General features: G+C 34.5%; 70 protein-coding genes and 1 other annotated feature (2 of these 71 cut by a window edge). Of the genes, 69 read left to right on the top strand and 1 reads right to left on the bottom strand.

The window, feature by feature from the left end:
- From fliS to rpoC, 27 genes are all read left to right on the top strand, one after another.
- Positions 1-313, top strand: partial view of a flagellar export chaperone FliS gene (gene fliS / locus EKH84_RS21470; protein WP_127067866.1) — the 3' portion only. The gene continues 56 nt to the left of window position 1, outside the view; 313 of the gene's 369 nt are visible here — the last part of the coding sequence; its start codon lies beyond the left edge, outside the window; it ends in the stop codon at positions 311-313.
- Between the two features lie 86 nt (positions 314-399).
- Entirely contained in the window at positions 400-762 is a 363-nt protein-coding gene (locus EKH84_RS21465) for a hypothetical protein (RefSeq protein ID WP_127067865.1), read from the top strand.
- Positions 763-797: 35 nt separating this feature from the next.
- On the top strand, positions 798-1898 hold the full coding sequence (locus EKH84_RS21460) for a glycosyltransferase (RefSeq protein WP_190283424.1): 1101 nt from the start codon (positions 798-800) through the stop codon (positions 1896-1898).
- Positions 1899-1920: 22 nt separating this feature from the next.
- The gene (locus EKH84_RS21455) at positions 1921-2352 is read left to right on the top strand and encodes a hypothetical protein (protein WP_127067863.1); all 432 of its coding nucleotides are present in this window, start codon (positions 1921-1923) and stop codon (positions 2350-2352) included.
- A gap of 131 nt (positions 2353-2483) precedes the next feature.
- Positions 2484-2636, top strand: a complete 153-nt coding sequence (gene rpmG, locus EKH84_RS21450) for a 50S ribosomal protein L33 (protein ID WP_083801311.1) — start codon at positions 2484-2486, stop codon at positions 2634-2636.
- 36 nt (positions 2637-2672) lie between these two features.
- Positions 2673-2864 carry a preprotein translocase subunit SecE gene (secE, locus tag EKH84_RS21445; RefSeq protein ID WP_013658526.1) on the top strand — a complete coding sequence of 64 codons (192 nt, stop codon included), beginning with the start codon at positions 2673-2675 and terminating at the stop codon, positions 2862-2864.
- Between the two features lie 14 nt (positions 2865-2878).
- Entirely contained in the window at positions 2879-3397 is a 519-nt protein-coding gene (gene nusG, locus EKH84_RS21440; protein ID WP_013658525.1) for a transcription termination/antitermination protein NusG, read from the top strand.
- A 127-nt stretch (positions 3398-3524) separates the two neighbouring features.
- Complete coding sequence (gene rplK, locus EKH84_RS21435; RefSeq protein ID WP_127067862.1) at positions 3525-3950, top strand: 50S ribosomal protein L11; 426 nt, start codon at positions 3525-3527, stop codon at positions 3948-3950.
- A gap of 95 nt (positions 3951-4045) precedes the next feature.
- Positions 4046-4741, top strand: a complete 696-nt coding sequence (gene rplA, locus EKH84_RS21430) for a 50S ribosomal protein L1 (RefSeq protein WP_013658523.1) — start codon at positions 4046-4048, stop codon at positions 4739-4741.
- A 282-nt stretch (positions 4742-5023) separates the two neighbouring features.
- Positions 5024-5797, top strand: coding sequence for a glucose-1-phosphate cytidylyltransferase (gene rfbF / locus EKH84_RS21425; protein ID WP_127067861.1), 774 nt, complete (start codon positions 5024-5026; stop codon positions 5795-5797).
- Positions 5798-5827: 30 nt separating this feature from the next.
- Entirely contained in the window at positions 5828-7165 is a 1338-nt protein-coding gene (rfbH, locus tag EKH84_RS21420; protein ID WP_127067860.1) for a lipopolysaccharide biosynthesis protein RfbH, read from the top strand.
- Between the two features lie 48 nt (positions 7166-7213).
- Positions 7214-8218, top strand: a complete 1005-nt coding sequence (gene pseB, locus EKH84_RS21415; protein WP_127067859.1) for a UDP-N-acetylglucosamine 4,6-dehydratase (inverting) — start codon at positions 7214-7216, stop codon at positions 8216-8218.
- A gap of 67 nt (positions 8219-8285) precedes the next feature.
- Positions 8286-10091 (top strand): thiamine pyrophosphate-binding protein, encoded by a 1806-nt coding sequence (locus EKH84_RS21410; protein ID WP_127067858.1) that lies wholly within the window; start codon positions 8286-8288, stop codon positions 10089-10091.
- Complete coding sequence (locus EKH84_RS21405; protein WP_127067857.1) at positions 10088-10948, top strand: NAD-dependent epimerase/dehydratase family protein; 861 nt, start codon at positions 10088-10090, stop codon at positions 10946-10948. The genes EKH84_RS21410 and EKH84_RS21405 overlap by 4 nt, the downstream gene beginning before the upstream one ends.
- Positions 10936-12132, top strand: a complete 1197-nt coding sequence (locus EKH84_RS21400; protein WP_127067856.1) for a class I SAM-dependent methyltransferase — start codon at positions 10936-10938, stop codon at positions 12130-12132. Before EKH84_RS21405 ends, EKH84_RS21400 begins: the two co-directional genes overlap by 13 nt.
- A 13-nt stretch (positions 12133-12145) precedes the next feature.
- Positions 12146-13357 (top strand): radical SAM protein, encoded by a 1212-nt coding sequence (locus EKH84_RS21395; RefSeq protein WP_127067855.1) that lies wholly within the window; start codon positions 12146-12148, stop codon positions 13355-13357.
- A gap of 132 nt (positions 13358-13489) precedes the next feature.
- Entirely contained in the window at positions 13490-14683 is a 1194-nt protein-coding gene (gene pseC, locus EKH84_RS21390; RefSeq protein ID WP_127067854.1) for a UDP-4-amino-4,6-dideoxy-N-acetyl-beta-L-altrosamine transaminase, read from the top strand.
- A gap of 26 nt (positions 14684-14709) precedes the next feature.
- Positions 14710-16338, top strand: a complete 1629-nt coding sequence (pseI, locus tag EKH84_RS22790; RefSeq protein WP_127067853.1) for a pseudaminic acid synthase — start codon at positions 14710-14712, stop codon at positions 16336-16338.
- Positions 16332-17375, top strand: a complete 1044-nt coding sequence (gene pseG / locus EKH84_RS21380) for a UDP-2,4-diacetamido-2,4,6-trideoxy-beta-L-altropyranose hydrolase (protein ID WP_127067852.1) — start codon at positions 16332-16334, stop codon at positions 17373-17375. The genes pseI and pseG overlap by 7 nt, the downstream gene beginning before the upstream one ends.
- A 44-nt stretch (positions 17376-17419) precedes the next feature.
- Complete coding sequence (gene rfbG / locus EKH84_RS21375; protein WP_127067851.1) at positions 17420-18490, top strand: CDP-glucose 4,6-dehydratase; 1071 nt, start codon at positions 17420-17422, stop codon at positions 18488-18490.
- A gap of 61 nt (positions 18491-18551) precedes the next feature.
- Positions 18552-19241 carry a methionyl-tRNA formyltransferase gene (locus EKH84_RS21370; RefSeq protein WP_127067850.1) on the top strand — a complete coding sequence of 230 codons (690 nt, stop codon included), beginning with the start codon at positions 18552-18554 and terminating at the stop codon, positions 19239-19241.
- A gap of 2 nt (positions 19242-19243) precedes the next feature.
- Positions 19244-19918, top strand: a complete 675-nt coding sequence (locus EKH84_RS21365; protein ID WP_127067849.1) for a PIG-L deacetylase family protein — start codon at positions 19244-19246, stop codon at positions 19916-19918.
- A gap of 45 nt (positions 19919-19963) precedes the next feature.
- Complete coding sequence (locus EKH84_RS21360; RefSeq protein ID WP_127067848.1) at positions 19964-22261, top strand: glycosyltransferase; 2298 nt, start codon at positions 19964-19966, stop codon at positions 22259-22261.
- Positions 22262-22694: 433 nt separating this feature from the next.
- Positions 22695-22834 (top strand) — a sequence feature (ribosomal protein L10 leader region).
- Positions 22835-22852: 18 nt separating this feature from the next.
- Positions 22853-23338 carry a 50S ribosomal protein L10 gene (rplJ, locus tag EKH84_RS21355; RefSeq protein WP_013658518.1) on the top strand — a complete coding sequence of 162 codons (486 nt, stop codon included), beginning with the start codon at positions 22853-22855 and terminating at the stop codon, positions 23336-23338.
- A gap of 56 nt (positions 23339-23394) precedes the next feature.
- The gene (gene rplL / locus EKH84_RS21350) at positions 23395-23766 is read left to right on the top strand and encodes a 50S ribosomal protein L7/L12 (RefSeq protein ID WP_013658517.1); all 372 of its coding nucleotides are present in this window, start codon (positions 23395-23397) and stop codon (positions 23764-23766) included.
- Between the two features lie 384 nt (positions 23767-24150).
- Positions 24151-28002 carry a DNA-directed RNA polymerase subunit beta gene (gene rpoB / locus EKH84_RS21345; protein ID WP_127067847.1) on the top strand — a complete coding sequence of 1284 codons (3852 nt, stop codon included), beginning with the start codon at positions 24151-24153 and terminating at the stop codon, positions 28000-28002.
- 22 nt (positions 28003-28024) lie between these two features.
- Entirely contained in the window at positions 28025-31654 is a 3630-nt protein-coding gene (gene rpoC / locus EKH84_RS21340; protein WP_127067846.1) for a DNA-directed RNA polymerase subunit beta', read from the top strand.
- Positions 31655-31875: 221 nt separating this feature from the next.
- Here the strand turns inward: rpoC and EKH84_RS21335 are convergent, their stop codons facing one another.
- Positions 31876-32577 (bottom strand): SanA/YdcF family protein, encoded by a 702-nt coding sequence (locus EKH84_RS21335; RefSeq protein ID WP_127067845.1) that lies wholly within the window; start codon positions 32575-32577, stop codon positions 31876-31878.
- Positions 32578-32762: 185 nt separating this feature from the next.
- Between EKH84_RS21335 and EKH84_RS21330 the strand changes: the two genes are divergently transcribed.
- From EKH84_RS21330 to truA, 42 genes are all read left to right on the top strand, one after another.
- Positions 32763-32954, top strand: a complete 192-nt coding sequence (locus EKH84_RS21330; RefSeq protein WP_127067844.1) for a hypothetical protein — start codon at positions 32763-32765, stop codon at positions 32952-32954.
- Between the two features lie 405 nt (positions 32955-33359).
- Positions 33360-33602, top strand: coding sequence for a ribosomal L7Ae/L30e/S12e/Gadd45 family protein (locus EKH84_RS21325; protein ID WP_013658512.1), 243 nt, complete (start codon positions 33360-33362; stop codon positions 33600-33602).
- Positions 33603-33617: 15 nt separating this feature from the next.
- On the top strand, positions 33618-34037 hold the full coding sequence (rpsL, locus tag EKH84_RS21320; protein ID WP_013658511.1) for a 30S ribosomal protein S12: 420 nt from the start codon (positions 33618-33620) through the stop codon (positions 34035-34037).
- A 142-nt stretch (positions 34038-34179) separates the two neighbouring features.
- Positions 34180-34650: a 30S ribosomal protein S7 gene (gene rpsG / locus EKH84_RS21315; RefSeq protein ID WP_013658510.1), complete on the top strand. Its 471-nt coding sequence runs from the start codon at positions 34180-34182 to the stop codon at positions 34648-34650.
- Between the two features lie 27 nt (positions 34651-34677).
- Positions 34678-36765: an elongation factor G gene (gene fusA / locus EKH84_RS21310; RefSeq protein WP_013658509.1), complete on the top strand. Its 2088-nt coding sequence runs from the start codon at positions 34678-34680 to the stop codon at positions 36763-36765.
- A 121-nt stretch (positions 36766-36886) separates the two neighbouring features.
- Complete coding sequence (gene tuf / locus EKH84_RS21305) at positions 36887-38080, top strand: elongation factor Tu (RefSeq protein WP_127067843.1); 1194 nt, start codon at positions 36887-36889, stop codon at positions 38078-38080.
- Between the two features lie 664 nt (positions 38081-38744).
- Positions 38745-39053: a 30S ribosomal protein S10 gene (gene rpsJ, locus EKH84_RS21300; protein WP_013658507.1), complete on the top strand. Its 309-nt coding sequence runs from the start codon at positions 38745-38747 to the stop codon at positions 39051-39053.
- A 96-nt stretch (positions 39054-39149) separates the two neighbouring features.
- Positions 39150-39779 (top strand): 50S ribosomal protein L3, encoded by a 630-nt coding sequence (gene rplC / locus EKH84_RS21295; RefSeq protein WP_127067842.1) that lies wholly within the window; start codon positions 39150-39152, stop codon positions 39777-39779.
- Positions 39780-39806: 27 nt separating this feature from the next.
- Positions 39807-40430: a 50S ribosomal protein L4 gene (gene rplD / locus EKH84_RS21290; protein WP_013658505.1), complete on the top strand. Its 624-nt coding sequence runs from the start codon at positions 39807-39809 to the stop codon at positions 40428-40430.
- Positions 40430-40729: a 50S ribosomal protein L23 gene (gene rplW / locus EKH84_RS21285; protein WP_013658504.1), complete on the top strand. Its 300-nt coding sequence runs from the start codon at positions 40430-40432 to the stop codon at positions 40727-40729. The genes rplD and rplW overlap by 1 nt, the downstream gene beginning before the upstream one ends.
- Before the next feature lie 77 nt (positions 40730-40806).
- Complete coding sequence (gene rplB, locus EKH84_RS21280) at positions 40807-41640, top strand: 50S ribosomal protein L2 (RefSeq protein WP_127067841.1); 834 nt, start codon at positions 40807-40809, stop codon at positions 41638-41640.
- Positions 41641-41671: 31 nt separating this feature from the next.
- Complete coding sequence (gene rpsS, locus EKH84_RS21275) at positions 41672-41953, top strand: 30S ribosomal protein S19 (RefSeq protein WP_013658502.1); 282 nt, start codon at positions 41672-41674, stop codon at positions 41951-41953.
- 31 nt (positions 41954-41984) lie between these two features.
- Positions 41985-42371 carry a 50S ribosomal protein L22 gene (gene rplV / locus EKH84_RS21270; RefSeq protein ID WP_013658501.1) on the top strand — a complete coding sequence of 129 codons (387 nt, stop codon included), beginning with the start codon at positions 41985-41987 and terminating at the stop codon, positions 42369-42371.
- Positions 42372-42383: 12 nt separating this feature from the next.
- The gene (rpsC, locus tag EKH84_RS21265; protein ID WP_013658500.1) at positions 42384-43043 is read left to right on the top strand and encodes a 30S ribosomal protein S3; all 660 of its coding nucleotides are present in this window, start codon (positions 42384-42386) and stop codon (positions 43041-43043) included.
- Positions 43043-43483, top strand: a complete 441-nt coding sequence (rplP, locus tag EKH84_RS21260; protein ID WP_127067840.1) for a 50S ribosomal protein L16 — start codon at positions 43043-43045, stop codon at positions 43481-43483. Before rpsC ends, rplP begins: the two co-directional genes overlap by 1 nt.
- The gene (gene rpmC / locus EKH84_RS21255; RefSeq protein WP_013658498.1) at positions 43473-43676 is read left to right on the top strand and encodes a 50S ribosomal protein L29; all 204 of its coding nucleotides are present in this window, start codon (positions 43473-43475) and stop codon (positions 43674-43676) included. The genes rplP and rpmC overlap by 11 nt, the downstream gene beginning before the upstream one ends.
- Positions 43677-43694: 18 nt before the next feature.
- Complete coding sequence (rpsQ, locus tag EKH84_RS21250; RefSeq protein WP_013658497.1) at positions 43695-43952, top strand: 30S ribosomal protein S17; 258 nt, start codon at positions 43695-43697, stop codon at positions 43950-43952.
- 31 nt (positions 43953-43983) lie between these two features.
- The gene (gene rplN, locus EKH84_RS21245; protein WP_013658496.1) at positions 43984-44352 is read left to right on the top strand and encodes a 50S ribosomal protein L14; all 369 of its coding nucleotides are present in this window, start codon (positions 43984-43986) and stop codon (positions 44350-44352) included.
- Positions 44353-44365: 13 nt separating this feature from the next.
- Positions 44366-44677: a 50S ribosomal protein L24 gene (rplX, locus tag EKH84_RS21240; RefSeq protein ID WP_330547576.1), complete on the top strand. Its 312-nt coding sequence runs from the start codon at positions 44366-44368 to the stop codon at positions 44675-44677.
- Positions 44678-44702: 25 nt separating this feature from the next.
- Positions 44703-45242, top strand: coding sequence for a 50S ribosomal protein L5 (gene rplE, locus EKH84_RS21235; protein WP_013658494.1), 540 nt, complete (start codon positions 44703-44705; stop codon positions 45240-45242).
- A 13-nt stretch (positions 45243-45255) separates the two neighbouring features.
- A complete protein-coding gene (locus EKH84_RS21230) occupies positions 45256-45441 on the top strand; it encodes a type Z 30S ribosomal protein S14 (protein ID WP_013658493.1) in 186 nt (61 codons plus the stop codon).
- 22 nt (positions 45442-45463) lie between these two features.
- Positions 45464-45865 carry a 30S ribosomal protein S8 gene (gene rpsH, locus EKH84_RS21225; RefSeq protein WP_013658492.1) on the top strand — a complete coding sequence of 134 codons (402 nt, stop codon included), beginning with the start codon at positions 45464-45466 and terminating at the stop codon, positions 45863-45865.
- Between the two features lie 30 nt (positions 45866-45895).
- On the top strand, positions 45896-46435 hold the full coding sequence (gene rplF, locus EKH84_RS21220) for a 50S ribosomal protein L6 (protein ID WP_013658491.1): 540 nt from the start codon (positions 45896-45898) through the stop codon (positions 46433-46435).
- 22 nt (positions 46436-46457) lie between these two features.
- Complete coding sequence (gene rplR, locus EKH84_RS21215) at positions 46458-46826, top strand: 50S ribosomal protein L18 (protein ID WP_013658490.1); 369 nt, start codon at positions 46458-46460, stop codon at positions 46824-46826.
- A 20-nt stretch (positions 46827-46846) separates the two neighbouring features.
- Positions 46847-47359, top strand: a complete 513-nt coding sequence (rpsE, locus tag EKH84_RS21210; RefSeq protein WP_013658489.1) for a 30S ribosomal protein S5 — start codon at positions 46847-46849, stop codon at positions 47357-47359.
- Between the two features lie 16 nt (positions 47360-47375).
- Positions 47376-47561 (top strand): 50S ribosomal protein L30, encoded by a 186-nt coding sequence (gene rpmD, locus EKH84_RS21205; protein ID WP_013658488.1) that lies wholly within the window; start codon positions 47376-47378, stop codon positions 47559-47561.
- Positions 47562-47595: 34 nt separating this feature from the next.
- On the top strand, positions 47596-48039 hold the full coding sequence (rplO, locus tag EKH84_RS21200; RefSeq protein ID WP_013658487.1) for a 50S ribosomal protein L15: 444 nt from the start codon (positions 47596-47598) through the stop codon (positions 48037-48039).
- Positions 48040-48041: 2 nt separating this feature from the next.
- Positions 48042-49310, top strand: coding sequence for a preprotein translocase subunit SecY (gene secY / locus EKH84_RS21195; protein ID WP_013658486.1), 1269 nt, complete (start codon positions 48042-48044; stop codon positions 49308-49310).
- Positions 49311-49332: 22 nt separating this feature from the next.
- Entirely contained in the window at positions 49333-49980 is a 648-nt protein-coding gene (locus EKH84_RS21190; RefSeq protein WP_127067838.1) for an adenylate kinase, read from the top strand.
- 1 nt (position 49981) lies between these two features.
- Positions 49982-50734, top strand: a complete 753-nt coding sequence (gene map, locus EKH84_RS21185) for a type I methionyl aminopeptidase (RefSeq protein ID WP_013658484.1) — start codon at positions 49982-49984, stop codon at positions 50732-50734.
- A gap of 11 nt (positions 50735-50745) precedes the next feature.
- Positions 50746-51024: a KOW domain-containing RNA-binding protein gene (locus EKH84_RS21180; RefSeq protein WP_013658483.1), complete on the top strand. Its 279-nt coding sequence runs from the start codon at positions 50746-50748 to the stop codon at positions 51022-51024.
- Positions 51025-51039: 15 nt separating this feature from the next.
- Positions 51040-51258, top strand: coding sequence for a translation initiation factor IF-1 (infA, locus tag EKH84_RS21175; RefSeq protein ID WP_013658482.1), 219 nt, complete (start codon positions 51040-51042; stop codon positions 51256-51258).
- A 27-nt stretch (positions 51259-51285) separates the two neighbouring features.
- Positions 51286-51399, top strand: a complete 114-nt coding sequence (gene rpmJ / locus EKH84_RS21170; RefSeq protein WP_013658481.1) for a 50S ribosomal protein L36 — start codon at positions 51286-51288, stop codon at positions 51397-51399.
- A 151-nt stretch (positions 51400-51550) separates the two neighbouring features.
- A complete protein-coding gene (gene rpsM / locus EKH84_RS21165; protein WP_013658480.1) occupies positions 51551-51922 on the top strand; it encodes a 30S ribosomal protein S13 in 372 nt (123 codons plus the stop codon).
- Positions 51923-51946: 24 nt separating this feature from the next.
- Positions 51947-52354, top strand: a complete 408-nt coding sequence (rpsK, locus tag EKH84_RS21160) for a 30S ribosomal protein S11 (protein ID WP_013658479.1) — start codon at positions 51947-51949, stop codon at positions 52352-52354.
- A 13-nt stretch (positions 52355-52367) separates the two neighbouring features.
- Positions 52368-52994, top strand: coding sequence for a 30S ribosomal protein S4 (gene rpsD, locus EKH84_RS21155; RefSeq protein ID WP_013658478.1), 627 nt, complete (start codon positions 52368-52370; stop codon positions 52992-52994).
- Between the two features lie 51 nt (positions 52995-53045).
- Complete coding sequence (locus tag EKH84_RS21150) at positions 53046-54005, top strand: DNA-directed RNA polymerase subunit alpha (RefSeq protein WP_127067837.1); 960 nt, start codon at positions 53046-53048, stop codon at positions 54003-54005.
- Between the two features lie 25 nt (positions 54006-54030).
- Positions 54031-54558: a bL17 family ribosomal protein gene (locus EKH84_RS21145; protein ID WP_013658476.1), complete on the top strand. Its 528-nt coding sequence runs from the start codon at positions 54031-54033 to the stop codon at positions 54556-54558.
- 307 nt (positions 54559-54865) lie between these two features.
- A complete protein-coding gene (locus EKH84_RS21140; RefSeq protein ID WP_127067836.1) occupies positions 54866-55720 on the top strand; it encodes an energy-coupling factor transporter ATPase in 855 nt (284 codons plus the stop codon).
- Positions 55705-56571 (top strand): energy-coupling factor transporter ATPase, encoded by an 867-nt coding sequence (locus tag EKH84_RS21135; RefSeq protein ID WP_013658474.1) that lies wholly within the window; start codon positions 55705-55707, stop codon positions 56569-56571. The genes EKH84_RS21140 and EKH84_RS21135 overlap by 16 nt, the downstream gene beginning before the upstream one ends.
- Positions 56564-57355, top strand: a complete 792-nt coding sequence (locus EKH84_RS21130) for an energy-coupling factor transporter transmembrane component T family protein (RefSeq protein WP_127067835.1) — start codon at positions 56564-56566, stop codon at positions 57353-57355. Before EKH84_RS21135 ends, EKH84_RS21130 begins: the two co-directional genes overlap by 8 nt.
- A gap of 76 nt (positions 57356-57431) precedes the next feature.
- Positions 57432-57671, top strand: partial view of a tRNA pseudouridine(38-40) synthase TruA gene (gene truA, locus EKH84_RS21125; protein ID WP_127067834.1) — the 5' end (the start) only. The gene runs 498 nt beyond the window's last position; 240 of the gene's 738 nt are visible here — the first part of the coding sequence; its start codon is at positions 57432-57434; its stop codon lies off the right edge, out of view.

Here is a 57671-nt window from a genome sequence, read left to right as displayed (position 1 = left end):
GCCAGAATTAACTTTAATGTTATATAATGGGGCTATTAAATTTTGCAATATAGCCATAGAAGCAATCAAAGAAAAAAATATACAAAAAGCACATGACAATATTGTAAAGGTAGAGAATATTATTGATGAATTAAGAGCTACATTAAATAAAAAATATGCTATTGCTTTAGAAATGGATGAATTGTATGCATATATTTATCAGCTTTTAGTAGAAGGAAATTTTAAAAAGGACATACAAAAAATAGAAGATGCCTGTATGCTTATTAGGAATTATCGCGATGCATGGCAGATTGCCATGAAAGCCGCAAAATAGGTCTCAAATAAGAGACCTATTTTTGTTCTACTTAAGAAGTTAAGAGAGTGGGAAATAGGATTTCTTTAAGAAGGGAAGGGAACATAATGACTAAAAGAGAGTATATTATAGAACTTATTAGATTGACTAAATTGCAAGCAGAGGCATTAGAGAAAGAAGAAGTAGAAGAGTTTATAGGCTTGTTAGATAAGAGGCAAGAAGTACTTGAACTGATACAGACATTACATGAGCAGTATCCTGAGAGTAGGGAGCAACATGAAGAAGAACTTATAAATGAGTTAAAGGCTTTAGATGCAAAGAATAGAATAGAGTTTGAAAGACAGTTTGAAGCAGTAAAGGAAAAATTGCGAGAAGTAAGACAGATGAAGGCAAGAGAAGCTTGTTATAGTAATCCCTATGATATAGCAAGAGAAGAAGGAATGTTCTTTGATAAAAGGGGCCCACGATAAACTAAGAAAACCATATGAAAGTAAAGGAAGAGGAAATGTCAGATACAATGAAACTATCCTTGGTAATGATTGTAAGAAATGAAGAGAGATGTTTAAAGAGATGCCTTATAAGTGCTAAAAGTTATGTAGATGAAATAGTTATTGTAGATACAGGTTCGACAGATAAAACCAAAGAGATTGCAAAGGAATTTGGAGCTAAGATATTTGATTTTGAGTGGTGCAATGACTTTTCTAAAGCCCGCAATTATGGGTTAGAGCAATCCACAGGTGATTGGAATCTTATTCTAGATGCAGATGAATATATCACAAAGTTAGATAAAAGCACACTTGTGACTTTTATGAAAAATCCCAATAAATTAGGAGCGATTAAGGTCGTAAATGTTCTAAATAAAGAAGGAGAAACAAATTATTCAAAGGTATTTCTTGCAAGGCTATTACCTAAAGGAATAAGATACATAAGAAGTATTCACGAGCAGCCGGATACTATCTTGCCTAGTGTAAAACTGCCTATAGAAGTAGAACACGATGGTTATTTAAATGAAGTAGCTAAAGTAAAAAGGAACTTATTATTACTACAAGAGCAAGAAAAAAAATATCCAAATGATAGTTATATTTTGTATCAGCTTGCTTATACCCTTTATTTAGATAAGGAATATAAAAAAGCAGATGAATATTTTAAACGTTTTTATAAGTTAGCTCCCCCTGAGAGTGAATATAGAAAAGCAGGAATTATCTCATATATAGAAAACAATACTTTGTTAAAAAGGTTCGAAGAAGGGCATAAGCTAATCGAAAGAGAAGAAATCCATTTGCAAGATTCAAGTGAGTTTTACTTTGTATGTGCGGCTTTTTATAGGGAATATGTATTAGATGATGTAAAGAAAAACATACAATTTTTGCCTTATGTAGAGCAATGTTATCTAGAATGTCTCAATATTGGTGAGACAGATAAGTATGATGGGGCCATTGGAACAGGGAGTTATTTAGCAGCACATAACTTAGGGGTTTGGTATGAAGTAACTAAGAAATACGAAAAGGCATTAGAATGTTATAATAAAGCAATAGAATGGCAATATGAGAAAGCAAAAGTGAGAAGAAAAGAAGTAGTGGCAATGTTAAATCACAAAGAACAGTGATTTTCTAAGAGGAGGAAGAGATATGGAGGCGTTGGTTAAGCAGTTAGAAGAAATTTATACTTTATTGGAACAAATAAATAGCATTACTACCAATCAAACGACTATACTGCTACAAACCAGGGAAAGTAGGCAGGAAGTAAATGAAGTTTTAGATATGTTAGAAAGTATGCTAAACTATAAAGATGAGTTAATTACACTAGTAGAAGCTAAAGAACAAAGTTTTGAAGGAGAGTATGCTAAATATAAGGGTAGAATTACAAATCCGAGGTATATTAATCTATTTAAGGAATGGGTAGAACGTATTCTAACAACTAAACAAACTATTGTAGAAGCAGAACAAAATAATGTAATTATAATGAAAAGCCTATCGAAGGCACATGCATCAAAGGTATCTATTCCTAAAAAGCCTAATGAAGTTGTAGCTGTTTACCAAAAACAAAAAACAAAAACCTAAATTTTACAAAAAAATCTAAAACAATAAACTTGACGACCTATTTAATATTATGGTATATTTAGTTTGTACCTAAATAGGTCTTTTTTTTATGGCAATTTTTAAAAGAGATTTACTCAAGTGGAGGTGTCAACGTGAGAGTACAAATTACTTTAGCTTGCGAAGATTGCAAGCGCAGAAACTACAACATGACTAAGGATAAAAAAACACATCCTGACCGCATGGAAACAAAGAAATACTGCAGATTCTGTAAAACACACACATTACACAAAGAAACTAAAAAATAGTTATGTGTAAAAGTACGCCAGGGAGGAAGTGGATTTATGATAGGGTTTTTTAAAGACTTTATTGCTGAAAGCAAACGAGTTGTATGGCCTAACAAAGAGGAACTTACTAAATTGACCTTAAATGTTTTAGGATTATCTATTATTGTAGCAATTATAATCTATATCATGGACTTTGCTATTAATGGCGGAATTGGAGTTCTTGAGAACTTAATTAAAGGATTATTATAATGGAGGAACGATCTATGGAAAAGGCGAGATGGTATGTAGTTCATACTTTTTCAGGATATGAAAACAAAGTAAAAGCAAATATTGAAAAAGCGATTAAAAATCGTAATATGGAAGAGCTCATCCATGCCGTTGAAGTTCCTTTGCAACAAGAAGTAGAAGAAAAGAATGGTGTTAAAAAGACTGTTCAACGTAAAACATTCCCTGGTTATGTATTAGTTAAGATGGTAATGACTGATGATACTTGGTATGTAGTGAGAAACACTAGAGGAGTTACAGGATTTGTTGGGCCAGACTCTAAACCAGTTAGTCTTTCATTAGAAGAAGTAAAGAACATGGGGATCGAACTTTACGGACCAGCTCCTAAGGTTAAGATAGGAGATGCAGTAACCCTACTTACAGGAGCCTTTGAAAATTCTGAAGGAATTGTTAAAGAAATTCACCAATCTAAAGGTACCATTGTTGTATCAGTAAGCGGATTTGGTAGAGAGTTCCCTGTTGAGATTAGTATGAATCAAGTAGAAATATTTGAGTAGTGCTTCTCAAAAGGAAGCTACACTTAATTAAATGTAGACTTCAATATATGAGTAATCATTAAATTACAAAGCGCGCGAGTGGGAGGGAATTCCCCGCGAATACCACATTTTTTAGGAGGTAACGGTAATGGCAAAAAAAGTTACAGGTATGATTAAATTACAAATTGCAGCTGGTAAGGCAACACCAGCTCCACCAGTTGGTCCAGCACTTGGTCAACACGGTGTAAATATCGTTCAATTTACAAAAGAGTTTAATGAAAGAACAGCTAAAGATACAGGTCTTATCATTCCAGTAGTAATTACTGTATATGCAGACAGATCTTTCTCTTTCATTACAAAAACTCCACCAGCAGCAGTTCTTTTAAAGAAAGCATGCAAACTTGAGTCTGGTTCTCCAAACTCTATCAAACAAAAAGTTGCAACAATTTCTAAAGAAGAAATTACAAAAATTGCAGAACTTAAAATGCCTGACTTAAACGCAGGTAGCCTTGAAGCAGCTATCAGCATGATCGCTGGTACAGCTCGTTCAATGGGTATCACAGTTCAAGAATAATTATTAATCGGTTTTTAATCAATTTATAAATTAGGCGCGTAAACTTATTTACGTGGGAGGGCACTGCCCCGCTAATACCACAAGGAGGTAAAGTGATGAAAAGAGGAAAAAAATATATTGAAGCTGCTAAATTAGTAGACCGTGCAGCGGTTTATGATCCAGCAGAAGTATTTGAATTAGTAGGAAAAACATCAACTGCTAAATTTGATGAAACAGTTGAAGCTCACATTAAATTAGGTGTAGACAGCCGTCATGCTGATCAACAAGTTCGTGGTGCTATCGTATTACCACATGGTACAGGTAAAACTCAAAGAGTTTTAGTATTCGCTAAAGGTGCAAAAGCTGATGAAGCTTTAGCAGCAGGCGCTGACTTCGTTGGTGGAGAGGATTTAATTCCAAAAATCCAAGGCGAAGGTTGGTTTGAATTTGACGTTGTAGTAGCAACTCCAGATATGATGGGTGTTGTTGGGCGTTTAGGCCGCGTACTTGGACCAAAAGGTTTAATGCCAAACCCTAAAGCTGGTACAGTTACTATGGACGTAACAAAAGCAATCAATGATATCAAAGCAGGTAAAATCGAATACCGTCTTGACAAAACAAACATTATCCACGTTCCAATTGGTAAAGTATCATTTGGTGCTGAAAAATTACAAGACAACTTCCACACATTAATGAGTGCAGTTATAAAAGCAAAACCAGCTGCTGCAAAAGGTCAATACCTTCGTAGCATCTCAGTATCAACTACAATGGGTCCTGGAATCAAAGTAAACCCAATGAAAGCTGATCAATAAGAAATTAAAAATAACAAATAGAAAACTGTCATATGTCTTTAAGTAGATATATGGCAGTTTTTTACAATATATAAATAATAGTGTATAATAAAGTTAATTAGCGAGGATTTTTAATCTTTTTAGCTAACATTAAAATTAAAGATAGAAATAGGTCATAGCAGATAGCAGATAGCAGAAGTAAAAGTAGAGTACTATATGATTAGAATATAATAATATGAGCGGGAATTGACGATATATAATATAAAACATAAAAATTTAGAATGACCAAAAGGAATGATAAACATGAAGGTAGTTATTTTGGCAGGTGGTTTGGGAACTAGAATTAGTGAAGAAAGTCATTTAAAACCAAAGCCAATGATTGAAATAGGAGGAAAACCTATTCTCTGGCATATAATGAAGATGTATAGTGGCTATGGGTTTAATGAATTTATTATTTGTTTGGGATACAAGGGGTATGTGGTTAAAGAGTATTTTGCTAATTATTATTTACATATGTCAGATATAACATATGATTTTAAAAATGGAAATGAGATGACAATACATCAAAATGTAGCAGAACCATGGAGAGTCACTTTAGTAGATACAGGGTTAAATGCACAAACTGGCGCACGATTAAAAAAAGTGCAAAAATACATAGGTGAAGAAGCTTTCATGATGACATATGGGGACGGAGTTTCAGATGTTGATTTAGAGGCTCTTATAGAACACCATAAGAAGTGTAAGAAGCTACTAACTTTAACAGCTGTACAGCCAGAGGGAAGATTTGGTGTATTAGATATTAATGATAACTATGAAGTAGAAAGTTTTAGGGAGAAGGCAAAAGAGGATGGTGGCTGGATTAATGCAGGATTTATGGTATTAGAGCCAGAAGTTTTCGAGTATTTATCAGATGAGGATGAATGTATCTTTGAGCAAATACCATTAAGAAATATTTCTCAAAATAAGCAGTTAAATGCATATAAGCATAGTGGTTTTTGGAAATGCATGGATACCTTAAGAGATAAAAATAATTTGGAGGCTATATGGGAAAGTGGTAATGTACCATGGATAAAATAAATTGATATGGTTGAGAAAGGGATATATAAGATGTTTGATGGAAAGACAGAAAATCAAGCTAAAGAAATGATTCTAGAAATGGTTGGGGAGTATTATAAACATTTTCATGATAAAAATAGCAATTATCAAGTTGGAGACAGAATAGCTTATGCAAAACGTGTATATGATGAAAATGAAATGAAGAATCTAGTGGATGCATCTTTGGATTTTTGGCTCACATCAGGAGAATATACTGAGAAATTTGAGAAAAAATTTGCTGAGTTTTTACATATAAAGTATTGTAGTTTGGTTAATTCGGGCTCAAGTGCTAATTTACTTGCATTTATGACGTTAACCTCACCTTTGTTGGGAGAACGCATGATTAGACGAGGTGATGAAGTAATCACAGTGGCTTGTGGATTTCCAACTACAGTGACGCCCATACTTCAATATGGTGCAGTTCCTGTTTTTGTAGATGTAACAATACCTCAATACAATATCAATATTGCAAAATTGGAAGAAGCACTTTCAAGTAAAACAAAAGCAGTAATGATTGCACATACTATGGGAAATCCTTTTGACCTTGCAGCAGTGAAAAATTTTTGTGATCAGCACAATTTATGGTTGATAGAAGATAATTGTGATGCATTAGGAAGTAGGTATGCATTAAATGGGAAGGAGTATTATACAGGAACTATTGGAGATATAGGTACTTCTAGTTTCTATCCACCTCATCATATGACAATGGGAGAAGGTGGTGCTGTTTATACAAACAACCCATTGTTAAATAAAATAATTCGTTCCTTAAGAGACTGGGGAAGAGATTGCATTTGTGCTTCGGGTCAAGATAATCTATGTAAGCATAGATTTGATAAGCAGTATGGACAATTACCTATGGGTTATGATCATAAATACGTTTATAGCCATTTTGGATATAATCTCAAGGCTACAGATATGCAAGCAGCTATTGGGTGTGCACAGTTAGACAAGATACAAGTTTTCATTGAGAAAAGGCAACATAATTTTGAATATCTTAGAAAAGGTTTAGAGCATCTTGAAACGCGATTAATATTACCTGTAGCGTGTGAAAATAGTCAACCGAGCTGGTTTGGATTTCTGCTTACTTGTAAGTCAGGGGTAGATAGAAATAGGGTTGTACAGTATTTAGAGGATAAGGGGATACAGACTAGAACACTGTTTGCAGGGAATTTAATCAAACATCCATGTTTTGATCATGTTCGTGAAGCAGAAGGCGGATATCGTATTGTAGGAAGTTTAAGTAATACTAACTATATTATGGAAAATAGCTTTTGGATAGGCGTATATCCAGGTATGACTATTGAAATGATGGATTATATGCAAGAAGCAATATGTAAAGTGGTAGAGTAAGTAGTAGGTAGTATATTATTCGAAAGTAGGAAGGAAGTAAGAAGTTATATGTTTAAAGGAAAGAGAATTTTAGTTACAGGCGGGACAGGCTCTTTTGGTCAAAAATTTACAAGAAGATTATTGGATGAATATGAATTCGAAAGGCTTATTATTTTTTCTAGAGACGAGTTCAAACAATATACAATGAAAAATGAACTTATTAAAGAATATGGTGAAGAAAAAATAAAAAAATTAAGATTTTTTATCGGAGACGTAAAAGATAAAGATAGATTACAGCGAGCTTTTTATGCTGTGGATTACGTGATTCATGCAGCAGCTATGAAGCATGTGCCTATATGCGAATATAACCCATTTGAAGCTATTAAAACTAATATTCATGGAGCGCAAAATGTAATAGATGCTGCCCTTGATCAAAAAGTAAAAAAGGTTGTTGCATTATCTACAGATAAAGCAGTAAATCCTATTAATTTATATGGGGGAACCAAACTAGTATCGGATAAGTTATTTGTGGCAGCTAATGCATATACAGCGTCTAAGGAAACGGTGTTTTCAATAGTGAGATATGGAAATGTGGCAGGAAGTAGAGGTTCGGTAATTCCTTTATTCAAAAAAATAATAAATGAAGGAGTTAAATCTCTTCCAATTACGGATATGAGAATGACTAGGTTTTGGATTACATTGGATGAAGGGGTGGATTTAGTCATTAAAGCTTTAAAGGATTCTAAAGGTGGAGAAACTTACATTTCTAAAATTCCTTCTTTTAATATTACGGATTTAGCTAGGGCTATAGGAGGGGAAGAGATTGAGTTAGAAGAAATAGGTATACGTGAAGGAGAGAAGCTTCATGAAATAATGGTTACAACAGATGATTCTAGTCATACATATGAATATGAAAAGCACTATATTATATATCCGCAATATGATTGGTGGAATGTAGAAGATTATTATGAAGTAGGTGGTAAAATTGTTCAGCCAGGGTTTGAATATAATTCAGGAACCAATAAAGAATGGTTATCAGTAGAAGAATTAAAACAATTACTTGAGCAATTATAGTTTTAAAGGGGAAGTAGAGTTTAATCCAAGGATAAATAAAAAATATAAAAAGTAAGGAAGTAGTTAAATGAAAGTTTCTGATTATGTAGCAGAGTTTATTGTTAAACTTGGAGTTAAAGATATATTTTTAATTTCGGGTGGAGGAATGATGCATTTATTAGATTCAGTAGGAAAGAATAATAATCTAAACTTGGTTTGCAATTTAAATGAACAAGCTAGTTCTATATGTGCAGATAGCTATGCTCAGTATACTAATAATATAGGAGTTTGTATGTTGACTACAGGACCTGGAGGGACGAATGCAGTTACTGGAATAGCTGCTTCTTATTTAGATTCAGTACCTGTATTAGCAATATCAGGACAATGCAAGACAGCAGACTTTGCCTCCTTAAGAAATGTAAGACAATTTGGAGCACAAGAAGTAGATATTGTATCTATTGTAAAACCTATTACTAAATATGCTGTAAAAATTACCAATAAAGAAGAAGTACGTTATCACTTAGAAAAGGCTGTATATTTAGCGAGAACTGGGCGTAAAGGGCCGGTTTGGTTGGATATTCCGTTGGATATTCAAGCAGCTCAAATTGAGCCAGAAAAATTGGAAGGGTTTAATCCTCTTGAAGAAGATTTATCAATGATAAAGGAAGATTTAGTTTCAGCCATAAGCAGAATATATGAGCTATTAATGAATTCTAAAAGACCAGTTATATTAATTGGCGGAGGAGTAGTGAGCGCTGGGGCACAAGAAGAAATTAAAAGATTAGTAAAAAAACTGCATATTCCTGTTTTAGCTACATGGAGAGCTAAAGATATGTTTGCAGAAGATAATTTGTTGTATTTTGGGGCACCAGGTATTCCTACCACTAGATATTCTAACTATGTATTACAAAATAGCGATTTATTGATTATTATCGGAACGAGATTAAACCCAGTATTAACTGCATATGACGAACCTCATTTTGGTTTTCAAGCTAAAAAAGTAATTATAGACATTGATGAAAACGAAATTAATAAATTAAATATGGAGTTTATAGAAAAAGTTTGTACTGATGCAAGGCTGTTTATAAGTAAAATGTTAGAAAGATGTGACGAATATTCTTTGCCAGAATATACAACTTGGATCAATTTCTGTCAGCAAATGAAACAAAAATATCCATTACTAGAAGAAAAACAACCGGTGGACAATGAGGGGTTAACTGATGGATATTATTTTATGAATAAATTATCAGAGTATTGTAATGAAAAGGACGTAATTATTGGAGCTTCTTCTGGAAGAGCTTGTGGTATTTCTCATATGGCATTTGAACTAAAAGAAGGACAAAGGTTTATGGCATCACTTGGATTGGGATCTATGGGCTTTGTTGTACCAGCTGCTATTGGGGGGTGTTTAGCTAGTGGTAAAAGACGAACTATCGCATTAGAGGGTGATGGAAGTTTACAACATAATATTCAAGAATTACAACTTATTAAAAATTATGATTTGCCAATAAAATTATTCATACTTTCAAATAGCGGTTATGCCTCTATCTATATGATGCAAAAGAATAATTTTAAAAGTCAATTTGCTGCTTGTGATGCTCAAACCTATGTAAGTTTTCCGAAAGTAGAAGATATAGCTAAAACATATGAGCTGAATTATTATTGCATAGAAAACAATGAAGATGTTGAACGTGTGCTATCGAAAGTAATGAGTGATTCAAAACCTATATTATGTGAGATAAAGGCATCTATTTATTTTGATGAAATTCCTAAGTCTATGACTGTAGCTCATCCAAATGGAACATTTTCTTCTTCTAAATTAGAAAATTTATATCCTTTTTTATCGGAAGAGGAGCTGAGAGAAAATATGCCGCAATGGGAGAATGATAAATGAAACGCATTTTACTAACTGGAGGAAATGGGTTTATTGGAAGAAATATTAAAGAACAATTAGGTAAGGAGTATGACCTAGTAGCTCCTTCTAGTGAGGAATTAGACTTATTAGATATTGATTCAGTAGGGCAATATATAAGGCAATATAAAATCACAGATATTATTCACACTGCTGTATATAATCAGAGAAGAAGAGATGTTAATCCAAGAATGGATTTAAGTTGTAATCTTAAGATGTTTTATAATTTGATTGAGTATGCAGGTGAAATAGATAAGGTCATTTATTTTGGCTCAGGAGCCGAATATGATAAAAGATATCCTATACAGAATTTTAAAGAAGAAGATTTTGGAAGAAGGGTTCCGAACTTAAATGACTATTCACTAAGTAAGTACATAATGAATTTAGAGACTAGAAAATCTAGCAATATTTATAATCTAAGATTATTTGGCGTATATGGCAAATATGAAAATCATAAAGCGTGTTTTCCTTCTCATTTGTGTTTATCTGCATTAAAGGGAAAAACACTCACTATAAGACAGAATTGTATATTTGACTTCTTATATGTGGATGATTTGATAACACCAGTTAAATGGGTTTTAGAAAATAAACCACAATATCAAGATTATAACGTGTGCACAGCCTCTCCGATAGAATTATCAAAAATGGCAGAAATTATTAAAGTTATTTCTGGGAAACAAATAGAAGTAGCCTGTTTAATGGAGGGGATGAATTTTGAGTATACAGGAGATAATAAACGTCTTAATAAAGAAATAGAATTGCGGCTTACACCTATAGAATGTGGACTGGAAAAGCTTTTTGAATATTATAAAGGAAGGCAAGTACTATGGAGAGAATAGAAAAAAGAAACTGTCCAATATGCGATCATTATAATAATGAAATTTTATTTAGTCAGGAATTTGTTGACATAAAAGAAGTGACATTTTTAAGAGGATATGAAGTAGTTGTATGTAACAATTGTGGCTTTTTATATGCAGATGATATTCCGGGGCAAAAAGAGTTTGATTTATATTATAAAAATTGTTCAAAATATGAAGTTAAAGCAGATGAGTTAACAGACAGTCAAATTTCAAGGTTTCAAGCTTCATTAAATTTTATTGAAGAGTGCATTAATAATGAAGAGATAAATTTTGAAGAATTTAGAATAGTTGATATTGGATGTGCCACAGGCGATTTTTTAAGATTTTTAAAGGGAAAAGGCTATCAAGATTTAAATGGAATAGATCCATCACCTCTTTGTGTCAAACTAATGAAAGATAATCATATTAATGCTAAGCAAGCAACCATTAATGAATTAGAGGAACATGAAAAGTATGATTTTATTAGACTTAATGCTGTTTTAGAACATGTAGTAGATTTAAATTATTCAATTACTCAATTAAAAAAAATATTAAATAAGGGAGGATACTTATATTTATCAGTTCCCAATGTACAAGGATTTAAAGAGTTAGTGAATTGCCCTTTTCAAGAATTTAGTGTAGAACATATTAATTATTTTTCAAAGAATTCATTAAGTAATTTGATGAGAAAACATGGATTCACTTTAATTGAGTATCAAATCAATCATAATAAACTATATAGTGAGTTAGAAACAATATTTAGATATGATGATGATGTAACCAAGAACAATGAGAAAATAGTAGATGATCAAGAAGCAATAGAGAGTATTAAGGAGTATATTGTTCGAAATTATAGATTAGAGCGAGAGGTAAATGAAAAAATAAAGAGTAGGATACAAGAACAAGAGCCTATTATTGTTTGGGGAGTAGGGACTCACACATTAAGACAGCTTGCAAAAGGACAGTTGAGAAAATGTAATATAAAACTATTTGTAGATAGTAATTTGCATTACCAAAATAAGCAATATAATGGAATACCTATTATCTCGCCGGAACAATTATATGAGTATAATTATAAAATTTTAATATCATCCTATTATGGTCAAGATTCAATAGTAGATTATATAAATAAGGTGCTGAAATTAAATAATGAAATAGTTACACTTTATAATGTAGAGAACTAAGGAGAAAATAATATTGAATACAGAAATTAGAAATTTAACTCAATGGCAAGAAAAATTTCCAATGGGATTTAAAGAAATTGCAGTAGATATTACCGGCTTTTGTAATGCAAAGTGTAAATATTGTCCATCAGGTAATGATTTATCTCATAGAGGAGAATTTATTGATATACAAAAATATAAATCTATATTAAAGAAGCTGATAGAATATAAAATGCTAACGCTGAATACTAATTTTCATATATATGCATTAGGAGAGCCATTATTGCATCCTAATTTAAATAGCATATTAAGTGTTAATAGAGAGATGGATATAAAAACAGATATTAGTACAAATGCAAGTGTTATTCCTAATATTAATCAAGAAAATATTACATATATAAAAAGAGTATTAATTTCTATGCCTGGTTTTTCACAGGATTCATACAATAGAATCCATGGATTTAATTTTGAAAAAATCAAGTCAAATATTTTGGCATTGAGAGAAAAGTTAAAGACTGTTCCATTCGATATGACATATCATATTTATCAATTTAATCAAAACGAAATTGAGGATGCCAGGAAATTCTGCGATAAATATGATATTAGATTTGCACCAAATTATGCAGTTTTATTTGATAAGAACAAATGCAGAGAATATGTAAATAATCAAATTCCATATGAAGAATTTAAACAGATGTCAAAAGAATTACTATTAAATGTATTAGATGAACAGATCAAGGCATCACCAAGAGATTATTGTGATTTTAGAGAAAAATTCTTATCAATTAATGTAGATGGAAACGTTAGAGTATGTAATTGTTTTAGTAAAGAATATGAAAAAAATATTATTTGTGGAAATATATTAGAGGACAATGTAGACGATATCTTAAATAAAAAATATCATTTTACGTATTGTAATGAGTGTATAAAGTTAGGGTTAACTTTAGGAGAAGGTTATGATTGCAAAGTATTTCCAGATTATTATTTTGACTTATTAAAGGAAAATGAGTATTATAAAAACTACTTGAAAGATGAAGAGCTTACAGAAGCCATGGATAAGATTGCTTTTATGCATCAAGTTCGTAAATGGGAAAGCTATCACTATTCTAATGAACAACTGGATGAGTTAATAGAATTAATGAATCAACTTAATTTAAATGAGTATGAAGTCAAAAATATAATTACGCAATACGGTAGATTTAGGCATGCTACATATGAAAAATTAAGTAATATATTGAATAAGTAGATTTGTAAAGTAGATGAAAGTAGTTGGATTAAAAGATAATATCTAGCTACTTTCATGTTTTATACAAGGAAATTAATATTTATGGTACATATTCAGGTAAGATATAGTACTAGGAACGAAAGAGGTATTGAGATGCAAAAATTAGCTATTTTAGGCGGAAGTCCTATAAGAGAAAAGCCTATTTATTATGGAAAACAGTATATTGATGAAGACGATATAATGGCGGTAGTAGAGACTTTAAAACAACCATTAATAACCTCAGGTCCTAAAATTGATGAAGTTGAAGAAAAAATATGTGAAATAACAGGTGCTAAATATGCAGTGGTAGTAGCAAATGGAACTGCGGCACTTCATATCGCTTGTATGTCATTGGGAATAGGTGAGGGCGATGAAGTTATTACGACACCATTAACGTTTGTAGCTTCTGCTAATTCTATATTATACTGTGGAGCGAAAGTAGTTTTTGCTGATGTAAATCCTTATACATATAATATTTGTGTAGAAGATATTAAAAGAAAAATAACTTCAAGGACAAAGGCAATAATTGCAGTAGACTTTACTGGACAAGCAGCAGAATTAGATAAGATAAGAGAAATTTGCAAACAAAATAATCTGTATTTTATAGAAGATGCAGCCCACGCAATAGGTACAAGATATGATGGAGCGGCTGTTGGAAGTATAGCTGATGTAACTTGTTTTAGTTTTCATCCTGTAAAAACTGTAACATCAGGAGAAGGGGGAGCTGTTACTACTAATGACATTGATATATATAGGAAATTAAAATTGCTCACAGGACATGGGATTACTCGTGATCAAGAAATGATGATAGAGGAACCACATGGTAGTTGGTATTATGAGCAAATAGCATTAGGGTTTAATTATAGAATGACGGACTTTCAAGCTGCATTACTTATAAGTCAATTAAATAAATTAAGCGAATTTTCTTCTAAAAGAAAGCAAATAATTCAATGTTATAACAATGCCTTTAAGGACATAGATGAGATTATATTACAAAAAAATCATCCTAAATCTGATACGACTCCACATTTATATATCATTCAGCTAGATTTAGATAAGTTAAATTGTACACGAAAAGAATTTTTTGATGCAATGAAGGCTGAGGGAATTAATTGTCAAATTCATTATATTCCTGTATATTATCATCCTTATTATAGTAAGCTGGGATATAAAAAAGGAATTTGTAGTAATGCAGAAAAAGTATATGAAAGAATCATGAGTATTCCACTGTATTACGAGATGAAAGATGAAGATATAAATGACGTAGTAGATGCGGTGAAAAAGATAGTAGAATGGTATAGAAAGTAAGTTAGAATGGTATTAGGAGGAATGATATGAGACTATGGGATAAAATTTCAAGGGGAGAAGTATATTTTATTGCAGAAATGAGTGCAAATCATGGTGGTAAGTTAGAAAATGCTTTAGAAATTGTACAGGCTGCTAAGGAAGCTGGTGCAGATTGTCTCAAAATACAAACCTATACAGCGGATACCATGACAATCAATAGCACCACAAAGTGGTTTAAGATAAAAGGTGGCTTATGGGATGGATATAATTTATATCAATTATATGAAGATGCATATACGCCATGGGAGTGGCAGTGTGCTATAAAAGAAAAATGTGATGAATTAGAAATAGATTTTATTTCTACACCCTTTGATGTAACTGCTGTAGATTTTTTAGAAGGACTAGAGTGTGAAGCTTATAAAATTGCAAGTTTTGAACTTGTAGACATTCCTCTTATTGAATATGTAGCTAGCAAAGGCAAACCTATAATTATTTCCTGTGGTATGGGAAGTGTTGAGGAAATACAGGATGCAGTAGAGGCATGCAAGCGTATGGGAAATGAAATGGTTATTTTGTTAAAGTGTTGTAGTTCATATCCTGCTGATTGGAAAGATATGAATTTATCTACTATCCAAGATATGAAAAACAGGTTTGGAGTATCAATAGGACTTTCAGATCATAGTATGGGAAGTTTAGCTGCCGTTGTAGGAGCGAGTCAAGGAGCGTGTGTGGTAGAAAAGCATTTTTGTTTATCTAGAGAAATTAAAACATGTGACAGTGAATTTTCAATGGAACCTGAGGAATTTGCGACTATGATTAAAGAAGTAAATGCTGCAAAAGCAATTATAGGGGAAGTGTCATACGACTTGAATTCAAATGAAAAGCAGTCTATGGTGTTTCGTAGATCCTTATTTGTGGTAAAGGATATAAAAAAAGGAGAGCCGTTTACTACTGAAAATATTAAAGTAATAAGGCCGGGATATGGTATTCTGCCTAAGTATAGAGAGTCAGTACTCAATATGAAGGCTAAAAAGAATATTATGGCAGGCACCCCTTTAACCTTTGAATTATGTGAAGAAGAAAGTATAGTTTTTCTTACTAATAATGAAAATACCACAATGTTGTATGAATGGTTGTGTAACAGAGAAGAATACGTTATTCACTTTAAAGAAAAAATCTCATTGGAAATTATTAAGGCTATTAAACCTAAATTTATTATTAGTTTTAACTATAAACATATTATAGATGAAGATATTATAGAGTATATGGGGAATAGAATTATTAATTTACATATTTCGTATTTACCATATAATCGTGGTTGGGCGCCAAATTATTTTAGTTTTATTGAGGATACACCTAAAGGTGTTACTATACATAGAGTAGACAAAGGATTAGATACCGGAGAAATTTTGTGTCAGAAAGAAATGTTTTTTGATGAAGGTAAAGAGACATTTAGCACAAGTTATAATAAATTAATAGATGAAATATGTGAATTATTTAAGGAAAATTGGAATGATATAAAATGTAATAAAATAGAAGGGATTCCACAACCCAAGAAGGGAACTTATCATACAAAAAAGCAGTTACAGGAGATATATGACAAATCCCCCTTTTCTTGGCATGAAATTGTAGCTGATTATAAGAAGAGAGGTATACAGGCAGAAAAAGAATGTTAGAAGGTGAAAGATTGATTGCTTTTAGAGTTGATGGTAACGATAAGATATGTTCAGGGCACGTTATGCGTTGTCTAGCTATAGCAAAGGCATTAAATAATAAAAAGCAACAGTGCATATTTATAATTGCAGACGGTATAATGAAAGAAATAATTGAGAAAAATGGATTTGATGTTATTTGTTTAGATACACAGTGGGATAATATGGAAGATGAGATTTCTGTCTTAATTCCTAAGTTAGAGAAAATAAAGCCGAAGCTCATTATAGTTGATAGTTATTATGTTACTCAAAAATATATGAATGATATTAAAGAGACTGTAAAACTTGCATACATTGATGATATAAATGCCTTTGAATATAGGTGTGACCTATTAATTAATTATAGTATTTATGGGAATGAAATGAAATATACAGGAGTAGAGAAAGAAAAACAATTAATTGGATGCAAGTATGTTCCATTAAGAAGTGAATTTCAGGATGTTGGAAAAAGGAAAATAAAAGATGAAGTAAAAGATATTTTGATATCTACGGGGGGGGCAGATATATATGGTATAGGACCTCGATTAGTAGATTCATTAATAGAAATAGCAAATAGAAATAATATAGTTATACATATAGTTTCTGGAAGTTTAAATAGTCAAAGAGAAATGTTAAGAAGGCAGTCAAGAAAATATAATAATTTAATAGTACATGAGAATGTTACAGAAATGTGTAAACTCATGTGCAAGTGTGATATGGCCATTTCTGCCAGTGGAAGTACATTGTATGAGTTATGTGCTACGGGTATGCCTACTATTTCATATTTTTTTGCAGATAATCAGATTTATAATAGTATGGCTTTTGAAAAGAATAATATTATTCCTACAGCAGGAGATTGGAGAGAAAATGCAGAACAAGTCATATATAATATAATAAATTTTACAGAAGATATGATTAATAACAGACACAAAAGAATAGCGTTATCTGAAAAAATGCAAACAATAGTAGATGGAAAAGGTGCACAAAGATTAGCAGATTATATAGTACGGTATATAGAATAAAATATTGGGATACTTCTAATGGAATTAAGAGGGTGTGATAATTAATGCAAGGATTTAATAATGTTTATAGGGGAAAGAAGGTTTTGGTAACAGGACATACGGGATTTAAAGGGGCATGGCTTAGTATGTGGCTTAATGAATTAGGTGCTCAAGTAATCGGATACAGTATTGATGAAGGATCACCTGAGGGAAATTTTAAAATGGCTAGTTTGGCTGATAAGGTAGTAGATATTCGTGGTGATATTAGGGATAAGAAAAAATTAGAGGAAGTTTTTAAAAAGTATGAACCAGAATATGTATTTCACCTAGCTGCACAACCTCTTGTTAGAGAATCATACGAAAAACCTATTGATACATATGAAGTTAATTTAATGGGGACGATTAATATACTTGAGTGTATAAGAGCCTCTAGTAACACGAAAGTAGGCATATTTGTTACAACTGATAAATGTTATGAAAATAAAGAACAGCTTTGGGGATATAAAGAAATAGACACATTAGGAGGGTATGATCCTTATAGCTCTTCCAAAGCTGCTTGTGAAATTGCAATTAATTCATGGCGTCAATCTTTTATGAATCCGAATGAATATAGAGAACATCAAAAGGCAATTGCGTCTGTAAGAGCTGGAAACGTGATTGGGGGAGGAGACTGGGCAAAAGATAGGATTGTGCCAGATTGTATAAGAGCAATTGAGCATAATAAGGTAATTAATATCAGGAATCCAAAAGCTTTAAGACCGTGGCAATATGTGTTGGAACCCTTGAGTGGGTATTTATTATTAGGACAAAAACTAACTGAGGATCCTATTAATTATAGTGAAGCATGGAATTTTGGGCCGAATATTGATTCGATGAAGAATGTGTGGGAAATTGCAAGTAAAATAATAGTGAAATATGGTCAGGGAAAATTAAATAATATTTCAAATGCTAGACACTTACACGAAGCAAATATATTAAATTTAGATATTAGTAAGGCTAGGTTTAAATTAAATTGGGCCCCTAAATTAGATATTGATAAAACAATAGAGTTAACAGTGACATGGTATAAAAAATATAAGGTTGCTGAGGTTTATGAAATGTGTATAGAGCAAATCTATCAGTATATAAATATGTAATACTTTTGTTAATTATAATAGGAGGAAAAGTTGTTACTACAACTTAAAATGTCAAAGGAATATGAAGATAATTATTGCTACTATAAAGTCATGGAATATTAGTAACTGTAAATATTTGAAGGATGAATATAAAGATAAACATGAAATAATACTTATTACTCAAAAAAACAATTTAACTTATGCAAAAGTTAAAGAGATAGAGCCAGATTATATTTTTTTCCCACATTGGTCGTGGATGATTCCAGAAGAGATTTATGAAAATTATAATTGTGTAGTATTTCATATAACAGATTTACCCTTTGGGAGGGGAGGAAGTCCGTTACAAAATTTGATAGTTCGAGGAATAGAAAATACAAAAGTATCTGCAATTAGAGTATCCGCAGAGATAGATGCTGGAGAAATTTATTTTAAAGAAGATTTAAACTTAAATGGTACAGCAGAAGAGATTTTTATTAGAGCATCCAAGGTTATATTTAAAAAAATGATACCTTGTTTTTTGAATGAGGAATATATAGAGTGTAAACAACAAACTGGAGAGGTAGTTACTTTTAAAAGAAGAAAAGAAAGTGAAAGTGAAATAAAACAAGAATTTGAATTAGACAAGATTTATGATTACATTAGAATGCTAGATGCAGAGGGTTATCCCAATGCATACATTAAATTTGGAAGATATAAAATCAATTTTTCAAGAGCTACACTTAGACAGGGAAAACTTATAGCGGATGCAGAATTTTTATTGGAGGATGAGTAGACATGAGTAAAATCTTAGTGATTGTAGCACATCCGGATGATGAAATACTAGGGTTAGGAGCTACAATAAAGAAATTTTCACAAGAAGGACATGAGATAAATTGTATTATCTTAGGAGAGGGTATAACTTCTAGAGAAGAAAGAGAGTATGAAAATAAAATTAAAAATTTACACGCAAACACATTTAAAGCAGCAAGGGAAATAGGTTATCAACAAGTTATCTTCTCCAACTTACCAGATAATCGTTTTGATAGAATTGATTTATTGGATATTATTAAAGAAATAGAAAAATACATAGAAATTCTAAAACCAGATATTATTTATACACACCATGAAGGTGATTTAAATATCGATCATAGAAAAACTTATGAGGCAGTATTAACAGCATGTAGGCCTATAGGTGAATACTCTGTTAAAGAAATCTATACTTTTGAAACCCCATCTTCAACGGAATGGAATTTTAGCACACTAGGAACGGAGTTTGTACCAAATGTATTTGTTGATATTAAGCATACATTTCAAGATAAATTAAAAGCGATGTCATATTATACTTCGGAAATAAGAGATTATCCACATCCCAGGTCTTTAGAAGCTTTAGAGATAATAGCAAAAAGATGGGGAACTGTAGTTGGAAAGCATTATGTAGAAGCATTTAAACTTATTCGAAAGATAGATTAGATATTTGTAATATAACAAAATGCAAGTATAAGAGGAAGTGGGAAAGTGATAGAAGTAGAATATTTGTCAAAAGTTGAAGTGATAAGAAAAAAAATAGTACAGGGGCAAGCTCAGCAGGCATTAGATGAACTAGAAGAACTATACAAGATAAAGCCTGTAAGATTAAGGTGGATAGTAGCAAAAGCTGAGGCTATGATTGCATTAGACTATCCTATACAAGAAGTATATGATTTTCTTAATGATAAAAGTTTGGATTTATACGAATATGATGGTCAGCAAGAGTTATTAGATGTATATGAAAAATTAGCAGAAATAAATGGAGATATAGTTGAACAGGAAAAAATAAAGGTTAAGAAAGCAATTATGCAATATATACATTCTGGAGAAGAAAGTCGTATTATTAAAGATTATAATGATATGCTAGATAATACTGCCGAAGCGTTTTTAGAGGATATGGATAATTGCGAGCTACTGAAAAAAATGGCTGATATATATTATATATCTCATGACAGTGTGATGTATTATATATGTATGCTTTTATATCATATGAAAATGGATAAGAATGATATAAGATCTACAGTAGATAAGATGCTAAATTTTGGGTATTTAGATCTAGTACTTATGCAAGGAAAGTGCAGAAAATCTATTGTGGTTATGACATCTAATGAGAGAACTAAGTTGGAAGTGCTCATCAATCTACTTAGTGTTTTCGGTCAAGAAATAGTAATAATAGAAGAACCTATTACATGTGAAATAGAAAGAGATGTAACAATAGAGGAACTAACGCAAGTTAGTATGGATAATATAGAGAAGATAGGAGAGTCCATAAAAATTATTAGGCCTATCGCTACATATATGATGAATAATGCCATGAGTGTCAATACAGATTGTATTTTGAAGGAAATATTCAATACTAGTGGAGATGTATTCAATATTTTTTGTACGCAAGAGATGATGACATGTCTAGAAGAAACAACATTGCTTAAGAAAAATTTACAAATATTAGGGGGAAGTAGCAGTATAAATATCCAGGGGCAAATAGTATTTGGATGGTATGGTAATTATTTAAAATACATTAGTATGCTTTATGATATTGATGCTGAGGAGAAAATAAATAGTGATGCTGAATGTGATTTTTCAATAGTAGTACCTGCTAGAAATTCAGCTAAGGCATTGAAGTATACCCTTATGACATGTTTAAAACAAGACTATGATGGTCATTATGAGATTGTCTTGAGTGATAATTCGACTGCTAACAATAATGAAGTATATGAGCTTTTTTTAGAGTTAAATGATGAGAGAATTAAATATTATAGGACACCATATGATTTACCATTAACTAAAAGTTTTGAGTATGCATTTTTAATGGCTAAAGGAAAATTTATTTTTTCCATTGGTTCAGATGATGCCATTTTGCCATGGGGATTAAGTGTTTTGGAATATGTGTTAAAAGATTTACCCCAACATCAAGTGTTGCAATGGGAAAGAGGTTTTTATGCATGGCCAGGATTCCAGAAAAGCCAAGAGCATCAATTTATTATTCCTAAAAATTATATTAAAAATGATATAAGCATAATGAATATCGGATTAAAAGATTATATAGCAATGCTAGCTAATGATCCAAATAGTATGTATGGACTGCCTATGCTATATATAAATTCAGGGTATCGAAGAGAATATTTAAAAGAATTAATAGCTAGAACAGGGAGATTGTGGGATGGTGCTAGTCAAGACGTCTATATGGGGTTAGTAAATGTTTTAGTAGCTAAGGAAATACCTCTGATAAAATATCCTATTACTATAGCTGGAATGACTAACTTATCCATTGGTGCTAATGAAAGAACAATTAGGGAAGGTAGTGAGGAAAGAGAATATAAGAATGAAGTGAAACAAATGAATAATATAGCAGGATTTTCTAGAGCTAGTATAGAAAAATATATGCCTATGTTAGAAATAGATACAAATTTACTTTATACGAGTCTTTATAGATGCATAGCAAGAGGATTAGTGACAAAAGAAGAGATTGAAAAAATATTTAAAGTAGATAGTATGTTTACTCGTTCTTTTGAAAAGTTAAGAAGAGATGATATTAAATTTGACTATAGACTTCATTTAGCAAAGCAGGCAGCATCTTTATATGGAAGAGAATTTGAGACCTGGTTTAATGAAAATCTATATTCTATGGAAACCGTTCCACAGACTTATAAAGAAGTTATAAGTGATGTGCCACTCTATGCTACAGGTTTTAATAAAGATGGAGGATTAGTTCTGAATGCATCACATTTCAATGTAACTAATATATATGAAGCAAGTGTTTTATTTGCGACTATAATGGGATATTAAATACTATGAATTACTTAAAGTAGCTTAGTCTATGAAGTATTTTGCAATTATATAAATGTGATATGTAGTTTAAAATACTTGTCGTAGCGTGGACTATTGGACAATATCTCTTATGAAAAAGCTAAGCTTTTTAAATTTTGTGCTAGGTTGCTTAATGTTTGATTAGAGTTATTAGGTATTAAGCAACTTATAACGTCATCTAATGCTTGTTTTAGCACATGAGTTTTAAATTCTTTAACATATCGTTTTTTAGTAGCTGTTCAATATAATTATTTTATTATAATTAACATCATTATTCTATGTACTAATAATTTGTCTTACTAACAAATTTATTTATGTGCTAGTAAAAATTTTACGACGATACATACTTCAATAAAATGGAGAATTAAAAATGTTGACAAGCAAGACAAGTAAGTGATAGAATAGGTTTTGTTGATAAATAAATACTGTGCCGCAGACAGTAGGTGTCCCACTGGGACATAACGTATAACAACCTACCGAGGTCTTTATAATAAGGACGGAAGTGTATCGTTTTGCCTGCGGAGATGTGCAAGACGATTTTTTTATGCATTAAAACAAGGAGGTGTAACAATGGCAAAAGTAGAACAAAAACAAGTAGTTGTTAACCAAATTAAAGAAAAACTTAACGGAGCTTCTTCAGTTTTATTAGTAGACTACCGTGGTCTTACAGTAGAACAAGATACTAAACTTCGTAAAGATCTTCGTGAAGCTGGTGTAGAATACAGAGTATTCAAAAACACTATGGTTAACTTTGCTATTGAAGGTACAGAGTTCGCAGAGATTTCTAAAGATCTTGAAGGACCAACAGCTATTGCTATTTCATACGCAGATGCAACAGCAGGTCCAAGAATTCTTGCTAAAGTAGCTAAAGACAATGAAAAATTAGAATTTAAATCAGGTGTTGTAGAAGGCACTTACTATGATGCTAAAGGTATGATGGCTATCGGTAATATCGCTCCTAGAGAAGAATTACTTGGTCGTTTACTTGGAAGCTTCAAATCACCTATGGCAAGCTTTGCACGTGTTATCAAACAAGTTGCAGAAAAAGAAGCATAGGATTAGTACGAAACTTAAAAATATTATATTAATTAAAATTTACGGAGGTGCTTACAATGGCAAAATTATCAATCCAAGAAATTATCGATGCAGTTAAAGAATTAACTATCTTAGAATTAAACGAATTAGTAACAGCTTGTGAAGAAGAATTTGGTGTATCAGCAGCAGCAGGTGTTATGGTTGCAGCAGGTCCAGCAGGTGCAGCAGCAGAAGAAAAAACAGACTTCGATGTTGAATTAACAGAAGCTGGCGCAGAAAAAATCAAAGTTATCAAAGTTGTTCGTGAAATCACAGGTCTTGGCTTAAAAGAAGCTAAAGAAGCTGTAGATGGCGCTCCAAAAGTGCTTAAAGAAGGCGTAGCTAAAGATGAAGCTGAATCAATCAAAGCTAAATTAGAAGAAGTTGGCGCTAAAGTTACATTAAAATAATTAATGTATGAATATAGAAAAGGTAGCTCGAACGAGCTACCTTTTTTGTTACTAAATTGTAAAGGGAATACCCCTTGAAACAAGTATTGGGGGATGATATGCTTAAAATGAGTTGCATCCACCACTATACATGGAAAAATATAAAAAAAACAAAGGGTTGACTAACCCTTTGTTTTGTGATAGCATTATAAAATGCGCTAATATGCTATGTGATATGTAGTTTTTTCCTTATTATAGCATAGTAACTCGCTATTTACAATACATATTCACATTAAAAACTTCTGCTTATCAAGCATTAGGCGTGAATATGTCACATTTTAAACCTATTTCGGAACAATGCATTAACGTGCATTATTTATAAATTTTGCAAGGGGTGAGGAACACATGCAAAAATCTAAAATGCGTCCAGTTAACATGGGCAAACAAATTCGCATGAGCTACGCTAGAACAGAGGATGGAGTATTAGAAATTCCTAATCTTGTGGAGCTTCAACGTTCATCTTATGAATGGTTTTTAAATGAAGGTCTTAAAGAAGTATTTGAAGACATTTCTCCTATTACTGATTTTAATGGTAATCTCATTTTAGAATTTGTTGATTTTTATTTAGACAGCAAACCAAAGTATACAATTGAAGAATGTAGAGAAAGAGATGCTACTTATTGTGCACCTCTTAAAGTAAAAGCTCGTCTTCATAATAAAGAAACAGGCACAAGTGTTGATAGTGAAGTGTTTATGGGTGATTTTCCACTTATGACAGAAAACGCTACCTTCATTATAAATGGTGCAGAACGTGTTATTGTTAGTCAGTTAGTACGTTCACCAGGTATTTATTATGATATTGCTTTTGACAAAACAGGTAAGAAATTATTCTCAGCATCAGTTATTCCAAACCGTGGTGCTTGGCTAGAATATGAAACAGACTCAAATGATATTTTTTATGTACGTGTAGACCGTACACGTAAAGTTCCTATTACAGTGCTTTTACGTTCATTAGGTCTTGGCAGCGATGCAGAAATTATCGAGAAATTTGGTGAAGAGCCTAAGATCCTTGAAACAATTCAAAAGGATACAAGTAAGACATATGAAGAAGGTCTTCTTGAAATGTATAAGCGTATACGTCCAGGTGAACCACCTACAGTAGATAGCGCTGAAACACTCCTTAGAAACATGTTCTTTGATCCAAAACGTTACGACCTTGCAAAAGTAGGACGTTATAAATTTAATAAAAAGCTAGCACTTCGTAATCGTGTAATGGGACTTACACTTGCAGACAATGTTATTGATCCTTTCACAGGTGAGATTGTAGCAAGCGAAGGTGATAAAATCACAGTAGCACTTGCAAATGCTATCCAAAATACAGGTATCGAAGCTATTCATGTTAATGTAGCAAACTCAGACAAGCCTATCAAAATTATCACTAACAGAACAGTAGAACTTAACCATTTTGTTGATGTTAATCCAGAAGAGCTTGGTATTAAAGATACAGTATATTATCCAGTTCTTGAAGAAATTTTAGAACAATATCATGATATAGAAGAAATCAAAGCAGAAATTAAAGCTAGAAAAGCTGATCTTATTCCAAAATGTATCACTTTAGATGATATTTTTGCATCTATTAACTATAATATGCATTTAGAATATGAAATTGGTAATACAGATGATATCGACCACTTAGGTAACAGACGTATCCGTGGTGTAGGCGAATTATTCCAAAACCAATTCCGTATCGGTCTTTCTCGTATGGAAAGAGTAGTTCGTGAAAGAATGACTATTCAAGATCAAGAAGCTGTTAGTCCACAAGCGTTTATAAATATCCGCCCAGTGTCATCAGCTATCAAAGAATTCTTTGGTAGTTCACAATTGTCACAATTCATGGACCATAACAACCCACTTGCCGAACTTACTCATAAAAGAAGATTATCAGCTCTTGGACCAGGTGGTCTTTCTAGAGAGCGTGCAGGCTTCGAAGTTCGTGACGTTCACTACTCTCACTATGGGCGTATGTGTCCTATTGAGACTCCTGAAGGTCCAAACATCGGTCTTATCAACTCACTTGCGACATTCGCTCGTATTAATGAATATGGTTTTATTGAAGCACCATATCGTGTTATTGATAAGTCAGGACCAGAACCAAGACTTACAGATGAAGTTATTTATATTACTGCTGATGAAGAAGAAAAATACACAGTTTGTCAAGCTACAGAACAGTTTGATGAAGAGGGTTACTTCATTAATAAACGTGTAACTGCACGTCATGCAGAAGATATTCTTGATTATGATTATAAGAAAATAGATTTAATGGATGTATCTACAAAACAAATCGTTTCTGTAGCGACTGCATTAATTCCTTTCCTTGAAAACGATGATGCTAACCGTGCCTTAATGGGAGCGAACATGCAACGTCAGGCAGTACCATTAATTGCTACAAACAGTCCAATCGTAGCAACAGGTATGGAATACAAAATTGGTATCGACTCAGGTGCATTAGCTGTAGCTAGAGAAGATGGTATTGTAGACAAATGTACTGCAAAAGAAATTATTGTTAAAGATAATGAGGGTAAAAAGCACTCATATAAATTAGAAAAGTTTGAACGTAGTAATGCTGGTACATGTATTAACCAAAGACCAGTAGTTAACAAAGGAGATATTGTTAAGAAAGGTGATGTCTTAGCTGATGGACCTTCTACTCAAAATGGTGAACTTGCTCTTGGTCAAAATCCACTTATTGGATTCATGACATGGGAAGGTTACAACTATGAGGATGCTATTCTTCTTAGTGAAAGACTTGTTCAAGATGATATTTATACTTCAATTCATATTGAAGAATATGAAGTTGAAGCACGTGATACAAAAGTAGGACCAGAGGAAATCACAAGGGATATTCCAAACGTTGGTGAAGATACGCTTAAAGACCTTGATGAAAGAGGTATTATCCGTATTGGTGCTGAAGTTCGTTCTGGAGATATTTTAGTAGGTCGTGTAACACCTAAAGGTGAAACAGAGCTTACAGCTGAAGAAAGATTACTTCGTGCAATCTTTGGTGAAAAGGTAAGAGAAGTAAGAGATACTTCACTTCGTGTACCTCATGGTGAAGCTGGTATTATCGTAGATGTTAAGATTTTCACTCGTGAAAATGGAGATGAACTTGATCCAGGTGTTAACAAAATGGTTCGTTGTTATATCGCTCAAAAGAGAAAAATCTCTGTAGGGGATAAAATGGCGGGACGTCACGGTAACAAGGGTGTTATCTCGAGAGTACTTCCAGTAGAAGATATGCCATTCCTTCCAAATGGTCGTCCTCTTGATATCGTTCTTAATCCATTAGGGGTACCATCACGTATGAATATCGGTCAGGTACTTGAAGTCCACTTAGGACTTGCAGCTAAAGCCCTTGGCTTTAAAATTGAAACACCAGTATTTAATGGTGCAACAGAGCAAGATATTATGAGTACTCTTGAAATGGCTAACGACTATGTTAACTGGTCATGGGAAGAGTTTGAAGCAAAATGGTCACAAAGAGTTGATGAAAGTGTTATTAAGTATCTTTCTGATAACAGAGATCATAGAGCAGAATGGAAAGGGGTACCACTTGATAGGACTGGTAAAATCCGTTTAAGAGATGGACGTACTGGTGAAGAGTTTGATAACCCTGTAACTGTTGGATACATGCACTACCTTAAACTTCACCATTTAGTTGATGATAAAATGCATGCTCGTTCAACTGGTCCTTATGCAACAATCACACAACAACCACTTGGTGGTAAAGCACAATTCGGTGGACAACGTTTTGGTGAGATGGAGGTTTGGGCACTTGAAGCATATGGTGCTGCATACACACTTCAAGAAATCTTAACAATTAAGTCCGATGACGTGGTAGGCCGTGTTAAAACTTATGAATCTATCGTTAAAGGTGAAAATATACCTGAACCAGGTATCCCAGAATCATTTAAAGTATTACTCAAAGAGCTTCAATCACTTTCACTTGATATTAGAGTATTAACAAGTAATATGACAGAAATTGATATTAAAGAAAGTGTTGATGAAGGTGAAGGCATTGCACCTAACGTTGAAGTATTAGAAGAAATACCAGAAGATGGTTACATTGAAGAAAATATTGATACCGATGGAGAACTTGATGTAGAACCAGATTTATTTGATGATAATATTGAATTAGATTTTGAGCCTGAAGACGACATAATCTTCGAAGAGGATGGATTAGGTGATTTAGATTTATAAAAGTATGAAGGGAGTGCGTAGCATGTCAAACTTGGATCAATCTATCTATTTTGAACAAATTAAGATAGGACTGGCTTCCCCTGAAAAAATCCGCGAGTGGTCACGAGGAGAAGTAAAAAAACCAGAAACAATTAATTACCGTACACAAAGACCGGAAAGAGATGGTCTCTTCTGCGAAAGAATTTTCGGGCCTAGCAAAGACTGGGAATGTCACTGTGGAAAGTATAAGAGAATTAGATACAAAGGCGTTATTTGTGACCGTTGTGGAGTAGAGGTTACAAAAGCTAAAGTTAGACGTGAGAGAATGGGGCATATTGAACTGGCTGCCCCAGTATCTCATATTTGGTACTTTAAAGGTATTCCAAGTAGAATGGGTCTTATCTTAGATATCACTCCAGGTAAACTTGAGAAGATTTTATATTTCGCAGCTTACATTGTACTAGACCCAAAAGATACTGGGCTTGAGTATAAAGAAATCTTAGGCGAAAAAGAATACAGAGAAGCGGAAGAAAAATATGGCCCAGGCTCATTCGTAGCAGAAATGGGTGCTGAAGCTATTAAGAAATTACTTTCTGACATTGATTTAGAAGCAGAAAGTATTGATCTTAAGGCTCAACTTAAAACAACAACAGGTCAAAAGAGAATTCGTGTTATTAAACGTCTTGAAGTTATTGAAGCATTCCGTTTATCAGATAATAAACCTGAATGGATGATTATGGACGTTGTTCCAGTTCTTCCACCTGACCTTAGACCTATGATTCAACTTGATGGTGGACGTTTTGCTACATCTGACCTTAATGACCTCTATAGAAGAGTTATTAACCGTAACAATCGTCTTAAAAGATTACTTGATTTAGGTGCACCTAATATTATTGTAAGAAATGAAAAACGTATGTTACAAGAAGCTGTTGATGCCCTTATTGATAATGGTCGTCGTGGTAAACCAGTAACAGGACCTGGTAACAGACCACTTAAATCACTTTCAGATATGCTTAAAGGTAAATCAGGACGTTTCCGTCAAAATTTACTTGGTAAACGTGTTGACTACTCAGGACGTTCGGTTATCGTAGTTGGACCAAGCCTTAAAATTTATCAATGTGGTCTTCCAAAAGAAATGGCTATTGAGCTTTTCAAACCATTTGTTATGAAGAAATTAGTATCTGATGGTATTGCACACAATATCAAAAATGCTAAGCACATGATTGAAAGATTACAACCACAAGTTTGGGATGTTTTAGAAGAAGTAATCAGAGAACATCCAGTAATGCTTAACCGTGCACCAACACTTCATAGACTTGGTATTCAAGCATTTGAACCAATCTTAGTTGAAGGTCGTGCGATTAAACTTCACCCACTTGTATGTACAGCTTACAACGCTGACTTCGATGGTGACCAAATGGCTGTTCACGTTCCTTTATCAGTTGAAGCACAAGCTGAATGTAGATTCTTACTTTTAGCACCAAACAACCTTCTTAAACCTTCTGATGGAGCACCAGTTGCAGTACCATCACAAGATATGGTTCTTGGGACATACTATTTAACACTTAAAAAAGATGACGAAGAGTATGCTACTGAAGAAGAAGTAGGGGCTCTTACTGACAAAGATGAAGTTGAGAAAGTAACCAAAGAAGATGGCACAGTAGTTTGGGTTAAACGTCAAATTGGTGCGCACAAAATCTTCCATGATGAAAAAGAAGCATTACTTGCTTATGATAATAAAGTTATTACACTTCATGCACCGATTAAAGTAAGACGTACTTTAATGATTAATGGCGAAGAACAAATGGGTCTTACAGATACAACTGCAGGACGTATCATTTTCAACGAAATCGTACCACAAGACCTTGGTTTTGTAGATAGAAGTAAAGAAGAAAACACATTTAAATATGAAGTAGATTTTTTAGTTGGTAAAAAAGAACTTGGTAAATTAATCAAGAAATGTATCAATACACATGGTGCTACTGAGACAGCTATCTTCCTTGATAATGTTAAGGATCTTGGTTACAAGTTCTCTACAAGAGGATCACTTACTGTATCTGTATCAGATATGGTTGTTCCAGAGGAGAAACAAGGCTTCTTAGATGAAGCTCAAGCAGAAGTAGATCATGTAACAAAACTCTTCAGACGTGGTCTTATGACAGATGAAGAACGTTACAATAAAGTTATCCAAGCATGGAATAAGGCTAATGATAAGATTACAAAAGCCCTTCTTGATAATCTTGGTAAATACAATAATATCTACATGATGGCACACTCTGGTGCCCGTGGTTCTACTAACCAGATTAAACAGTTAGCTGGTATGCGTGGTCTGATGGCATCTACATCAGGTCGTACAATCGAGCTTCCTATTAAAGCTAACTTCCGTGAAGGTCTTTCTGTTCTTGAATACTTCATCTCAGCTCATGGTGCGCGTAAAGGTCTTGCCGATACAGCACTTAGAACAGCTGACTCTGGATACCTTACACGTCGTCTTGTTGACGTATCTCAAGACGTTATCATTCGTGAGGAAGATTGTCATGAGCATGCACCAAATGAACCAATCCCAGGTATGTGGGTGTCTGCATACAAAGATGGTGCAGAAGTTATCGAACCACTAAATGAACGTTTAGCTGGTCGTGTAGCAGCTGATGATATTGTTCACCCAGAAACAGGTGAAGTAATTGTACCAGCAAATCAAATGATTAAACCAAACCAAGCTGATTATATCGAAGAAATCGGTATTCAAAAAGTTCGTATCCGTAATGTCCTTAGATGTAAATCTAAGATTGGTGTTTGCGCTAAATGTTACGGTGCCAACATGTCATCTGGTAACCAAGTAAGAATTGGTGAGTCTGTTGGTATTATTGCAGCTCAATCTATCGGTGAACCAGGTACACAGCTTACAATGCGTACTTTCCATACAGGAGGTATTGCTGGAGATGATATCACACAAGGTCTTCCTCGTGTTGAAGAGTTATTTGAAGCACGTAAACCAAAAGGACTTGCAATCATCTCTGAAATTAACGGTGTTGTTACAATTACTGATAACAAGAAAAAGCGTGAAGTTACAGTAACTGATAATGAAACAGGCAATGTAAAATCATATGTAATCCCTTATGGTTCAAGAATTAAAGTACAAGATGATATGTATGTTGAAGCAGGGGATGAACTTACAGAAGGTAGTGTAAATCCACATGATATCCTTAAAGTTAAAGGTATCCTAGGGGTACAACATTACATGATTCAAGAGGTTCAACGTGTATACCGTCTTCAAGGTGTAGATATTAACGATAAGCACATAGAGGTTATCGTTCGCCAAATGCTTAAGAAAATTAAGATTGAGGAAAGTGGAGATACTGGATTACTTCCAGGAAGCTCTATCGATATCTTAGAATTCGAAGAGGTAAATAAAAAAGCAGAAGCAGAAGGTTTAGAGCCAGCAGAAGGTAAAAATGTATTACTTGGTATTACAAAAGCTTCTCTTGCTACTGAAAGCTTCTTATCAGCAGCTTCCTTCCAAGAAACAACTAAAGTTCTTACAGAAGCAGCAATTAAAGGTAAAACTGATCCACTTATCGGTCTTAAAGAAAATGTTATCATTGGTAAACTTATTCCAGCCGGTACAGGTATGGATAGATATCGTAAACTAGATATTGAAATGGTAACAGAATAGATAATAAAATCCCCCTTAAGTTTATTTAAGCTTAAGGGGGATTTTATTATTATTTTTCATAATCTAGGAAAGTTCTACTTTTGTATAAAAATAGAACTTTCCTAGACTATAAGGGTGCAGGGGAAGTATTTCCTGCCGTATTCAGGAGGGGGCTCAGCTGACATGTTTTTTTGTCAGTGCCGAAGGGAACCTAGGGTTCCCTAGCGGAAGAAATGTGGAGGCTAGTCCACTTTCTTATCGTAGGTAAGCGAGCTATCAGTGGACATGATAGGAATTTTATCGCCTAAATAAGTAGGCTTAGGATTAAATAATGAATAACAGAAATCTTTAACACGTGCCAAGTATTCTCTAGCTTCAAAATATTTAATGTTGGGATATGAAAGTATATCCGCTTTTACGCCGTAGGCTTCAATACCCCTAGCATTTGCTAAATAAACAGCTCTCTTAAGATGATAATCTTGGGTTACAATAATAGCCTTGTTAACTTCGAATATTTCTTTTGCGCGATACATAGTTTCGTAGGTACTAAAACCTGCATGATCCAGATAAATTTGTTTTGTAGGAATACCTAGACTAATAAGATAATCTTTCATGGCATTAACTTCATCATAATTTTTTTGTCCATGGTCACCAGATACTAAAATTTTTAATTGAGAGTTATTTTTATAAATAGCATAAGCTGTATCTAATCGATCTTTTAAAATACCAGAAGGATTACCATTTGAATGAACCTGTGCACCTAATACAATAATAACGCTAGAATCTAATAAAGGTGTATCATTTGGGGAAGAGTAGATGTAAGTATTAGCAGTGTTAATCATATAGAGATTGATAAGTAGTGAAGCTAAAAAAGCAAAAAAGCCTAAACCTATGATAAATACTAGAGTGCGTAAAGTATATGTAAGCAAAGTTTTCTTTTTCATGTATTCCTCCTTAGTAATGTGTTAAATTTATAGTAACAAATAGATTAGAAATAAACAATGAAAAATCTGAATAAATAGATAATTAAGAAACATATTAAAGGATAATTTAATTAATAAGTACAATTATAGGCAGCATTAAGATAAAACTGTTAAAATACATTGTAAATAAAATAAAGGAGCAAAATGTGTATAGAACAAGGATAGAATGGAAAGGCTGGATATTCGAAATACCAGATATAGAACAAAGATTTGGAAAGACAAAAGTAGAGGTGTATAAGAATGATATAGAAGAAGTGTTTTATATAGAAGAACAATACTTATCTGAACTGATTTGTAATGAGTTATATGATAAATACCTGTATGTATATGAGGGATAGAGGGGTAGAAGTCCTAGCTTGTATACATTAATTAAAGGCTAGTTTATGTAATAAACTCGCAGATATTAAATGATAAAGACATGGAGAATGCAAGTTATCCTTATATATGTATATAAAATTTATAGCGTCGTATAAAAAAAGAGTTTTTAGTAAACAATTTAGATGTAGGCAAAATCAATTACTAAACTATAATAAATATACTATAAATAAAAGAACCACCAAGATAAAGGAGAATTAACATAATTTACTTAGAGAAAAGCAAAGATGAATGCGTTATAATTGTAAATGTTCCAGCTACACAAAAGTAATAAAGAAAACAAAATAATTCTTGACAACTAAGACTTAGAGTGATAGACTAGGTCAGTGTGTAATAGTATGCATAAAAATGAACCTAAAGGGGGATTTATGTTGTACGATTTGGAAAACACAATTCAAATTGTGGGGACAAAACAAACGATCAAACATCTTGAAAAAGGTGATGCTAAAGTTGTATTTGTCGCTAAAGATGCCGATGACCGTGTTACGGGTCAGGTGGTAGAGCTTGCAAAAGCGAAAAATGTACAAGTTGAATTCGTTGATACAATGAAAGAACTTGGCGAAAAATGTAACATAGAAGTAAAAACTGCAGTAGCAGCAATTATCGCGTAAGGAGGAGGTGCCAGAATGCCTACATTTAACCAATTAGTTCGTAAAGGCAGAAAAGAAATCGAGAAAAAATCAACTGCGCCAGCGTTACAAAAAGGGTTCAACTCTTTAAGAAAACGTCCTACAGATATCTCTTCACCACAAAAAAGAGGTGTTTGTACAGCAGTTAAAACAGCTACACCTAAAAAACCTAACTCAGCTCTTCGTAAGATTGCCAGAGTTCGTTTAACAAACGGGATTGAAGTAACAGCTTACATTCCAGGTGAAGGTCATAACCTTCAAGAACACAGTGTAGTATTAATCCGCGGAGGTAGGGTAAAAGACTTACCAGGTACACGTTACCATATCGTTCGTGGTACTCTTGATACAGCAGGTGTTGCGAACAGAAAACAAGCTCGTTCAAAATACGGTGCTAAGAGACCAAAAGTTAAAAAATAATCTAAGAAATGAATTGGTGCCCAACTTACGATAAAAAGCTGACTAGTCAGATTTTAAATAGATGAGTGGGCACGCACGATCCTCGTTAAAGAGGACGAGTACCGATGATATTTCGAATGAAATTAGTTAAGGAGGGAAGACCGTGCCACGTAAAGGACATGTAGCAAAAAGAGACGTATTAGCTGATCCTATGTACAACAGCAAGTTAGTAACAAAGCTTATTAACAACATTATGCTAGACGGTAAAAGAGGAAAAGCTCAAAAAATAGTATATGGTGCGTTTGACATCATTGCAGAAAAAACAGGTAGAGATGCATTAGAAGTTTTCCAAGAAGCTTTAGAAAACATCATGCCAGTATTAGAAGTAAAAGCACGCCGTGTAGGGGGTGCAACTTACCAAGTACCTATGGAAGTTCGTCCAGAAAGACGTCAAACATTAGGACTTCGTTGGTTAACAGTTCACACACGTAAACGTGGTGAAAAAACTACAACTGAAGCTCTTGCAGCTGAGTTATTAGATGCACTTAATAACACAGGTGGATCAGTTAAGAAAAAAGAAGATACACACAAAATGGCAGAAGCAAACAAAGCATTTGCTCACTACAGATGGTAGGCTATTTAATTTAAAGGAGGAAATACCTTGGCAGGAAGAGAATATCCACTTGAGCGTACCAGAAATATTGGTATCATGGCTCATATCGATGCAGGTAAAACAACTCTTACAGAACGTATCCTTTTCTATACAGGTAGAAACCATAAGATTGGTGAGAGCCATGAAGGTACTGCTACTATGGACTGGATGGAACAAGAGCAAGAACGTGGTATCACAATCACATCCGCTGCAACAACTTGTTTCTGGTTAAATAACCGTATCAATATCATTGATACTCCTGGACACGTTGACTTTACTGTAGAAGTTGAGCGTTCATTACGTGTACTTGATAGTGCTGTAGGCGTATTCTGTGCAAAAGGTGGGGTTGAACCTCAATCTGAGACAGTATGGCGTCAAGCTGACAAATACCACGTACCACGTATGGCGTTTGTAAATAAAATGGATATCATGGGTGCTGACTTCTTAAGAGCAGTAGGCATGATGAGAGAAAGATTAGGGGCAAATGCTGTTCCTATCGAATTACCAATCGGTGCAGAAGAAAACTTTGTTGGAGTAATTGACTTATTCAAAAACAAAGCATTCATCTACAAAGACGATTTAGGTAAAGAAATTGAAGAACAAGAAATCCCAGCAGATATGGCTGAAATGGCTGCACAATATCGTGCTGAGATGATTGAAGCAATTTGTGAAACTGATGAAGAATTAATGATGATGTACCTTGAAGGTGAAGAAATTGGAGAAGAACAACTTCGTGCGGCTCTTCGTCAAGCAGTTATCAACGTACAAATCATTCCAGTTCTTTGTGGTTCGGCTTACAAAAACAAAGGGGTACAAAAATTACTTGATGCTATCGTAGAATTTATGCCAGCACCAACAGATATCCCAGCTATTAAAGGTGTTAATCCTGAAACAGGAGAAGAAATGGACAAACATTCATCTGATGATGAACCATTTGCTGCTCTTGCATTCAAAATCATGACTGACCCATTCGTAGGGAAGCTTGCTTTCTTCCGTGTGTACTCAGGAAGCATTTCATCAGGATCATATGTTCTTAACTCAACTAAGAACAGAAAAGAACGTTTAGGCCGTATCTTACAGATGCATGCTAATGAACGTAAAGAAATCTCTGAAGTTTACTCTGGAGATATCGCTGCTGCTGTAGGTTTAAAAATGACTACAACAGGTGATACATTATGTGATGAAGATCACCCAGTAATTTTAGAGTCAATGGAATTCCCAGAACCAGTTATTCAAGTTGCTATTGAACCTAAAACTAAAGCTGGACAAGAAAAAATGGGACTTGGTCTTGCAAAACTTGCAGAAGAAGATCCAACATTTAAAACTTGGACAGATGAAGAAACAGGTCAAACAATCATTGCAGGTATGGGTGAGCTTCACCTTGAAATCATCGTTGACCGTTTAATGAGAGAATTCAAAGTAGAAGCTAATGTAGGTGCACCTCAAGTTGCATATAAAGAAACAATTGCTAAAGATGTTGACGTTGAATCTAAATACGTTAAACAATCTGGTGGTAGTGGTCAATACGGTCACTGTAAAGTTCGTTTCTCACAACTTGACCCTAACTCTGAACACACTTACGAATTCGTAAGCTCAGTAGTTGGTGGATCTATTCCTAAAGAATACATTCCAGCTGTTGACAAAGGTATCCAAGAAGCTATGAATGCTGGTCCTTTAGCTGGATTTAAAGTTCTTGGTGTTAAAGCAGACTGTTATGATGGTTCATACCACGATGTCGATTCATCAGAAATGGCATTCAAAATTGCTGGTTCTATGGCATTCAAAGATGCTATGAAAAAAGCAGGTGGTGTACTTCTTGAACCTATCATGAAAGTTGTTGTAACAGCTCCAGAAGAATATTTAGGAGATGTTATCGGAAGTCTTAACTCACGTCGTGGACGTATGGAAGGTATGAACGCAGTTGGTGGCGGACAAGAAGTTAGAGCATTCGTTCCTCTTGCAGAAATGTTCGGATATACAACTGACCTTCGTTCAAGAACACAAGGTCGTGGTAACTCATCAATGGAATTCGACCATTATGAACCATGTCCAAAAAATATCCAAGACAAAGTAATTTCAGACCGTAGAGGTAACTAATTATCTTAAAAAGGATATTAACAAAATAAATCATTTGCAGCTACTTGAAAAGTAGCTGCAAATTGAATATAATCAAATTATCTGAGAAAAACTCAGCCGAAATTAAAGGAGGAAATGATAAATGGCTAAAGCTAAATTTGAAAGAACCAAGCCACACGTTAACATTGGTACAATCGGACACGTTGACCATGGTAAAACAACATTAACAGCAGCAATTACAAAAACTCTTCACGAAAGATATCACTTAGGTGAAGCAGTTGACTTCGCAAATATTGATAAAGCTCCAGAAGAAAGAGAACGTGGTATCACAATTTCTACAGCTCACGTTGAATATGAAACTCCAGCTCGTCACTATGCTCACGTTGACTGTCCAGGACATGCTGACTACGTTAAAAACATGATCACAGGAGCAGCTCAAATGGATGGTACTATCCTTGTTTGTGCAGCTACAGATGGTCCAATGGCTCAAACTAGAGAGCATATCTTATTATCTCGTCAAGTTGGTGTACCATACATCGTTGTTTTCTTAAACAAATGTGATATGGTTGATGACGAAGAATTATTAGAATTAGTTGAAATGGAAATCAGAGACTTATTAAGCTCTTACGATTTCCCTGGTGATGATACTCCAATCATCCGTGGTTCAGCTCTTCAAGCACTTAACGATCCAATGGGTCCATGGGGAGATAAAATCGTTGAATTATTCGAAATCATCGACGAATATATCCCAACTCCAGAACGTGCTGTAGATAAACCATTCTTAATGCCAGTAGAAGACGTATTCTCTATCACAGGTCGTGGTACAGTTGCAACTGGTAGAGTAGAATCAGGTGTTCTTAAAGTTCAAGATGAAGTTGAATTAGTAGGTATTCATGAAGAAACTCGTAAAGTAGTTTGTACAGGAGTAGAAATGTTCCGTAAACTTCTTGACCAAGCTGAAGCTGGTGACAACATCGGTGCTCTTCTTCGTGGTATCCAAAGAACAGAAATCGAAAGAGGGCAAGTTCTTTGTAAACCAGGTTCAATCACACCACACAAAAAATTCAAAGCTCAAGTATACGTTCTTAAAAAAGAAGAAGGTGGACGTCACAAACCATTCTTCTCTCACTATAGACCACAATTCTATTTCCGTACAACTGACGTAACAGGTGTTATCGAGTTACCAGAAGGTACAGAAATGTGTATGCCTGGGGATAACGTAGAAATGACTATCGAACTTATCCACCCAGTAGCTATGGCACAAGGTTTACGTTTTGCTATCCGTGAAGGTGGTAGAACAGTAGGTTCTGGTGCTGTTGCATCAATCATTGAGTAATCTCTGATTATTTGATTATAAAAAGACACATCTTAAGATGTGTCTTTTTTTTAATCGATAATCACTGAATAATAGATAAAGGAATGATGAAGAATATAGGCTTGCCATAGGCGTAAGGAGTAATGATGGCAAGGCAAATTCTTAAGAGTGAAGAAGGTGCAGAAACTAATATACATTCTTGATTCTTCATGTAGAGTCTACAGATGGAAGAAATTATGATTTGCACATCATTGTAAAAGTGTGTAGAATATAAATCGTTAACGAAACGAAAAGGTTAAAAAGTAAATAGCTATTATATAGGAAGAAACTCATTTCTATTACAATAGACATATGAAAAATAATGCATAAATTACCAGAATAAAATTGTAAAAAAAATAAAAAAATCCTTGTCATGTACAAGGAGATAGTGTATAATAAACACGTTGTGACATTGAGAACTATGATCCAGGAGGTTACGCATCGCAAGATGGATTTCTGGGGAGCGAATGTCAGGTTCAAGAAACCAGGCGGCAGGTCACTGTACTATATTGAATAGGTGTTAGGCGTGTCCATAGTTATATGGAAATGCTTGATATAAGTTTGCGCTTATTAACACCAGCAGAGTGTACAGTCACCACTAGTCGTACTAGGTTCAAAAAAGTACGAAAAGGAGGGGACTTTTTTTATGGCAAGTCAAAAAATCCGTATTACATTAAAAGCTTATGATCACAAATTAATCGATCAAACAGCTGCACAAATCGTAGAGATCGCTAAAAAAACTGGCGCTCAAGTAAGTGGACCAATCCCACTTCCAACTAAAAAAGAAGTTGTAACAATTCTACGTGCTGTACACAAATACAAAGATTCTCGTGAGCAATTCGAACAAAGAACTCACAAAAGACTTATCGACGTAGAAGCAACACCAAAAACTGGCGATGCTCTTATGAGAATTGATTTACCAGCTGGTGTAGATATCAAAGTTGACGCTAAATAATTTTAGCAAACTTGATAACAAACGGACGGTTAAATAATCGTCTAGTATGATTACCCGAAGATGGTAATCCGCTGTAGATATTAGGAGGTGCAAGGAATGAAAAAAGCAATTTTAGGTAAAAAAATTGGTATGACTCAAATTTTTGATGAAAACGCAAACCTAATTCCTGTAACAGTATTAGAAGCAGGTCCATGTGTTGTAACTCAAAAGAAAACTATGGAAAATGATGGTTACGAAGCAATCCAAGTTGGTTTCGGTGAAGTTAAATCTAAACACGTAATCAAACCAGTTGCTGGTCACTTCGCAAAAGCTGGCGTTGAAGCTAAAAAATTCTTAAAAGAATTCAGATTAGAAGATACAAGTGCTTATGAAGTTGGTGCAGTAATCGCTGCTGATACATTTGCTGCTGGAGACAAAGTAGATGTAGTTGGTACTTCAAAAGGTAAAGGTTACCAAGGCGCTATCAAAAAATATGGTCAATCTCGTGGACCAATGGGACACGGTTCTAAATCACACAGAGTAGCAGGTTCTATGGGTGCTGCAACAAGCCCAGGACGCGTTATGAAAGGTAAAGGCCTTCCATCACACATGGGTTGTGTACAAGTAACAGTACAAAACTTAGAAGTTGCACGTGTAGATGCAGATAAAAACTTAATCTTAATTAAAGGTGCAGTACCAGGACCAAAAGGTACAATCATCACTATCAAAGATAGCTGTAAAGCTTAAGGATAGCGAGAAAGGAGGAAATTAGTAATGGCAAAAGTAGCTGTATTAAATATGACAGGCGCACAAGTTGGAGAAGTTGAATTAAACGACTCAATTTTTGCGGTAGAAGTTAAAGAACACTTAGTACACCAAGCAGTAGTTGCACACCTTGCAAACAGACGTCAAGGTACACAAAGTGCTAAAACTCGTGCAGAAGTACGTGGTGGTGGTAGAAAACCATGGAAACAAAAAGGTACAGGTAGAGCAAGACAAGGTTCTATTCGTGCTGTACAATGGGTAGGTGGTGGAGTTGCATTCGCACCAAAACCAAGAAATTACTCAATCAAAGTGAATGCTAAAGAAAGAAGATTAGCTCTTAAATCAGCTTTAACAAGCAGAGTAAACGAGTCTAAATTCATCGTTCTTGATTCATTAGAATTAGCAGAAATCAAAACAAAAGCTATGGCTAATGTTTTAGAAGCTCTTAAATTAAATAAAGCTTTAATCGTTACTGAAGGTGAAGCTAGCAAAAACGTTATGTTATCAGCTAAAAACATCCAAGGTATTAAAACAGCAGCTGTAAACAATATTAATGTATACGACATCTTAAAATACGATACATTCGTAGTAACTAAAGATGCTCTTAATAAAATCGAGGAGGTGTACGCATAATGGCAGATTTAAAATTTTATGACGTCATTTTAAAACCAGTTGTTACAGAGAAATCTATGAACAGCATGGCTGAGAAAAAATACACATTCCTAGTTGAAAAAAGTGCTACTAAAGCTCAAATCAGAGAAGCAGTAGAAAAAATGTTCGAAGGAACAAAAGTTGAGAAAGTAAATACAGCTAACTACGATGGAAAAACAAAACGTCGTGGAAGAACAGTTGGTAAAACAAACGCTTACAAAAAAGCAATCGTTAAACTTACAGCTGAAAGCAAAGACATTGACTTTTTCCAAGGAATGTAGTTTAATAGAAAAAGATGAAACACACGGCTAAGTGTAAAAGAATCGTGTAAATTAATCGATTGAAAGGAGTGAACACGATGGGTATCAGAAAATTTAGACCATATACCCCTTCAAGAAGACATATGACTTCTTCAACATTTGAAGAAATCACTAAAGCATCTCCTGAAAAATCTTTATTAGTAACTTTAAAGAAAAACTCAGGTAGAAACAATCAAGGGAAAATCACAGTACGTCACCGTGGAGGCGGCGCTACAATTAAATACAGAATCATCGACTTCAAACGTAATAAAGATGGTGTTCCAGCAAGAGTAGTAGGTATTGAATATGATCCAAACAGATCAGCTAACATTGCATTACTTGCTTACGCAGATGGTGAAAAACGTTACATCTTAGCTCCATTAGGACTTAATGTAAATGACACACTTATGAGCGGTGAAACTGCAGAAATCCGTATTGGTAACTGTCTTGAAATGAAAGATATGCCAGTAGGTGCTACAATTCATAACATCGAGATGAAACCAGGTAAAGGTGGACAACTTGTTCGTGCTGCTGGTATGTCAGCTCAACTTATGGCTAAAGAAGGTAAATATGCAACAGTTAAATTACCATCAGGCGAAATGAGATTACTTCCAATCAACTGCCGTGCTACAATCGGTCAAGTTGGAAATATTGATCACGAACTTATCAACATTGGTAAAGCAGGACGTAAACGTCACATGGGTATTCGTCCAACAGTTCGTGGTTCTGTAATGAACCCTAACGATCACCCTCATGGTGGTGGTGAAGGTAGATCACCAATCGGTAGACCAAATCCATGTACTCCATGGGGTAAACCAGCTCTTGGATACAAAACAAGAAAGAAAAACAAACATTCTAATAAATATATTGTACGTCCACGTAACAAAAAATAATAACGTGGTTGCGTGAAAGGAGGCATCATTAATGGCTCGTTCCATCAAAAAAGGACCATTTGCTGATCAAAGTTTATTAAAGAAAATAGACGCTATGAACGCAGCAGATGAGAAAAAAGTTATTAAATCATGGTCACGTCGTTCAACAATTTTCCCTACAATGGTAGGTCATACAATCGCTGTACATGACGGAAGAAAACACGTTCCTGTATTCGTTACAGAAGATATGGTAGGACACAAATTAGGTGAATTTGCGTTAACAAGAACTTACCGTGGACATGGTAAAGATGAGAAAAAATCAAGAGTTCGCTAATTAATATTTATACGGAAGGAGGTCTTTCATCATGGCAAAAGGACATAGAAGCCAGATCAAAAAAGAGAGAAACGCTCAAAAAGACTCAAGACCAAAAGCTAGAGTAACATTCGTACGTTTATCAAGTACAAAAGCAAATATCGTGCTTGACCAAATTAAAGGAAAAGATGTTAATACAGCATTAGCTATCTTAGCATACACACCAAGATGGGGTGCTCGTGTAGTAGAGAAAGTATTAAAATCTGCAATTGCAAACGCTGAACACAATATGGGTATGGACGCTTCAACATTATATGTGGATGAAGCATTCTCAACAAAAGGACCAACTCTTAAAAGAATTCGTCCACGTGCTCAAGGTCGTGCATATCAAATTCAAAAACAAACTAGCCACATTACAGTGGTATTAAATGCGAGATAAGGAGGTAAACACATGGGCCAAAAGGTAAATCCACATGGATTAAGAGTTGGTGTTATCAAAGAATGGGATGCTAGATGGTATGCTGATAAAAAAGACTTTGCTAACAACCTAGTAGAAGATGATAAAATTAGAAAATTCATCAAGAAAAAATTATATGCTGCTGGCATTGATAAAGTAGAAATCGAAAGAATGTCTAAACGTGTAAGAGTTCACGTTCACACATCAAAACCAGGTATCGTAATTGGTAAAGGTGGAGCATCTATCGATTTACTTCGTAAAGAAGTAGAAAAATTAACTGCAAACAAAGTTGCTATCAACATTGTAGAGGTTAAAAGACCAGAAGCTTGTGCTCAATTAGTAGCAGAAAACATTGCACTTCAATTAGAAAACCGTGTTTCTTTCCGTCGTGCTATGAAACAAGCAATGGGTAAAGCATTCAAATCTGGAGCAAAAGGTATTAAAGTATCTTGTTCTGGTCGTTTAGGTGGAGCTGAAATGGCACGTACTGAACAATATTCAGATGGTAACATTCCACTTCAAACATTAAGAGCTGACATCGAGTATGGATTTGCAGAAGCAGATACAACATACGGTAAAATCGGCGTTAAAGTATGGATCTACAAAGGAGAAGTACTTCCAACTAAAGTTAAAAAGGAAGGGAGCGAAAACTAATGTTAATGCCTAAAAGAGTAAAACGCCGCAAACAATCACGCGGACGTATGAAAGGCCAAGCTACCCGTGGAAATAAAATCACTTATGGTGAATACGGTATTGTTGCAATGGAGCCATCTTGGATTAGATCAAATCAAATCGAAGCAGCCCGTATTGCGATGACACGTTATATCAAACGTGGTGGTAAAGTTTGGATTAAAATCTTCCCAGATAAACCAGTTACAGCTACACCAGCTGAAACTCGTATGGGTAAAGGTAAAGGTTCGGTAGATTACTGGGTAGCAGTAGTTAAACCAGGAAGAGTTATGTTTGAGTTATCAGGCGTAGCAGAAGAAACAGCTAGAGAAGCTTTAAGACTTGCGGTACACAAGTTACCAATGAAGTGTAAAATCGTTTCTCGTGCTGAACAAGAAATGGCAGGTGATGGTAGTGAAAACTAAAGCATTCTTAGAAGAAATTAGAACTAAATCAGCTGATGAATTACAAGTTGAATTGGTAAATGCGAAAAAAGAACTCTTTAATTTAAGATTCCAAAACGCTACCAATCAATTAGATAATACAGCAAGAATCAAAGAAGTAAGAAAGAATATAGCACGTATTCAAACTATTATTACACAAAAAGCAACTGTGTAGTAGAGAGGAGGCAAGCTCGTGTCTGAAAGAAATTTACGTAAAACATTAATTGGTAATGTAGTTAGCAATAAAATGGACAAAACTATTACTGTAGCAGTTGTAAACAATGTAAAACACCCTCTTTACGGAAAAATCGTAAAAAGAACTTACAAATTACACGCTCATGATGAAAATAATGAGTGCCAAATCGGTGATAGAGTAAAAGTAATGGAAACAAGACCTTTATCTAAATCAAAAAGATTTAGACTTGTAGAAATCGTAGAAAAAGCTAAATAGTAATAGAAATCTTGAAAGGAGGTCACTTCTCATGATTCAACAAGAGAGTAGATTAAGAGTAGCTGATAACACAGGTGCTAAAGAACTTCTTTGTATCCGTGTTCTTGGTGGCTCAACAAGAAGATATGGTAATATCGGTGATGTTATCGTAGCATCAGTTAAAGATGCAACACCAGGCGGCGTTGTTAAAAAAGGTGATGTAGTTAAAGCTGTTATCGTTCGTACTAAAAAAGGCGTAAGACGTCAAGATGGTTCTTACATCAAATTCGATGAAAATGCAGCTGTAATTATTAAAGAAGACAAAAACCCAAGAGGGACTCGTATTTTTGGACCAGTAGCAAGAGAGTTAAGAGAAAAGAAATACACAAAAATCTTATCACTTGCTCCAGAAGTTCTATAAGGAGGTGTGAATAGTGAAAACTAAACTTAAAAAAGGTGATAGAGTAGTTATTATTGCCGGTAAAGATAAAGGTAAAGAAGGTAACATCACATTAATCGACCGTAAAAATGGTAGAGTTGTTGTTGAAGGTTGTAACATGATTACAAAGCACCAAAAAGCAAATGCAGCTAACCAAGGTGGTTTAATTGAAAGAGAAGCACCTATTCACATGTCAAATGTAATGTACGTGCACGGCGGTAAAGCAGCACGTTTAGGTGTAGAAATTAAAGACGGTAAAAAAGTTCGCGTAGCAATCGTTAACAAAGAACGTTTTGTAATCGACTAATTAGTGAAAGGAGGCAATGTGAACGATGAGTAGATTAAGAGAAACTTATAAAAATGAGATCATGGGTGCTATGACAGCAAAATTTGGTTACAAAAACCAAATGGAAGTACCTAAAATTGAAAAAATCGTTATCAACATGGGTGTTGGTGAAGCAAGAGATAATGCAAAAGTATTAGAAAATGCTGTAAACGATATGCAAATGATTGCAGGTCAAAAACCTGTTATCACAAAAGCTAAAAAATCAGTGGCTGCGTTCAAACTTCGTGAAGGTATGCCAATCGGATGTAAAGTAACTCTTCGTGGTGAAAAAATGTATGAGTTCTTAGATCGTTTAGTAAACTTAGCTCTTCCACGTGTACGTGACTTCCGTGGTGTAAGTGCTACAGCTTTCGATGGTCGTGGTAACTACGCTTTAGGCGTTAAAGAACAACTTATTTTCCCAGAAATCGAGTACGATAAAGTAGATAAAGTTCGTGGTATGGATGTTATCATCGTAACAACAGCTCATACAGACGAAGAAGCTCGTGAACTGTTAACACAATTCGGGATGCCTTTTCAAAAATAAGGAGGGTAAATAAATGGCAAAGAAATCAATGAAAGTTAAGCAACAAAGACCTGCTAAATTTTCAACTCAAGCATATACAAGATGCCGTATCTGTGGTCGTCCACATGGTTACCTTAGAAAATATGGTATCTGCCGTATTTGTTTCAGAGAATTAGCATATAAAGGTCAAATCCCTGGCGTTAAAAAAGCTAGCTGGTAAGAAAGAAAGGAGGCAAATAACAATGACAATGAGCGATCCTATTGCAGATATGTTAACAAGAATCAGAAATGCCAACATCGCAAAACACGATGTAGTTGAGGTTCCTGCTTCAAAAATGAAAAAAGCTATTTCTGAAATTCTTGTAAATGAAGGATATATTAAAGGTTTTGAAGTTAAAGAAGATGGTGTTAAATCAACAATTCGCATGACTTTAAAATACGGAAAAGATAAAAACGAGAAAGTTATTTCTGGTATCAAAAAGATCTCTAAACCAGGTCTTCGTGTATACGCAGATACAGACAACCTTCCAAAAGTTCTTGGTGGACTTGGTACAGCGATTATTTCTACAAACAAAGGTGTAATCACTGACAAAGAAGCTAGAAAACTTGGTGTAGGTGGCGAAGTAATCGCATTCATTTGGTAATAAAGACAATAAGTTAAGGAGGTGCCGAATATGTCACGTATTGGTAAACAACCAATCGCTGTTCCAGCAGGTGTTACAGTTACTATTAGCCCAGCTAACGAAGTAGTTGTAAAAGGACCAAAAGGAACACTTACTCAAACATTTGATACAGCAATGAACATTGCATTAGAAGAAAATGAAGTTGTGGTAACAAGACCAAACGACTTAAAAAGAAATAGATCTCTTCACGGTTTAACAAGAACACTTATTGCTAACATGGTAGAAGGCGTAACTAACGGTTTCACAAAAGTGTTAGAAATCAACGGTGTTGGATATAGAGCACAAAAACAAGGCAAAAAATTAGTTCTTTCTTTAGGGTATTCTCACCCAGTTGAAATGGAAGACCCAGAAGGTCTTACAACAACATTAGATGGTAACAAAATCACTGTAGCAGGTATCGATAAAGCAGCTGTAGGTCAATATGCAGCAGAAATTAGAGATAAACGTAGACCAGAACCATACAAAGGTAAAGGTATTAAATACATTGATGAAGTTATTCGTCGTAAAGAAGGTAAAACAGGTAAAAAATAATAAGTAAAGGAGTGACATCCGCATGATCAGAAAGCAATCTAGAAGCGATATTCGTGTTAAAAAACACAATAGAATGCGTAATAAAGTTCAAGGTACAACAGAGAGACCTAGACTTGCCGTATTCAGAAGTGAAAAACACATCTACGCTCAAATTATAGATGACATGACTGGAACAACTTTAGTTGCAGCATCAACAGTTGAAAAAGAAATTGCTAAAGAATTAAAAGCAACTTCTAACGTTGAAGCAGCAGCAGCAGTTGGAACAGCAGTTGCTAAAAAAGCAGTAGCAAAAGGTATTGAAAACGTAGTATTTGACCGTGGTGGTTTCTTATATCATGGTAGAGTTAAAGCATTAGCAGACGCAGCTCGCGAAGCTGGGTTACAATTCTAGTAAAGGAGGGAAATAAGAACATGGCTAAAAGATTAACTATTGATCCTAGTACAATGGATCTTCAAGAAAAAGTTGTTACAATTAAACGTGTAACAAAAGTAGTAAAAGGTGGTCGTACATTCCGTTTCTCTGCTTTAGTAGTAGTTGGTGACGGTAATGGTCACGTTGGTGTAGGCTTAGGAAAAGCAATGGAAATTCCAAATGCTATCCAAAAAGCTATCGACGATGCTAAGAAAAACCTTATTTACATCGAAAGAAACGATGCAGATAGTATTTATCATGAATTCTATGGTGAATTTGGAAGTGCAAGAGTACTTCTTAAACCAGCTAAAGAAGGTACTGGAGTTATCGCAGGTGGTCCAGCTCGTGCTGTACTTGAACTTGCAGGTATTCGTAACATCAGAACTAAATCTTTAGGTTCAAATAACAAGAAAAACGTAGTTCATGCTACAATCGAAGGTCTTAGAGCATTAAAAACACCTTCACAAGTAGCTAAACTTCGTGGAAAATCAGTAGAAGAGATTCTAGGCTAAGAGGAGGAAGTAAAAGATGGCAAAGATCAAAGTTACATTAGTTAGATCTACAATCGGAGCACTTCCAAAACACAAAAAAACTGTTGAAGCGCTAGGATTAAGAAAGATTAACAGTGCAAACATTCACGAAGATAACGCAGCTATCCGTGGTATGATTGACCAAGTTACACACTTAGTAAAAGTAGAAGAAATTAACGAGTAATAGATATTTACAAATAGAAGGAGGTGCCAAGGACATGAATTTAAGTACATTAAGACCAAATGAAGGATCTAAAAAAGGAACTTTCCGTGTTGGTAGAGGTCATGGTTCAGGTAATGGTAAAACTGCTGGTAAAGGACACAAAGGGCAAAAAGCTAGAAGTGGCGGTGGTGTAAGACCTGGTTTTGAAGGTGGTCAAATGCCATTATACAGACGTCTTCCAAAACGTGGATTTACAAACCGTAACAGTGTAGAAATCGTTGGTATCAACGTTGACTTATTAAATCGTTTCGAAGATGGTGCAGTAGTAACTATCGACGCAATGATTGAAGCAGGTATCATCAAAAATCCAAGAGACGGGGTAAAAATTCTTGGTAAAGGTGAAATCAGCAAAAAATTAACTGTACAAGCAAACGCATTTAGCGCAAGCGCTAAAGAAAAAATTGAAGCTGTGGGTGGTAAAGCAGAAGAGGTGATGTAAAGGTGGATTTATTCAAAACTCTTAGAAATGCTTGGAAAGTGCCAGAACTACGCAACAAATTGATATACACACTTTGGATGTTTCTTTTTATCAGAATCGGGGTATCTATTACTGTACCAGGAGTAGACAGAGCAGCGCTAGCAGCAGCAAATGCCGCTAATGCTAACTCCGGTTTTGTAAACCAATTTATGAGCATGATAACAGGTGGTGCAAATCAAGATTTGGCACTATTTGCATTAGGAGTAGGTCCTTATATTACTGCTAGTATCATCATGCAACTTCTTCAAGTAGCTATCTCTAAATTAGAAGAGTTAGCAAAAGAAGGAGAAGAAGGTAGAAAAAAAATCAACAAGTATACACGCTATGTAACACTTGGTTTAGCAGTTGTACAATCATGGGCTATGGTATTGACAAATAGAAATGTGTTAGTTGATGATAGCATTTGGACCTTTTTACTTGTTATGATTGCATTTATTGCTGGTTCAATGCTAGTTATGTGGATTGGTGAACAAATCACTTCAAAAGGTGTAGGTAATGGTATGTCACTTTACATCTTTATTGGTATTATTTATTCACTACCAACTAACTTTGCAGGAATTTTTGTTTTGAATAAAGATAGAATCTATATCCCAATCATTGTGCTTATTGCATTTATTGCTTTAGTAGGATTTACAGTACTCATGGCACAAGGTGAAAGAAGAGTATCAGTTCAGTATGCAAAACGTATGGCTGGACGTAAGGTGTATGGTGGTCAATCACAATACATTCCAGTTAAGGTTAACCTTGGCGGGGTTCTTCCTATTATCTTTGCTATGTCTATTATGAACTTCCCACAAATTATTATTAACTTGGTAGGGGCTCAAGTATCTGAAAACTGGCAGACGGTGCTTAATTGGTTAAACTGGACTAATCCAGTTGGATCAGTGATTTATATCATTCTTATCTTTGCATTTGCGTTCTTTTATTCAACAATTGCTTTTAATCCAATGGAGATTGCAAGCAATATGAAGAAAAGTGGAGGGTTCGTTCCAGGTATTAGACCAGGAAAGCCTACTTCTGATTATTTAGCAGCTTTAGGAACACGCATTACATTACTTGGAGCTATATTCTTAGTTATACTTGCGATAATGCCTTTAGCATTTAACTATTTATTCAAAGTAGACGTTGCCTTCTCAGGAACATCATTACTCATCGTAGTAGGGGTTGTACTTGAAACACTTAAACAAATCGAATCACAAATGTTAATGAGACATTATAAAGGATTTTTATAGAATGAATAGGAGGTAGGCCGCTGTGAGATTAATATTATTAGGTGCGCCTGGAGCAGGTAAAGGGACACAAGCAGAAATGCTAACTAAACTATATGATATTCCATGTATCTCTACAGGTAATATTTTTAGAGAGCATATTTCTAACAATACTGAGCTAGGTCAAAAAGCTAAAGCATACATGGATGAAGGAAAATTGGTGCCAGACTCACTTGTTATTGAGCTTGTCAAAAGTAGAATTACTCAGGATGACTGCAAAAATGGTATGATTTTTGATGGTTTCCCAAGAACAATTCCTCAAGCCGAGGCATTAGATGTAATGCTTAAGGAGTTAAGTATTCCAATTGACTTTGTTATCAATGTAGATGTACCTGATGAACTCATTGTTGATCGTATGAGTGGTAGAACAGTTTGTCCTAGCTGCGGCGCTTCTTACCATAAAGTAAATAAAATTGAAACAGTTGCTGGCAAGTGTGATCTTTGTGGTGCAGACCTTATTCAAAGAGAAGACGATAAAGCAGAAACTGTTAAGAAAAGATTAGATGTATATCATGAACAAACGGAACCTTTAATTGCATACTATAAAACTCAAGGTAAAGTATTAGACATTGATGGTGTAGGTACAGTTGAAGAAGTACGTGATAGAGTAAAAAAAGCATTGGGAGTGAAATAAGATGGCCATTCACATTAAATCAGCTGATGAAATCAGCTTGATGAGGGAAGCCGCCCAAATTCTTGTAGAGGCCCATGATTTAGTAGCAGCTCATATAAAGGAAGGCATTACTACTAAAGAACTTGATAGCATAGCTGAAAAGTTTATTAAAAGTAAAGATGCATATCCTTCATTTCTTAATTATCATGGATATCCAGGGTCAGCTTGCATTTCTATAAATGATGAAGTTGTTCATGGTATTCCTGGGAAGAGAAAGCTACAAGAGGGAGACATAGTAAGTGTTGACCTCGGGGTATACTATAAGGGATATCACTCAGATGCTGCAAGAACCTATCCGGTTGGCACAGTTGATGCTGCCAAGTTAGACCTAATAAGAGTGACGAAAGAAAGCTTTTTTGAAGGTTTAAAATATGCAAAACCAGGCAATCATTTAAGTGATATATCATCGGCAATTCAGCGTCATGCTGAAGCTCATGGTTATGGCGTAGTGAGAGACCTAGTTGGACACGGAATAGGTAAACAATTGCATGAAGAACCACAAGTTCCAAACTACAAAACACCTGGAAGAGGACCAAAACTTCAAAAAGGTATGGTACTCGCTATTGAACCAATGATAAACATGGGAACATGGCAAGTTAGGGTACTAGAAGATGATTGGACGTTCGTAACTAGAGATGGCAGTGTATCTGCACATTATGAGAACACAGTGGTTATTACAGATGATATTCCAGAAATACTTACTATAGGTAAGTAAGAGGTGATTAAATGAATAACAAGTATTCGCTAGGGCAGATTGTTTTCTCAAAGTGCGGTCGTGATCAAGGGAAACCATTTATTGTTGTAAGTATAGAGGAAGAATATGTTTACTTAGTAGATGGGAGTCTCCGCAAAGTAGATAACCCGAAACTAAAGAAGAAAAAACATATTCAGCCAACGCTGACTACTAATGAATGGATAAAACAAAAAATTATAGAAGAAAATCGACTAACAAATAGTGATGTTAGACGAGCTCTTGAAGAGTATCTAGGGCAATCTTCTGTGTAAGAGGAGGTTTGTAACTTGGCTAAAGGTGATGTTATAGAAGTAGAGGGAACAGTGATAGAGAAGTTACCAAATGCGATGTTTAAGGTTGAGATTGAAGGAGGACACATTGTCCTTGGTCATATTTCAGGAAAACTTCGTATGAACTTCATCCGTGTATTACCGGGTGATAAGGTAACCATAGAACTTTCTCCATATGATTTAACCAAAGGGCGCATTATTTGGCGTTCTAAATAAATGGTATAATAGAAAGGAGAACAGAAAATGAAAGTACGTCCATCAGTAAAAAAGATTTGCGAAAAATGTAAAATTATTAAAAGAAAAGGTCGTGTTTGCGTTATCTGTGAGAATCCAAAACACAAACAAAAACAAGGTTAATATTACCTTGAATATTGGCACTTTAACTCATTGATTTATGAGTAATAGTAAGCTATAATATTCTGTGGTATTTAACTTAGAAGCGGCTGCGGCATAGAGTCATTTATGCTGTATTATATATATTTTAAAAAACCTATAGGAGGTGCAGAGAGTGGCACGTATTGCAGGTGTAGACTTACCAAAAAATAAACGTGTTGAAATTGGTCTTACTTATATTTTCGGTATTGGCCGCCCAACTTCTCGTCAAATTTTAACAGAAGCTGGCATTGATTTCGATACTCGTATCAAAGACTTAACTGAAGAACAAGTTTCTAAGATTCGTGAACTTATTGAAAAATTAGGAATCATCGTTGAAGGTGATCTTCGTCGTGAAATCGCTTTAAACATTAAGAGATTAATGGAAATCGGTTGCTACAGAGGAATTCGTCATAGACGTGGTCTTCCAGTTAGAGGACAAAAAACAAAAACAAATGCTCGTACACGTAAAGGTCCTAAAAAGACAGTAGCTAATAAGAAAAAATAGTAAATAAAGGAGGTTAAGAATCTCATGGCAGTTGCAAAAAAAGGTGGTAAAAAAGTTGTAACTCGTAAACGTCGTGACAGAAAACACGTTGAACGCGGTGTTGCACACATTCAATCAACTTTTAACAATACAATGGTAACATTAACAGACACAAACGGAAATGCTCTTTCATGGGCAAGTGCTGGCGGTCTTGGATTTAGAGGTTCAAGAAAATCAACTCCATATGCAGCTCAAATGGCAGCTGAAACAGCAGCTAAAGCAGCAATGGAACATGGATTAAAATCAGTAGAAGTTATGGTTAAAGGACCAGGTTCTGGTAGAGAAGCTGCGATTCGTGCACTTCAAGCTGCAGGCTTAGAAGTAACATTAATCAAAGATGTAACTCCTGTACCACACAATGGTTGCCGTCCACCAAAACGTAGAAGAGTGTAATAGGAGGGTAAAAATGGCTAGATATATTGGTTCTAAATGTAAACAATGTCGTCGCGAAGGAAAAAAATTATTCCTTAAAGGTGAAAGATGTTTCTCAGCTGCTTGTTCAGTTGAAAAAAGACCTTATGCTCCAGGGCAACACGGTCAAGCTAAAAAGAAATTATCTGAGTACGGATTACAATTACGTGAAAAACAAAAAGCTAAAAGAATCTATGGTGTTCTTGAAGGTAAATTCAGAACTTACTTTGAAGAAGCAGATCGTAAACAAGGAATTACAGGTGAAAACTTACTTCGTCTTCTCGAACTTCGTTTAGATAACGTTTGTTACCGTATTGGTCTTGGACGTTCTCGTACAGAAGCTAGACAAGTAGTAAGACACAACCTTATTACTGTTAACGGTAAAAGAGTAAACATCCCATCTTACCAAGTTAAAGTTGGCGATGTAATTGAAGTTAAAGAAGATGCTAAATCATTCGAACGCTTCAAACTTACTGCAGAAGTAACAGGATCTCGTATTGTTCCAGAATGGTTAGAAGGCGATATTGAAAACCTTAGAGGTACAGTTAAAGCACTTCCAACTAGAGAACAAATCGATACTGATATTGCAGAAACACTTATCGTTGAGCTTTACTCTAAGTAATAGTTCGTCACCCTCAATATTTTATTTTAAAACCAAAGGAGGGTTTATCCGGTGTTGGAATTTGAAAAACCACAAATTGAGATTAAAGAATTATCGCAAGATGGTAAATATGGCTGTTTCGTAGTAGAACCATTAGAAAGAGGATATGGAATCACATTAGGCAATAGCCTTCGTCGCATTCTTTCTTCTTCTCTTCCTGGCTCTGCTATTAGCAGCGTCAAAGTGGATGGTGTACTTCATGAGTTTAGTTCAATTCCTGGAGTGAAAGAGGATGTTGTTGAAATTATCCTTAACCTTAAAGGTCTTGCTATCCGCGATACAAGTCAAGGTACAGAACCTAAAGTAATTTATATTGAGAAATCTGGAGAAGGCCCAGTAACTGGAGCAGATATTAAATGTGGTCCAGAAATTGAGATCCTTAATCCAGAACATCATATTGCTACTTTAAATGGTGGAGCAAACTCTAACCTTTCAATTGAAATGACAGTAACAACTGGCCGTGGATATGAAGGTGTTGATAAGCTGAAGAAAACTGATCTTCCAATAGGAGTGATCCCAGTTGATGCTAACTACACACCAGTAGAGCGTGTAAACTTTATTGTAGAGGATACACGTGTTGGGCAACAAACTGACTATGATAAACTTACATTAGAGGTTTGGACAAATGGTACACTTAAGCCAGATGAAGCTGTATCTTTAGCTGCAAAAGTTTTAAGTGAACATTTAAACCTTTTCATTGACTTATCAGAGAATGCACGTACTACAGAAATTATGGTAACAAAAGAAGATGATTCTAAAGAAAAAACTTTAGAAATGACAATCGAAGAGTTAGACCTCTCAGTTAGATCATTCAACTGTTTAAAACGTGCGGGAATCAACACAGTTGAAGACTTAACAAACAAGACAGAAGAAGAAATGATGAAAGTTCGTAATCTTGGACGTAAATCATTAGAAGAGGTATTCCAAAAACTCAACGAACTTGGTTTTCAACTTAAACCAAGTGAAGAATAAGCAGAATATTTAAGGAGGTTAGGGCATGGCTGGACAAAGAAAGCTCGGACGTGACGCAGCAGGACGTAAAGCGTTACTTCGTAACCAAGTTACAAATCTCTTATACCATGGAAAGATTAAAACAACTGCTCCAAAAGCAAAAGAGATTCGTAAAATCGCTGAAGGCTTAATCGCAATGGCTGTTCGCGAAAAAGACAACTATGAAGAAGTTACTATTAAAGCAAAACAACCTAAATTAGATAAAGACGGTAAACGTGTTAAAGAAGTTGTAGATGGCAAAAAAGTAACTGTTTATGATGAAGTAGAAAAAACTATCAAAAAAGATAGTGCTACTCGCTTACATGCAAGAAGACAAATGTTAAAGGTATTATACCCAGTAACAGAAGTACAAGGTGCTAAAAGAAGACAAGCTAAAAAAGTTGACATGTGCGACAAATTATTTAGCGAAATCGCTCCTAAATACGCTGACCGTAATGGTGGTTACACAAGAATCATCAAAATCGGACCACGTAAAGGTGACGCAGCTGAAGAAGTTATTATCGAATTAGTATAATATCTAGGGATTAAGAACTGTTCTTAATCCCTTTCTTATTATATTAATATATAGTAAAGTTATTAAGAGTAAATTAATGATTATAGTGTATCGGTACGATTATGGATAAAAAGAGTTTAAATAAGCTAAGAGGTAGCCAAAACCTAATGGGTTAGTTTATATTATATATAGTTATGAGTAGTTAAAAGAATGAATAGTGAATAATAATAATGAAAAGTTATTTATATTACGAAGCATTTACTCTAGATTCGTGCTTGGATGATTTAATTTAAGTATTAATAAGTATATATAATTAAGAGGTGTAACTATGCAGAACATTATTGAAGCTAAAAACCTTGTTTTTGAGTATTATAATTATGATGATGATGGACAAGTAAAAGATACCGTAACAGCGTTAAATCACATTAGTGTAGAGGTAAAAGAGGGAGAATTCCTAGTCATTCTTGGTCATAATGGCTCAGGTAAATCTACCTTTGCTAAGCATTTAAATAGTATTTTAACGCCTAAAGAAGGAACTTTAATAGTTAGTGGTATCGATGCTACAGATAAAAAGAATACGTGGGATATTCGAAAACAAGTTGGAATGGTATTTCAAAACCCCGATAATCAAATTGTAGCTACCATTATAGAAGAAGATGTAGCGTTTGGTCCAGAGAATTTGGGAATAGAACCAAGCGAAATTAGAAAACGTGTAGATGATGCTTTAGAGACGGTTGGGATGAGCGATTACAAAAAAGGTTCACCTAATCAACTTTCAGGGGGGCAAAAACAGCGTATAGCAATAGCAGGTGTTATAGCTATGAAGCCTAAATGCATTGTATTTGATGAATCTACCGCTATGCTTGATCCTATTGGTAGAAGACAAGTTATGAGTACCATGCAAAAATTAAACAAAGAATATGGGATTACAATTATTCATATTACCCACTATATGCAAGAAGCAATACTTGCAGACCGTATTATAGTAATGGATAAGGGAAAAGTTGTTTTAGAAGGAACTCCAAAAGAAGTTTTTAAAGAAGTAAAAAGAATCAAAGATATAGGTTTAGATGTGCCAGATACAACTTATCTCGTATACTTATTAAATCAAGAAGGATTTGATTTACCTATAGATTTACTAACAGTAGAAGAGGTGACAGACGCAATATGTCAATTAAAATAGATCATTTAACACATATATATAATGAAGGAACGCCTTTTCAAAAGGTAGCATTAGAAGATATTAATATGAGTATAGAAAAAGGTGAGTTTGTAGGTATTATAGGCCATACTGGCTCAGGCAAAAGCACTCTTATTCAAATGTTTAACGGACTTTTAAAACCAACAAAAGGTGAGGTCTATGTTAATCAGCAGAACATCCATGGCGAGAAGATTAATAAAAAAGAAATGAGACAAAGGGTGGGTTTGGTTTTTCAATACCCTGAGTATCAGCTTTTTGAGATGACGGTGAAAGATGATGTAGCTTTTGGACCAAAGAATATGGGGTTAACTAAAGAAGAAATAGACAAGCAAGTGAAATTTGGGTTAGATGCAGTTGGTCTAGATGAATCTTACTATGAAAAGTCGCCTTTTGAGCTTTCTGGAGGACAAAAAAGAAGAGTGGCTATTGCTGGTGTCTTAGCAATGAACCCAGAAATACTTATCTTAGATGAGCCTACAGCAGGATTAGATCCAAAAGGTAGAAATGAATTATTCGAACAGTTAAAAAAGATGCACCAGGAACTAGGGCTTACCATTGTACTTATTTCACATAGTATGGAGGATGTGGCGAAGTACGTAGAAAAGTTATTTGTACTTTATAAGGGAAGAATTGCTTATACAGGTTCACCAAGAGAGGTTTTTGCTCATGGTAAGGAGCTAGAAAAGATTGGACTTGCTATGCCTCAGATTAAATACATTATGGAAGACTTAAAACAAAAAGGAATGGATATAGATACCGATGTATTAACAGTAGAAGAGGCAGCAGCTAAAATTATAGCGTATTTAAAGGAGAAAGGAGAACAACATGATTAGAGACATTACTATAGGACAATATTATCCTTCAGGTTCTCCAGTTCATAAATTAGATCCAAGAACAAAAATCCTTATTACCTTTGCCTATATTATAGGATTGTTTTTTATTAATTACTTTATTGGATATGCTTTTGTTGCATTATGTTTTTACGGCGCTGTTAGAGTAAGTAAGGTGCCACTTAAATATATGCTAAAAGGGTTAAAGAGTATTATGTTTATTTTATTATTTACAGTGATACTCAATATGTTTTTTACTTCTACAGGTAATGAAATATTTAAGTGGTGGATTTTTAGAATTACTGACGATGGATTAGTATTAGCAGCTAAAATGGGAATTAGACTAGTATTATTAATTGTAGGTTCATCTCTTTTGACTTTGACAACATCACCTATTGAGCTAACTGATGGCATAGAGAATCTATTAAATCCTTTTAGAAGGATTGGAGTGCCTGCTCATGAGATAGCCATGATGATGAGTATTTCTCTTCGCTTTATCCCTATCTTATTAGAAGAAACGGATAAAATAATGAAAGCACAAACAGCTAGAGGTGCTGATTTTGAAAGTGGCAATATCGTGCAGAGAGCTAAGGCAATGGTGCCTATTATGGTACCCCTATTCATTTCAGCATTTAGACGTGCAGATGAATTAGCTATGGCTATGGAAGCACGTTGTTATCGTGGAGGAGTAGGTAGAACCAGGTTAAATAGCTTGAAGTACACAAAGAAGGATTTAATAGCATTTTTATTTGCAACAGCGTTTATAATAGGGTGTATTTTATTATAAATTATTCTTTGTTGTAATTCCAATTATGTAGCTATAAATAATAAAGAATTGTGTATCATAGGAGGAAGTATGAGGGATGAAGAGATTTAAATTAATCGTGGCATATGATGGGACTAACTATAATGGATTTGCAAAGCAGCCAAATGCCACTACGATTCAAGGGACTTTAGATGTTGCTATTGCTAAAATTGTGCAGCATGAAGTACGTACACTAGGAGCGGGAAGAACAGATAGAGGGGTACATGCCTTTGCTCAATGCTGCGTATTTGATTCAGATACGAAAATACCAGCAGATAGATTAGCTAAAGCTATTAAT

This window comes from Cellulosilyticum sp. WCF-2, assembly GCF_003990395.1.
In the GTDB taxonomy this organism is placed as follows: Bacteria; Bacillota; Clostridia; order Lachnospirales; family Cellulosilyticaceae; genus Cellulosilyticum; species Cellulosilyticum lentocellum.
Note: the sequence above shows the minus strand (reverse complement) of the source record. Positions and strands in the feature narration are given on the sequence as shown.

Excerpts from the sequence above, each read along its gene's own strand:
- EKH84_RS21465 (WP_127067865.1), top strand. The coding sequence starts at position 400 with ATGACTAAAAGAGAGTATATTATAGAACTTATTAGATTGACTAAATTG.
- EKH84_RS21460 (WP_190283424.1), top strand. The coding sequence starts at position 798 with ATGTCAGATACAATGAAACTATCCTTGGTAATGATTGTAAGAAATGAA.
- EKH84_RS21455 (WP_127067863.1), top strand. The coding sequence starts at position 1,921 with ATGGAGGCGTTGGTTAAGCAGTTAGAAGAAATTTATACTTTATTGGAA.
- secE (WP_013658526.1), top strand. The coding sequence starts at position 2,673 with ATGATAGGGTTTTTTAAAGACTTTATTGCTGAAAGCAAACGAGTTGTA.
- nusG (WP_013658525.1), top strand. The coding sequence starts at position 2,879 with ATGGAAAAGGCGAGATGGTATGTAGTTCATACTTTTTCAGGATATGAA.
- rplK (WP_127067862.1), top strand. The coding sequence starts at position 3,525 with ATGGCAAAAAAAGTTACAGGTATGATTAAATTACAAATTGCAGCTGGT.
- rplA (WP_013658523.1), top strand. The coding sequence starts at position 4,046 with ATGAAAAGAGGAAAAAAATATATTGAAGCTGCTAAATTAGTAGACCGT.
- rfbF (WP_127067861.1), top strand. The coding sequence starts at position 5,024 with ATGAAGGTAGTTATTTTGGCAGGTGGTTTGGGAACTAGAATTAGTGAA.
- rfbH (WP_127067860.1), top strand. The coding sequence starts at position 5,828 with ATGTTTGATGGAAAGACAGAAAATCAAGCTAAAGAAATGATTCTAGAA.
- pseB (WP_127067859.1), top strand. The coding sequence starts at position 7,214 with ATGTTTAAAGGAAAGAGAATTTTAGTTACAGGCGGGACAGGCTCTTTT.
- EKH84_RS21410 (WP_127067858.1), top strand. The coding sequence starts at position 8,286 with ATGAAAGTTTCTGATTATGTAGCAGAGTTTATTGTTAAACTTGGAGTT.
- EKH84_RS21405 (WP_127067857.1), top strand. The coding sequence starts at position 10,088 with ATGAAACGCATTTTACTAACTGGAGGAAATGGGTTTATTGGAAGAAAT.
- EKH84_RS21400 (WP_127067856.1), top strand. The coding sequence starts at position 10,936 with ATGGAGAGAATAGAAAAAAGAAACTGTCCAATATGCGATCATTATAAT.
- pseC (WP_127067854.1), top strand. The coding sequence starts at position 13,490 with ATGCAAAAATTAGCTATTTTAGGCGGAAGTCCTATAAGAGAAAAGCCT.
- pseI (WP_127067853.1), top strand. The coding sequence starts at position 14,710 with ATGAGACTATGGGATAAAATTTCAAGGGGAGAAGTATATTTTATTGCA.
- pseG (WP_127067852.1), top strand. The coding sequence starts at position 16,332 with ATGTTAGAAGGTGAAAGATTGATTGCTTTTAGAGTTGATGGTAACGAT.
- rfbG (WP_127067851.1), top strand. The coding sequence starts at position 17,420 with ATGCAAGGATTTAATAATGTTTATAGGGGAAAGAAGGTTTTGGTAACA.
- EKH84_RS21370 (WP_127067850.1), top strand. The coding sequence starts at position 18,552 with ATGAAGATAATTATTGCTACTATAAAGTCATGGAATATTAGTAACTGT.
- EKH84_RS21365 (WP_127067849.1), top strand. The coding sequence starts at position 19,244 with ATGAGTAAAATCTTAGTGATTGTAGCACATCCGGATGATGAAATACTA.
- rplJ (WP_013658518.1), top strand. The coding sequence starts at position 22,853 with ATGGCAAAAGTAGAACAAAAACAAGTAGTTGTTAACCAAATTAAAGAA.
- rplL (WP_013658517.1), top strand. The coding sequence starts at position 23,395 with ATGGCAAAATTATCAATCCAAGAAATTATCGATGCAGTTAAAGAATTA.
- rpoB (WP_127067847.1), top strand. The coding sequence starts at position 24,151 with ATGCAAAAATCTAAAATGCGTCCAGTTAACATGGGCAAACAAATTCGC.
- rpoC (WP_127067846.1), top strand. The coding sequence starts at position 28,025 with ATGTCAAACTTGGATCAATCTATCTATTTTGAACAAATTAAGATAGGA.
- EKH84_RS21335 (WP_127067845.1), bottom strand. The coding sequence starts at position 32,577 with ATGAAAAAGAAAACTTTGCTTACATATACTTTACGCACTCTAGTATTT.
- EKH84_RS21325 (WP_013658512.1), top strand. The coding sequence starts at position 33,360 with ATGTTGTACGATTTGGAAAACACAATTCAAATTGTGGGGACAAAACAA.
- rpsL (WP_013658511.1), top strand. The coding sequence starts at position 33,618 with ATGCCTACATTTAACCAATTAGTTCGTAAAGGCAGAAAAGAAATCGAG.
- tuf (WP_127067843.1), top strand. The coding sequence starts at position 36,887 with ATGGCTAAAGCTAAATTTGAAAGAACCAAGCCACACGTTAACATTGGT.
- rpsJ (WP_013658507.1), top strand. The coding sequence starts at position 38,745 with ATGGCAAGTCAAAAAATCCGTATTACATTAAAAGCTTATGATCACAAA.
- rplC (WP_127067842.1), top strand. The coding sequence starts at position 39,150 with ATGAAAAAAGCAATTTTAGGTAAAAAAATTGGTATGACTCAAATTTTT.
- rplD (WP_013658505.1), top strand. The coding sequence starts at position 39,807 with ATGGCAAAAGTAGCTGTATTAAATATGACAGGCGCACAAGTTGGAGAA.
- rplW (WP_013658504.1), top strand. The coding sequence starts at position 40,430 with ATGGCAGATTTAAAATTTTATGACGTCATTTTAAAACCAGTTGTTACA.
- rplB (WP_127067841.1), top strand. The coding sequence starts at position 40,807 with ATGGGTATCAGAAAATTTAGACCATATACCCCTTCAAGAAGACATATG.
- rpsS (WP_013658502.1), top strand. The coding sequence starts at position 41,672 with ATGGCTCGTTCCATCAAAAAAGGACCATTTGCTGATCAAAGTTTATTA.
- rplV (WP_013658501.1), top strand. The coding sequence starts at position 41,985 with ATGGCAAAAGGACATAGAAGCCAGATCAAAAAAGAGAGAAACGCTCAA.
- rpsC (WP_013658500.1), top strand. The coding sequence starts at position 42,384 with ATGGGCCAAAAGGTAAATCCACATGGATTAAGAGTTGGTGTTATCAAA.
- rplP (WP_127067840.1), top strand. The coding sequence starts at position 43,043 with ATGTTAATGCCTAAAAGAGTAAAACGCCGCAAACAATCACGCGGACGT.
- rplN (WP_013658496.1), top strand. The coding sequence starts at position 43,984 with ATGATTCAACAAGAGAGTAGATTAAGAGTAGCTGATAACACAGGTGCT.
- rplE (WP_013658494.1), top strand. The coding sequence starts at position 44,703 with ATGAGTAGATTAAGAGAAACTTATAAAAATGAGATCATGGGTGCTATG.
- EKH84_RS21230 (WP_013658493.1), top strand. The coding sequence starts at position 45,256 with ATGGCAAAGAAATCAATGAAAGTTAAGCAACAAAGACCTGCTAAATTT.
- rpsH (WP_013658492.1), top strand. The coding sequence starts at position 45,464 with ATGACAATGAGCGATCCTATTGCAGATATGTTAACAAGAATCAGAAAT.
- rplF (WP_013658491.1), top strand. The coding sequence starts at position 45,896 with ATGTCACGTATTGGTAAACAACCAATCGCTGTTCCAGCAGGTGTTACA.
- rplR (WP_013658490.1), top strand. The coding sequence starts at position 46,458 with ATGATCAGAAAGCAATCTAGAAGCGATATTCGTGTTAAAAAACACAAT.
- rpsE (WP_013658489.1), top strand. The coding sequence starts at position 46,847 with ATGGCTAAAAGATTAACTATTGATCCTAGTACAATGGATCTTCAAGAA.
- rpmD (WP_013658488.1), top strand. The coding sequence starts at position 47,376 with ATGGCAAAGATCAAAGTTACATTAGTTAGATCTACAATCGGAGCACTT.
- rplO (WP_013658487.1), top strand. The coding sequence starts at position 47,596 with ATGAATTTAAGTACATTAAGACCAAATGAAGGATCTAAAAAAGGAACT.
- map (WP_013658484.1), top strand. The coding sequence starts at position 49,982 with ATGGCCATTCACATTAAATCAGCTGATGAAATCAGCTTGATGAGGGAA.
- EKH84_RS21180 (WP_013658483.1), top strand. The coding sequence starts at position 50,746 with ATGAATAACAAGTATTCGCTAGGGCAGATTGTTTTCTCAAAGTGCGGT.
- rpmJ (WP_013658481.1), top strand. The coding sequence starts at position 51,286 with ATGAAAGTACGTCCATCAGTAAAAAAGATTTGCGAAAAATGTAAAATT.
- rpsK (WP_013658479.1), top strand. The coding sequence starts at position 51,947 with ATGGCAGTTGCAAAAAAAGGTGGTAAAAAAGTTGTAACTCGTAAACGT.
- rpsD (WP_013658478.1), top strand. The coding sequence starts at position 52,368 with ATGGCTAGATATATTGGTTCTAAATGTAAACAATGTCGTCGCGAAGGA.
- EKH84_RS21145 (WP_013658476.1), top strand. The coding sequence starts at position 54,031 with ATGGCTGGACAAAGAAAGCTCGGACGTGACGCAGCAGGACGTAAAGCG.
- EKH84_RS21140 (WP_127067836.1), top strand. The coding sequence starts at position 54,866 with ATGCAGAACATTATTGAAGCTAAAAACCTTGTTTTTGAGTATTATAAT.
- EKH84_RS21135 (WP_013658474.1), top strand. The coding sequence starts at position 55,705 with ATGTCAATTAAAATAGATCATTTAACACATATATATAATGAAGGAACG.
- EKH84_RS21130 (WP_127067835.1), top strand. The coding sequence starts at position 56,564 with ATGATTAGAGACATTACTATAGGACAATATTATCCTTCAGGTTCTCCA.